Origin of the sequence: Mycetocola sp. (assembly GCF_025464835.1) — a bacterium.
GTDB lineage: Bacteria > Actinomycetota > Actinomycetes > Actinomycetales > Microbacteriaceae > Mycetocola_A.
The window spans coordinates 1-54,839 of sequence record NZ_JAODMP010000096.1 but is presented as its reverse complement, the minus strand read 5'-3'; the positions used below and the strand labels follow the sequence as shown (position 1 = coordinate 54,839).

The window sequence follows — 54,839 nt, the reverse complement described above, 5'->3', positions numbered from 1 at the left end:
ACCGAGTCGGGGGTCAGCGCTACCTGCGTGAACGGCGCCCCGTCGAGGGTGGACCCGTTGGTTGAGCCGAGATCGCGCGCCTGGGCGCGCTCCCCGTCCCAGAGGATCTCAACGTGTTTGCGGCTCGTTCCCGAGTCGTCGATGGTGATGTCGGCATCGCTTCCGCGACCGATGACTGTGCGGTCCTTGCTGATCGGGTAACGCTTGCCACCGACGTCGAGGACCGGCTTCCAGGTGACCTGGCCCTTCACGTTGACCGAGTCGATTTGCAGCATCCCGTCGGTCAGGCTGCCGTCGGATTTCAGACGGATGCTGATTCCGCCGGCGAACGAGTAGCCCTGGTGTGTCGCGTGCTTCTGGACGAGGCTCGTCAGCTCATCGATGAGCGCAGGGCCGATACCGGTCATGCGCTCGTGGTCTTGTAGCGACATGCGCACCACGAACTGGTTCGGTGCGAGGATGCGATCGCGGCTCATCACGGCTGCTTTGGTGTCGAGTTCCCGCTTGAGCGCCGAAGTGATCTCGACCGGCTGCAGCCCCGAACGGAAGGTCTTGGCGAACGCACCGTTAACGGCACGTTCGAGACCTTTCTCGAAGTTGTCCAGAATGCCCACAGGTCTCCCGATCGTGTCAAATGGCTAAGCACATGCTAGTAGGCGGGGCTGAGAGCGAGGCTCACCCTTGGACGCAGACGCGTGCGTCCTTGCTCGGGAACCGGGCGGGAGGCAGCCCCGGCCGGTGTATCCGGATGGACGACCAGCCGCCTCGAATGGCGATTCAACCGGCGCCATGCTAATCTCGCTGAGTTGACACGCATGTGTCGCAACACTGCGCGAGTGGCGGAATTGGCAGACGCGCTGGCTTCAGGTGCCAGTGCTCGAAAGGGCGTGGGGGTTCAAGTCCCCCCTCGCGCACAGTGTAAAGGCCGGCTTCATAGCTGACCTTCAGCCGCGAAACTTAAGAAAAAGCCACCGGGCTCCGGTGGCTTTTTCTGTTGTAGCGCGTTTTTACGGCCTCCTCATTCCTCCTCCACGATTGACGCTCGACTACCCGATCCTGATCGTTTTCGCGACGGAGGGTACGCCGTTCGCGTCCACGGCGAACAGCAGGTAGGGCCCCGGCACCACGACTCCCGGATCCGAGGGAAGCCGGAGCGATGCGGTAGTGCCTGACACCGCCGTCGGCACGAGCGGGATGCGGCGCTGGTCGGTGTTCAAAGAGTGAGTGACTGTGCTCATCCGGATGAGAGAAAAGGTGGGGGCCGGCCCGGACGTGGTGACCTGAATGGTGGAGCCCAGTGCCGCCGTGGTCGGTGCCGTGGTGATCGAGGGTCTCGGACGGGCGGTACCGTCTCCGTTGAGCAAGTAGGGGGGAGTGAAAATCTGCCCGTCCAGATGGTTGGTCGCGCAACTCCCGCAGAGCCCGCCGCCCCCGACGAACACTCGTGCATCCGGGAGCAGAAGCGCGACGCTGTGATAGTTGCGAGGCACTCCCATCGGCGCGAGCGCGGTGAACTTGCCGGTGGCCGGATTCCAGAGCTCCGGCGCCATGGCTGAGGTGTCGTCCGAGTACGGCACCGGGTATGCCTGACCACCAACTGCGAGCACCTGTCCATCGGGCAGCACGACAGCGTTGGAGAATGCCCGCCGCGCCGCCATGTCGCCGGTGCGCGTCACCTTGACGCCATTGGTGATGTCGATCGCGTAGGCCCGAGCCGTCGCGTCGCTGTTCTGATACGCGGGCGACCCTCCGAGAGTGAGGATCTTGCCGATGTCGTACATCACCGCATTGCCGTTCATGGCGTCGGCACTGTCCGCCCGGAGACCCATGTCCTGGACACTGCCCGTGCCGCTCGTGGTGTACGTGTTCATCCGTCGGCTGGGCCCTGCGTGGAACACAGTGCCGCCTGACCTCGCGAACAGCCACGCGTGATTGTCGGAGCGGAACACTCCTTGCGGGTCGTTCGTCAGGATCGGCGCGACCGGCGCGTTGGTCAGAGTGCGCCAGCCGCTGCTCGCCGACCAGATTTCCCCGTTTTTTCCGCCCTGCCCGCCGGACCAGGACCCGCCGAGGGTGAACACATCGCCGGTGGAAAGGGTGACGTTCGACTGGTAACCGCGCGGAATACTCATCGGTGCCGCTGCCGACCAGGTGTTGCCGACCGGGTCGTAAATGGTCGAAGCGGTGCTGTTACTGCCTCCGCTGATGAGGATTTTGCCGTCCGCGAGGATCGAGACGCCGGGGCAGAACATGTCGTGCGTCGTGTTCGCGACGGTCAGTGGTGTGACGACGCCGGTGTTCAGGTCGAGGATGGCGGTCTGCGTCTTGCCGTTGGACCCGCCGAAGGTCGTGTTGGAGTATGACGACCAGGTGAGGAGTTTGTTACCGGGCAGGAGGGCCGCCGCGGCCGGCACCAGCGGGAAGCCGATCATTGCACCCCAGCTGCCTTTGGATTCCGTGGGGGTGGGCGCTGGCGGGCTCGAGAGGGTGCGCCCGATCACGTTCAGCTCTGCCGCCGAGGTCCACTGTCCGCGATTGCCCGCCTCGGTCTCCGCGGTGAGGCGGATGTACCGAGCCTGAACCGGCGGGAACGTCACGGTCTTCGCCTGGTTGTTGTCGGCCCAGGTGCCGCTTGCGACTGGTGTACCCCAGGTCGAGCCGTTGGAACTCACCGCAAGGTTATATCGGCCGATCGTGCCGTTCCGCGTCGTTCCAGACCGTGGAGTGTAGGTGAAGCCGGAGACCTCGTTGGTCACCCGCATATCCAGCACGATGCTGTGCGGAAGCCGAATAAGCGTGGGCGAGTACTGCGAATGCCAGAGAGTGGACAAGCTGCCGTCGAGCACCTGTGAAGCGCGGCCGTTCTCACCGGTGGTCTCCTCGTCGCTCGCCGTTGCAACCCACCCGGTCCGGGAAAGCACCGCGGGGCCTGGCGTCGGTGTCGGGGTGGGCGTCGGTGTGGGAGTCGGGGTGGGCGTCGGTGTTGGAGTCGGTGTTGGAGTCGGTGTGGGTGTGGGTGTGGGTGTGGGTGTGGGCGTGGGCGTCGGGGCCGGTGTCGGTGTCGGTGTTGCCGCCGCTTCCGCGAACAGGTTGAGCTCTGCCGCACTGGTCCATGGGCCCCGGTTTCCCGCCTCTGTGATCGCGGTCAACCGGACGAAACGTGTCGGCACCGGGGTGAATTGCACCGTCTTCTCAAGCGAGTTGTCGGCCCAGGTCCCCGTCGCGACGGCGGCTCCCCAGGTCGATCCATCCGGACTGACGTGGATTTCGAAGCGGCCGATCCGTCCATTGGAGCTGTTGGTGCGCGGCAGGTACTTCACGGCCGCGACCGTGTCGGTCTTGTGCATGTCGATGGCGATCGAATGGGGCAGCGGTACCGCCGTCCCGCTCCACTTGCTGTGCCAGTACGTCGTGGAGCTGCCGTCGAGCACATTCGCGGCTGCGCCGTTCTCGCTGGTGGTCTCCTGGTCGCTCCCGGTCACTGTCCATCCGGTGCGTGGCAGGGGTGTGGCCGAGATGGCGGCAGGAGCGAAAACGGCCCGGGTGGCGGTCCCCGTGTCAGCGGGTGGCATGGGCATGATGTGTCCCGGCGGATGGCCGCTCGAGTCCTCACTGCCGGCGTGAGGAAGCGGGCCGTTCCCGCCGGTGCAGCCGGTGAACAGGAGCCCGACGGCGAGTATCACTGCGGCGAGACGGACAGCGCCGGGCTTGCTGCGCATGCGGACCACCTCGAAGGATACGCGGCCGGCTGTACGGCCTAAGCCGATAAAACCTCAAATACGACCGAAAGGGAAGGGGGTGTTCTGGCGTGCCCTAACTCGACGGCCTTTACTACCCGGTTGTGCCGACGGGCGGATGCCGGGAGGCTGGAATCAACGAGGAGACACCTGAGCACAAGGACGGAGCAACCACAATGACGAAGCGATCGACGAAGAAGCGGCTGACCTGGGACAGGATGAGTGCGAGTCAGAAGGCGGGCGTGATCGGAACAGGTCTGGTGCAGCTGGGTCTGGCCACGACAGCCTGGCGGGATCTCGCGAGCCGGCCCGCCGAGCGAATCAACGGCCCGAAGGGCCTCTGGGCGGCGATCATCGCGGTGAACTGGATCGGGCCGATCGCGTACTTCATCAAGGGGCGCAGGGCGAGCGCCTGAGACCCGATCGGGCCGATGGGGCTTCAGGCGATGGCGGTTCTCTGCGCGCTCGTTCTCGGTCTGGTCCAGCGCACGCGCTCGGCAAGAGCCTCCTGTGCTTCACCGACAACCCGGCCATCAGCTCGAATTCATCTCCAAGTGGCACGAGGGCGTTCACTCGTCCCGGACAAAGGCATGTGGCACGCCGCGTGTTTTCGTCCGGAACGCGAAGGTGCCTCGCCCTCGACAGGGCGGAGTGATCAGTACACGAAGCGGAGTGCAAGGGCGCAGCCGATGGTCTGCCCCTCGATCTCGGTGTAGTCCAACAGTTCGCCTGTCGTCACTTCTTCACGAACGTCGAAGAGTTCGGCCGCGCGGCGGGCGATCAAGGCAGTATCGACGTCGCCGGTGATGTCGACGGCGTTGATCGTGAGGTTGACGCCGTATTCGTTGGTCGCCTGCCCGCTGATCCTGGCGATCACCGACTGAACCTCGCGGCCCATGCGTGACTTCTGCGACACATCCGTACCGCGGGCAAGGACGAGGACCTGCGCGGGCTGCGCGAGCAGGGGAAGTAAGCGCCGGAGCGTGCCGAACAGCGACTGCGCCAGCTCCTTGCGAGCGGACCGCGCGGCCAGGCTCGCCGCATCGATCGTCAGGACGACGCCGGTCGCCTTATTCTCGTGCAGGGATGCCGCGCACGCGGAGATTTCATGCGCCCGGACCGCATCGACACCGTGATGCGCCAGCTCCCGAAGGATCGCCTCGAACGTGGAATCGGCATCGCCGAGGACGAGTACCCGATTTGGGGCCGTACCGTAGTCCGTCCCGGAGGACGAACGAGAAGGAACAGTGGAGCGCTCGCCATCGACGCTCTCTGTATCGGGCCATTCCGGCTCGACCCATGCCACGAGCGTTGAAGTTTCGCTCGCCGACCTGACTTTTCCGAACACGAGGGTCGAGCTTACACACCCCCTATGGGAATGCAAGCAGAGTGCGTTGCGGACTCTCGAAGGCGCTTCTCAGAGTCCGCCGATCAGTGCTGAAACCGACTCAAGGGCGTTCGGCGTCAGGCTGTAGTACGCCCACGTTCCCCGCTTCTCCCGCTCCAGATATCCGGCATCGACGAGAACCTTGAGATGGTGCGAGACAGTCGGCTGGCTGAGTCCGAGTGGTTCGGTGAGATCGCAGACGCAGGCTTCGGAGTCCTCATGCGATGCAACGAGCGAAAGCAGACGCAGCCGTGCGGGGTCTGCCAGGGCTTTGAGCGACTTCGCAAGGATTTCGGCCCCACCGGCGTCCATCGGCTCCCGGGTGATCGGCGTGCAGCAGGCAGAGATGTCCGCCACCGGTAGCGATTCGGTCAGCGGCATGGAAAACGAACTCCCGATAGATTGACAACGATCGATGTATTGACTCACACTATAGATCGATAGCAATCAATGTACCACCGGTCAACTGACCCGGCGTGGCAGGAAAGTCGAGAAATCCCGATGAGCGAGAAGCCCTCCGTCCTCTTCGTCTGCGTGCACAACGCGGGCCGATCACAGATGGCCGCGGGCTACATGGCCGCCCTCTCCGGCGGGCAGGTCGAGGTCCTGTCGGCCGGGTCGGAGCCGAAGGATCACATCAACCCCGTCGCCGTGCAGGCCATGGCCGAAGAGGGCATCGACATTGCGGGCAACACCCCGAAGATCCTGACCACGGATGCGGTCAAGGCCTCCGACGTCGTCATCACCATGGGGTGCGGCGACTCCTGCCCGATCTTCCCCGGGAAGCGCTACGAGGATTGGGAACTGGACGACCCGGCCGGCCAGGGCATCGACGCGGTTCGCCCGATCCGTGACGACATCAGAGCGCGGATCGAACAGCTGCTCTCCGAAATCCTCCCCGCGAAAGCGTGAGCAGGCCATGAGCATCGCCGAACTGCCGTCTCTGACCGTTCCTGCCTCACACAAGCTGGACGGTCTCCCCGTTGTCGTCATCGGCGCTGGGCCGGTCGGGCTCGCCGCCGCCGCCCAGCTGCTCGAACGCGGAGTGGAAACGCTCGTCCTTGAAGCAGGGGAATCGGCGGGAGCATCCGTTCTCACCTGGGGGCACACAAGGCTCTTCTCGCCGTGGCAGTACCTGGTCGACGAGGCGGCCGGTCGCCTCCTCGACAAATCCGGCTGGCAGGCACCTGCGGCGAAAGAGCTGCCGTACGGCAGGGAGCTCGTCGAGGAGTATCTGCAGCCGCTGGCGGCGACACCGGAACTCGCCTCGCGCATTCGATACGGCAGCACCGTCACCGATGTGTCCAGGTCGGGCATGGACCGCACGCGCTCCACCGGCCGCAGTTCTACTCCGTTCCTCCTGCGCGTCCGCCGTGGCGGCGCCGTGGTCGAGCAGCTCGCCCGCGCCGTGATCGACACATCGGGCACGTACGGAACGCCCAACGGGCTGACGGCCAGCGGGCTCACGCCTACCGACCTCGACAGTGTGCGGCAGAACATCAGCCATGCCCTCCCGGACGTACTCGGCGCCGACCGGGCACGATTCGCCGGCAAGAATACCCTCGTCGTCGGAGCCGGGCACTCCGCCGCCAACACCCTGCTCAAACTCGCGGCGCTGGCCAGGCAGGATCACGGCACGACCGTCAGCTGGGCGATCCGCGGTACCAGCCCCGTGCGTGTTTTCGGCTCGGCGAACGATGAACTCGAAGCTCGCGGACACCTGGGAAGCTCCGCCCGTGACCTCGTCCGTCAAGGCCGGGTGTCGCTGATCGACTCCTTCGAGATCCACGACCTTCACCCTGCTGCGGGGGGCCGTGTTCTCGTCGAGGGCCTGCGCCGGGGCGAGCCGGTCTCGATCGAGACCGACCAGGTGGTCAACGCCACGGGTTTCCGGCCGAACCTCGACATGCTTCGTGAGATCCGGCTGTCGCTCGACGAGATCGTGGAAGCTCCTCGGGCCCTGGCTCCGCTGATCGACCCCAACCTGCACAGTTGCGGCACCGTCGACCCGCACGGCGTCGCCGAGCTCGCTCATCCCGAACCCAACTTCTTCATCGCCGGGATGAAGAGTTACGGGCGTGCACCGACGTTCCTGCTCCTGACCGGATACGAGCAGGTCCGATCGATCGCTGACGAACTCGCCGGGAATCCCGGTGCTGCGCGGCGGGTCCAGCTGGTCCTGCCCGAGACGGGCGTCTGCTCCACGGCATCCGTGGGGGAGTCCGGCTCCGCATGCTGTAATGAGACCTCCACCTCCGGCTAGGCGGGAAGCATCGTCTGCTACCGCCGGTGGGCGATATCTGGAACACTTCTGTCATCGCAGCATTCTGCTGCGATGGGGCCGCTTCGGTTCCCGACTCGGGTGCCGGACGGTTCAGAGAGGGGAATCCGATGCCGGATCCTGATGTAATCCTCGTCGGGGTCGTGCCACGTCAGTTGGGTCATGTGCTCGAAAAGGCTGCTGAATTCGCGTCCAGATTCGACGCGATGCTCGTCTGCGCGCGAGTCGACCCCAGCCGGTATGTCGTCGAACGATTCACGGACGGCCGGTTCACGTCGATGCCGATCGACCCAGACCTCGCTGACCTTCGCATCGAGATCTTCGACGAGTCGCTGCGCGACCGGATCGCATCGATCCTCGAGCCCACCGGCGTCCGGTGGAGCGTCCAGCCGCTCGTCGGGGACCCGAGCCACGAGCTTGCTGCACTCGCTGACCGCGTCGACGCACTGATGATCGTTGTGGGAACCCGAGCGCCCGGGTTCCGCGGCACGCTGCAGGAGTTCTTCACCGGCTCGGTCGCCGCCCACCTGGCTCACCGACAGCACAGGCCACTCGTGGTCGTGCCCAACCCTGAAACCCGTACGAACGCCCCGCCGCCGTGGGAGACTGGGAAGTGAGCAACGTCACACCCACACGTCCCGCGCCGATCCGGCCGCCGCACCTCCAGCCCGCGCTGATCGGACTTGTTCTGCTCGGCGGAGCATCAGGCACCGCCGCGCGAGAGGGGCTGAGTATCGCTCTCCCGTCGCTCGGATCCTTCCCACTGTCCATCTTCCTCATCAATGTCTTTGGCGCTTTCGCCCTCGGTGCCCTGCTCGAGGGCGTCGTCGACGGGAAGTCCGGCGCGGACCGGGCCAGAAACATCCGTCTCTTCGCCGGTACGGGGTTCCTCGGCGGGTTCACGACCTACAGCGCGCTCGCCACCGGCACCGACCTGCTCCTCGGCGCCGGCGACGTCGCCACGGGCGTCCTCTACGCGGCGGGCACGCTCCTGCTCGGGTTGGCGGCGTCCTGGGCAGGAATCGTCGGTGCCGGGTCGGTGCGCCGAGCCGCGACGGCGGGCAGCGCATGACGCCGGTCGTCTTCGTGGCGGTGGCATTCGCCGGGGGGATCGGTTCCGCTGTGAGATTTCTGGTTGACGGGTTGCTGCGATCGCGGGCGACCGCATACCCGCTCGAGACCCTGGCCATCAACGTCTCCGGGTCATTCCTGCTCGGGCTGGTCACCGGGTTCGGTCTCTCCGCTCTGGTGCCGCCGGACGTGTTCGTCGTCATCGGCTCCGGGTTTCTCGGCGGTTACACGACGTTCAGCACCGCGAGCGTCGAGTCTGTGCGGTTGATCCAGGCCCGCCGTTACGGCATCGCGCTCGTCAATAGTGTCGGGATGCTGGTGCTCGCGGTGCTGGCCAGCGCGGTCGGGCTCGTGGTCGGCTCCCTTACCTAGGCGATACGCGCGGCGCTTCTGCTGAGGCGCGGTCACCAACTTCGGGGATTCTCGCCGCAATCGGCCGTTGGCGGCGCGAATGGCACGCTCCCTGCCAAATCTCCGCGTTTACGAACACCGCCCGGAATCGTGGTCACAGAGGCGCGCGCTCCGGCCGCGCTTCAGCAACGTACCGGCTTCGCGCCGACAGGTATCGGCCGGCGAAACCGGCCAGGAGCGAACCGAGCCCGCCGGCGGCGAGGTCGCCAATGGTGTCGGTATATCCGACGAAGATCGTCTGATCGATGTAGGTGTGGCCCACCCACTCGACCACCTCCCAGATCACCCCGGCCGCGAGCCCGAATGCCGTTGTCAGGATGACGATGGAACCAAGGCGTACCTGGCTTCTTTCCGGATCGGGGATCACACCGCACCGCATCGCGAGGACGTAGATGACCACGGCAATCAGGCCGTTCAGTGTGAAGTGAACGAGGATGTCCCAATGAGGGACGGCTTGATAGAGGTCGAGGAGCGCACTCCATGCGGCCACCAGAACGGTGACGCCGAAGGCAGCATCCAGCGAAGGGCGGATGCCGAGGAACCGCGGGATCACAAGACCGAGCAGCCCCAGCGCGAAGACCGCGACGTCCAGGGCTGACCAGCCCAGGAACGCGACGACGATGCTGAGCACGCCGAGCAACCGCACGCCGTCTGCCGCCAGTTCGGCAGGCCCTCGAGGAGGCCGCAGGAACGTCTCGATCATTGCGACAGAATATCCCGTGCACCCAGCAGGCACCGGTTCTCACAGGGTGAGGCGGGCCTGCACAGGCTCATGATCAGACGCCGCCGCACCCTCGAAACGGACGGCATTGATCCCGACCGCCTCAACCGTCACCGAACCGGTGACCAGGAGCCAGTCGATGCGTTTGCCGCCCTGCTTCGGTCGCCGGTAACCCGAGTAGGTTCCCCATGCGGGCGTGAGGCGATGCTCAGCAGTCGTCCAGGCATCCCGCAGCAGACCGCCGGTGAGGATTCGGTATGGAGCCGAGCGCACTCCTGCGTTCATGTCGCCGAGAACGATCGCTGGAACATCCGTCGCCTCGACGAGGTCGTTGAGCATCTTCGTCGACCGGGCGCGCGAGGAGCGAGAGAAATGGTCGAAGTGGGTATTGAAGACCGAGAACCGGATGCCTGTGGCGACGTCGGTCAGGTCGGCGGAAACAACGATCCGCGGCAGCATGTTGCCCCAGGATCGGGACCCGGGGACGTTCGGGCTGTCCGAGAGCGCCCTTTGCGTCCAGTCATCGAGAGCCAGGCGGCGGGTGTCGAAGAAGATCGCACACTGCTCGCCGTCACCGTCGGCGTTGCGCCCGCGTCCGATCCGGCGGTAGCCGGGGCCGAGCACCTGGCTGATGAACTCGAGCTGGTCGGGGAGCCCCTCCTGCGTCGCAAGGATCGTCGGCATCTCGCGCTGGAGGAGTGTCTGGAGGTGCGGCCGCCGACGAGTCCAGAGATCGGGGCTGTGCTGCGTCGTATGCGCCATCCGTCGACGGATGTTGTACGTCATGACGTGCAGCTCCGGAGGATCCACTGGACCGATCAACGCGCCGTCCGTCACGGGTTCAGCGTACGGGATGCCTCGCCTGGCCCGCCGCTCGGCACTCTTCACCGCGCCCATTTCAGCGGCGCCTGGCTACGACCCTCACGGCGGCGAAGGCCAGCCAGCCGGCCGCAATCCAGGGACCGGCGACCAGGAGCGGGTCGATCCACTGGTGCTTCAGGTCCCCGCGACTGCGGCCCACCCGTGAGGAGTAACCGTGTCGAGTCCATTCGCTGAGCACTCCGGTCTCGGTCACCGGGTTGTCAGGGCGCAGGCTCACGAAGGAGCGGAGGTGGCTTTCCACGGCGTCGACCCGGTCGGATGCCAGCAGGATCAGCCAGTGGGCGGCCTGCGCCTCACTGTACTTTCGGTACGCGTACTTCCGCATGGCCCCTGACACACCCTTCGGCGGCGTCGAGGTTCCGAACACCGGGGTGAGGAACTTGTGTTCGATCGACCGCTCACGGGGCCACTTCTCCGGTTGGCGCTCGGGGAAGTCCCAATGAGCGCCGGTCGCGGCCGGATCGAAACGTTCCCTCGGCACGGCTGGGCGGTTCGCCGGGTCGAGGTCGGCACCCCAGCCGGGGATGCGCGCGCGTAGCTCTTCGTTGGACTCACGGCGCTCCGGCTTGTCGGCGGTATAAGGCATGACGTCCCTCCTACGCGCTCGCGCTCGGCACGATGACCGGCTTGATACAGTCATCGAGCTTGGCGGAGAAGATGTGGTATCCCTCGGCGATGTGCTCGAGAGGGATGTGGTGTGTGACGATGTCGCTCGGCTTCAGGTACCCGTTCTGGATGTGCTCGAACAGGCGCGGCCACTGCCGCTTCACCGGGGCCTGGTTCATCCGCAGGGTAAGGCCCTTGTTGAAGGCATCCCCGAATTTCACGGCGCTGAACATCGGCCCATATGCGCCCATCACCGACACGGTGCCTCCCTTCCGAACCGAGTCGATCGCCCAGTTCAAAGCGACCGGCGACCCGCCCTGCAGCTTGAACTTGGCGGACGTCAGGTGTTGGATGAGGTTCCCGTCCGCCTCTGCTCCCACCGCATCGATGGCGACGTCGGCGCCCAGGTAGTCGGTCGTCTTCTTCATCTGCACGACGATGTCGTCATACTCAGCGAAGTTGAACGTTTCGGCGTGGGCGAAGGTGCGTGCCTTCTCCAACCGGTACTCGAGGTGATCGATCACCATCACCCGCCCGGCACCCATCAGCCAGGCTGACTTCGCGGCGAACAGGCCGACGGGTCCTGCACCGAAGACAGCGACTGTGTCGCCCTCGGAGATGTCACCGAGCTGGGCGCCGAAGTAGCCGGTCGCGAGAGCATCCGTGCACAGCAGGGCGTCTTCGTCGTCCATCCACTCGGGGATCAACGCCGGGCCGACATCCGCGAACGGAACACGCACGTATTCGGCCTGACCGCCGTCGTAACCTCCGCAGGTGTGCGAATAACCGTAGATCCCACCGACCGCCGTCGCGTTCGGATTCACGTTGTGGCAGTTCGAATAGAGGCCTCTGGCGCAGAAATAGCAGGAGCCGCAATAGACATTGAAGGGGACCATCACCCGGTCGCCGCGCTTGAGGTTCTGAACCGATGAGCCGACGTCCTCCACCACCCCGATGAACTCATGCCCGAATGTCATGCCGACCCGGGTGTCCGGCATCATGCCGTGGTACAGGTGAAGGTCGGATCCGCAGATTGCCGCGAGAGTCACGCGGATGATCGCGTCGTTCGGGTGTTCGATGGGCGGAATGTCCTTCTCTTCGACCCGGACCTTGTACGGCCCGCGGTACACCATCGCGCGCATCCGTATCCTCCGCTCGTTCGTTGCCGTGTCCTTCTGTCGTGAGGGCTAGCGTGCCCGGGTGCATTCGATGCGGCAAGGGGGTTGTGGCGCGTCCAGTGCCGCCTTATACGGTGGGCAGATGGGGAGCATCGCGATCGGAACATCCGGGTGGAGCTATGACCACTGGGCGCATGTGCTCTACCCCGATGACCTTCCACCCTGGCGCCGGCTGGCGCACTACGTCGCCCGGTTCGACACGGTGGAACTGAACGCGAGTTTCTACCGCTGGCCGAGGGACGCGTCGTTCGCGAGCTGGCGCACACGGCTGCCGCCGGGCTTCCGGCTCTCGGTGAAGGCGCCGCGCGGTCTCACCCACGGGAAGAAACTGTACGAACCGGATGCCTGGATCGACCGCATCGCGGGGAGCTGGCATGAGCTGGGAGACAAGCGGGCGGTGCTGCTCGTGCAGTTGCCGCCGGGAATGGTGCGAGACGATGCCCGGCTCGATTACTTCCTCCGCCGGATGCCGAGCTGGATCCCGGTGGCCGTGGAGTTCCGGCATCCGAGCTGGAACGACGAGGCGGTGTTCCGCCTGCTCGAGGCCCGAGGTGCCGCGTATTGCGTGATGAGCGGTGCGAATCTGCCGTGCATCCTCCGGGTGACCTCACCGGTTGCCTACGTGCGCATGCACGGTCCGGACCACGACCACCTGTACGGCGGTTCGTACTCCGACGACGACCTGCGGTGGTGGGCGGATCACATCCGCGAGTGGCGGGATGGCGGGGCGGATGTCTACGTCTACTTCAACAACGACGGCGGCGGTAATGCTGTGAGGAACGCCGACACCTTGAGGGCCATGGTGGCCTGAGGTTATGGCACGGAGGAGTAACCATGACGACCAGATTCTCGGTTGGCGACCATGTGCGCTGGAACTCGGAGGGCGGTGAGGTCGAAGGGCGCATCATCAAGGTCCACACAAAAGACGTTGAGTTCAAGGGCCGCACCCGCCGGTGCAGCCCCGAGGAACCCCAATACGAAGTCACGAGTGATAAGACCGGGCATGACGCGATGCACAAGGGGACTGCGCTCACGAAGCTCTGAGCAGCGGGGCATCCGTCCTGTCAGCTGGTGACCGGGGAATCGCCGCAGCGGCCACCGCCGCGCTGCCGAGCGTCAGAACTATCCCGGAGCCGACGGCGTTGAGCAGCCGTTGACCGGACGGCTGCAGTCGTCCCCGAGGAAAGCGCCCGCGACGAAGGACGTTTGTGCCGGGCCGGGACGAACCCAGCGTCGCTGTCACCGCGAGAAAGGAGGAGATGTTCTCAGGATCCGGCATCCGCAGACCCCTCTGTCGATCGCCCCGTTGGTCGGACATATTCGCCCCATCCAGGACGTAGCCAGCGAAATTCTCCAGACTCGGCTCGCCCTTTCGGGCGCCTCGGTAGGCTGAGTCGCATGAGTCGGTTCCCAGCGCCGTCGCCCGAGTTCGGGCGCTGATGCCCGCCGCCGGCGACAATGAGCGGATCGCCGCTGAGATTCAGGCCCTCCTCGAAGAGGCGGTGCAACGGTTGAGGAGTGCGGGCGCACGCACTGAGGCGCTCGCCGAATATGTCCCGGAACACCGGGTGCTTCTCGTCCCGCGCCCGGCGGTGTTGCGGTCGAAAGGTCGCATCTGGCGACTGGGTGTGTTCCTCCTCGGTGAGGACGCGACGTTGTATGAGACAGGCCAAGCCACCCGTGCTCTGGAGCCCGGGCGCCCGGGCTACCAGTCCCAGTCGGCCGAGCGGCGCCGTGCGTACCGCGCCGCGGCATCCCGTGGGCGCTTTCCGCACGGGGAGACCGTCAACTTCGATGCGGTGCCTGTGACGCTCGACGTCGACGAGCTCCGCAACTCGATCGGGCGCCTGTTCGTCGAGGGCGACCGGCCGCGAGTGCGCTGGAATGCCAACACGAGCGATGCGGATGCGGTCGATCTCGCGTCGTACCTCGCTGACCGGGTGGAGCTGCTTGCCGAGCCGCCCGCGGGGGCATGAGCTGGGGCGGATCGGCCGATAGCGGTGGGGGACGGCGGGCGGCGGAGCCCGGCACCGGCGCCCATCGGTGCGCGACCACACCCTCAGCGCAGGGCTCCGTCGCCCGCCTGCGTTGGTTGGCCGCCGGGGCGCACGATTAGCAGGAGATCGCACGATGTGCAGGATGCTTTCGGGGTTTCTGTCCTGTTAATCGTGCGATCTCCTGCATTGCGTGCGTCGCCGCGGCCTCGAACAGGAGCGGGTGGCAATCGTCGCTCTCGGCGGGGGCATGAACGTACGGGATTACGTGACTGCCGGGGCGGCTCGATCTTGGACACGGATGAGCTCCGCCGCGTTGCAGCCGCGCGAAGACTGGCGTGACGGACCCTCGTCCTCGCGAGGTGGGTGGAGCATCCGCTCGTGCCATGCACCCGGGAGCTCTCCCCGCGCAACGATGACGACAACTTCCGGCTGGCGCGGCCGGAGGATTTCGGAGGCCGCTTCCTGGAGCTGTTGCACGGGGCCCACGAGGTGGGTCTGCACCGTCACCGTTCCCGGCCCGGAGTCGAATAGGCTGTATCGCTTAGCGCGCCGCCCCTCGGAGTTCGGCGCTGCGCACCCCGCCCAACAATCTGATCGGCGACGCCTGTGTCCACTCCAACAAACGCAACGAACGCTTCGGCCGCACCCGCCTTCCCCTGGATCGGCCTGCTGACCCTCGCCGGCGCAATCTTCGTCTCGGTGACGAGTGAGTTCCTGCCGACCGGTCTGCTGCCAGAGATGGCCGCTGAGCTGGACGTGAGCCTGTCGACGGCCGGGCTCCTCGTCACCGTCTTCGCCGGCACCGTTGTGGTCGCGACGACACCGCTCGCCGCACTGACCCGGAAGTACTCCCGCAAAGGCCTCGTCTTCGTGGTCCTGCTCGTCGTCGCCCTCGCCAATGTGCTGGCCGCGATCGCGCCGACGTACGAGATCCTCGTCGGCGCCCGCATCCTCGGAGGGCTCGCTCACGGACTGTTCTGGGCGGTCGTTGCGGCGTACTCCGCCCATCTTGTGCCGAAACATCAGCTCGGCAAGGCGGTTGCGATCACGTCGGGTGGGGCGTCCGCCGCTTTCGTGCTCGGCGTCCCCGTCGGGACGGCGCTCGGGCACGCTCTCGGCTGGCGGATCGCCTTCGCCGTCATCGCGGCGATCGTCGTGCTCCTCGCCCTCGCCGTACTGAGGTACCTCCCGCCTGTCGACCACCACGTTCCGGTCAGAACCGGAGAGATCCGCCTGCCGATGTACAAGGACCGCAGCATGCGCGGGGTCGTGCTGCTCTGCATTGTGATCATGATCTTCCTCACCGGCCAGAACACGTATTACACGTACATCGCACCCTGGCTGATCGAAGCCGCCGGCTTCCCGGACACCTCTGTCGCGTTCCTCCTCTTCCTTTTCGGCGGTGCGGGTGCGATCGGGCTGGTGCTGGCCGGTTTCGCGTCCGACCGGTTCCCCAGGCGCGGTTTCGCGCTCGCCCTGATCGGCGTGATGGCCTCGGTCCTCGTCCTCGCGGTGTGGTCGGAGAACTCCGTGGTGGTCGTCGTCGCGTTCGTGGTCTGGGGTGTCGCGTTCGGCGGGCTCCCGGCGATGCTGCAGACACGGATGCTTCACACCGCGTCATTCAGGACGCGGGATTTCGCGGCGGCGTTGCAGACCACCGCGTTCAACATCGGTATCGGCGGGGGAGCACTGCTCGGCGGTGTGCTTCTGGATCGCAGTGGCATCCAGTCGCTGCCCATCGCGCTCGTGCTCTTTCTTGCAGTCGGCTTCGTGCTTCTCGTCGGAACGGATGCTCTCCGCTCCGCCCGCGCACGGCGGGGGCCGTCGGACTGAACTCGGAAGGCGCCCCGCGTCCTGCCCTGATAGCGGGCCGACGATGATCATGCCCTCGGGTGGATGGGCTTCCTCGAGGATGTTCGCATATGCCGTGAACGTTATATCGTCGCCCTGCAGGCCAGGGAGCGCGCGCAATGGGGCGAGAGTGGACCGGGCGCCGTCCTCGTCATCACCGCCGTCACAGACGAGCAGCTCTCTGCCGCCTGGCATTCCAGGGAAGTCCGGCATCGCCAGGAAGGGTGGTGCTGGGTTCCTCCTGCGTCGCACGCATCGCCGCGCCAACCGGGCTAGGAGCGTCAGATCCCCGTCGCCGTACAGGAGCCTCGAAGACGCCAGGGAGCGGGTGCGCCTCGAAGACCAAGCTGGTGATCACGCCGAAGTCGACGCCGCCGCGGATCCCCCGAACGACTCAGGGTTCTCGCCGGCGCTCGCGCGGAGCCGCCTCCTCCCCGCTGTGACGACGGATACCTCAACGAGGCTGTCGAAGGCGATTCCGTACTTCCGCACCAGCCAGCCGATCCCGCCGCCGAGGCCAGGGCGTCAGGGTGCAGGCTGGGAAAATCGATGGTCGTCACGGGTATCACTCCGGAAAGTTGTGATTCTCCGTCGAGTGTTCTCCGGTCGCCCGGCGAGGTCAAAGGGGAACTCAGACCCCGCTCGGTGACTTCTTCGAGTCCTGCAGCGGGAAGATGACCTTCTGCACGATGATGATCGCGGATGCCGCAACCGGTATCGCGACGAGGGCTCCGAGCACGCCGCCGATCGCACCTCCGGCAACGGCGGCAATGACGACGAGAGCTCCTGGCACTGCGACCGCGCGGTTCATGATGCGCGGGCTTAACACGTAGGCCTCGATCTGCATGTAGATGAGGTAGTAGATGCCGGCGAACAGCGCCGTCACCGGCGAGACGAACAGGCAGATGACGGTGTTGATGACCGACGCCGTCAGCGTGCCGACGAGCGGGATGAGCGAGCCGAGGAACGCGATCATCGCGAGCAGGAACGGGAGCGGAGCGCCGATGATCGACAGAAAGATGAGACTGAGGATGCCGTTGCAGGCGGCCAGGCTGAGCTGCCCGACGACATAACGACCGACCGCCCCGGTGATCTCTTCGGTGATCTTCGCGAAGCCGACCCGGCGGTATTCGGGCACGAATCGGTAGGCGATGCCCTTCATCGAGCGCAGGGAAGCGAGGAAGTACAGCGTGAGGATCAGGACGATGACCGCACCCGTCACCCCACTGGCGACCCCGGCACCCACCGCCGCGAGCCCGCCGCCGATTGCGACGAGGTTCTTCGGGTCGCTGATGAATTGGATGGCGCTCGAGAGTGCATCGCTGATGCTGAGCGACCCGCCGAAGGCGCCTTCGAGTCCCTTGATGAAGTCACTCTCCTCGATCTCCCTCTGTACGCGCGGGAAGTCGTCGACGAGGTTGGAAGCCTGCTCGACGAGTACCGGGATCACAGCGAACAGGAGCCCGGCGAAGATTCCGAGTACCGCGAGAACGACGAGCGCGATGGCGACGCCGCGCTGGATGCGCTTCTCCAGCCAGGTGACGAGAGGGTCGAGGCCGAGGGCAAGGAACAGAGCCAGACCGATATAGATGAGGACGGTGCCCAGCTGACCGAGGATACCGCCGATGAGCATTGCTGTGAGCACGCCCAGCCCGCCGACGAGGCCGATGCGGAAAGCAGCGATGCTGAAACCGGCCGCTCCCGCGCCGCGTTGCACGGCGACATCCGGTTTGATGTCGGCCTGGTTGATCTCGGCGGTCTGTTTTCTCTTGCGCATGGTCCCCACACCCTCGTTCGAGCCCGGTGGCTCATGGCTGACGCCTGCCTAATATCGTGCCGTACGTCGACCCCGCCCGGGTCCGGCTCGCCGCAACCTCTCCGCGGAATCCGGTGAGGTCAGCGCGCAACCGACGCGCGCCGCAGCATCCGGATTGCTGTCAGGTCGGTTCCCTGGTGCGGTCTCGCGTCACGGATGCCGTCGGCCGCGAAGCCGTTCCTGCGGTAGAAGGCCTGCGCTCGAGGATTCCCTTCGGCCACCCAGAGCTGGGCCGCTTCGCCGGCAAAGAGCACGGAGTCGAGCAGGTGCTGTCCGATCCCACTGCCGTGGTGCGACCGTTTGAGATACAGCATGCGGACTTCGAGCGCCTCGGCGGGTGGGGCGCCCGGGTGTTCCCTCGACAGGGTCGCACCGGCGAGTGCGAACCCGACGATGTTGCCATCGACCTCGGCGACTACCAGGCGGCGTTGCGGTTCGCTTCGGCGTAGCATCCGCTCCCACATCCCGATTCGGCGTGCTTCGGTGGAGTGCTCCCAGAACTCCGGCGGAACGAGTCCCTTGTACGTTTCGACCCAGCATTGCTGGTGGACGCGGCCGAGATCGGCGGCGTCCTCAAACGACGGTTCGTTCAGTATTACGGCCACGAATCACGACGCTACTCGTTCGACGACGGGCAGACCACCCGAACTGGGATGGTCCTCTCAGGAAGGATCTAGTAACCTCGGTTGAACCCGAAAGTGAGGCGCGGCTCAATTTGCCCGCCGCCCGCCCTAGAACGTTTGCGTGAGGGAGACGGTCGGGAGCATCAGAAAACGGATGCTCCGGGTCGTGTCGCCGCCACGCACGGAGATATTTGATGAGTGACGAGAGCAGCCGCGAGCCAGACAACGGCAGTGGCGGCGAATCCGCGCTCGACCTGACGACCGCCCTCCCCACCCGCAGGAGCCTGCGGGCTGCTGCCCGCTCGGCCTCTTCGACCGGTGCGCCAGCGGAGGGTTCGACCGTCGTTGCCGTCGAGCAGAGTGCCGACTCTGAGACCGCCGAGCCGATCGAGACCGATGACCACGAGGAGCCGGCTGACGCCGCTCAACCCGTCGTGATGGTCGATGTGGAGCCGGTCGTTGACCCCGTAACGGCGGCGGTGCCGACCATTTCCATGCCCCCGGTTCCGTCCCGCGCTCGGCTGGCCGCCCGAATGGCAGCAACCCCGGCGCCTGCATCGGTCCGCACCGTGCCCAAGCAGTCCCGCTGGAAGTCGATCCGTTCCCTTCTGGTCGTCGCGATCGCTGTGCCGTCGATCTTCGGTACCGTCGCCCTTCCGGCCTACGCCTTCACGTCGGAGGACGCCGTCTCGGTTGCTCCGATCCACGACACCGGCGCCCAGTCGCTCACCGTGCCGACCTGGACCCGGCCAGCCCTCGTGCGCGATGGTTACTCAGCGACGTCGGCAGAGGAGCTCCGCGCGGCAGAGGCAGCGAAGGCAGCTGCGGCCGCCGCGGCAGAGGCAGCCAAACTCGCCGCCAGTCGCCCCAAGTCAGGCGAGAACACCGCAGACTATCCAGTCTTCACCGGTGGCGACGGCACCTGGATCCGGCCGGTTGCAGGACCGATCTCGTCGCCCTACGGCCCTCGCGGGCTCATCTGCAATGGGGCGGGCTGCTCCAACTCCTTCCACGACGGCGTCGACTTCAGCGCGAGCTGCGGGACTCCTGTCAAGGCGGTATCCGCCGGGCGGGTCACCTTCACCGGTTCGGCCGGAGCCTACGGACAGCGCGTCATCGTCGATCACGGCGGCGGAGTCGAGTCCATCTACGGCCACGTGCAGAGCGGGTCATTCAAGGTCTCCTCCGGCCAGCTGGTCGAACCGGGCACGGTTGTCGCGAACGTCGGCGCAACGGGCGTCGTGAGCGGATGCCACCTCGACCTCAAGATCCGCATCAATGGCGACTTCACCAACCCGGTGCCGTTCATGGCCGCGAAGGGCGTCAAGCTCTAAGAGCCTTGCCCCCGGGGCGGGTGTTCATCTGATGCGCCGGCCGAACCGCTGCGCGCCCAGATGACATCGTCGACGAAGAACTCGGATGTCACGGGCCAAAAGCCCTAACATGGTCCTCACCCTCGCCGATAGTTGGAAATGACCAACGACGAGGAGTGCTCACGCATGAGCGAAGCCGACATCGCACTCCTGCCCTACGCAGCACGTGCTCTCACCGACGGATCACGGAAGTTGGACGACATGGGCGCGAACGAGCTCTCCGCTCTGATCTGGCGGGAACGGGAACTGCTCGAACTTCTCATTTTCAAGCTCGAGGTGGAACAGCTCCTGCTCACAACGGGCAAGACTCAATGGCTGCACCATGCCACGAACGAGATCGAGCAGGTGGTCGCAAGTCTCCGGGATGTCGGACTCGCCCGCAGCGTCGAAGTGGCCGCGGTCGCCCTGAACTGGGGGACGAGTGAAGATGCGACTCTCCGCCACCTGATCGAACACGCGCCCGCTGGTCCCTGGTCCGATATCTTCGCGAGCCACCTGGCGGCTCTGACGCAACTCACGGCCGACATCACTGTGCTCAGAGACACCAACGAGCGCATGCTCCGGGCGGCTTCCCGGTCGACTCACGAGACGCTCGCACAGACATCCGCCGACTCGGGCGTCTACAACGCGAGCGGTGCCGCAGACGCTCAGACGACCGCTGCCCGCCTCTTCGACAAGGACCTGTGACGCCGATGAGCACTTTCAGCGGGCTGAACACCGCATACACCGGACTCGTCGCCGCACGGCAGGGCCTCGACGTCGTCGGCCAGAACATTGCCAACTCGAACACCGTCGGCTACACCCGGCAGCGTGTCACCACGAGCGCCATCGGTGCGCTCGGCTCGGTGGGGCCACTGGCATCAACCGCTCAGGTCGGTGGCGGAGTGACGGTCGAGTCCATAGCGCGGCTCGGCAATGTCCACCTTGACGCCCGGGTACGCTCGTCGGCCGGTCTCGCCGGGTACTCGGCGGTTCGAGGCAACGCTATAGCGGAGATCGAGGTTTCGCTCCGTGAGCCGGGCGAGAATGGACTTTCGGCTCAGTTGCAGGAGTTCTGGGCATCCTGGCAGGGACTGTCCAACAGCGCCGGGTCCTCGGCCGCCGCAGGCATCGTTCTCGAACAGGCGGGTGTCCTCGTCTCCCAGATCGCGCGCGGCTATGAGGAGATGCAGTCCCAGTGGGCTCACGTTCGCAGCGAACTAGGCGGCATGACTGACGAACTGAACTCGGCGGCGACGCAGGTTGCGAAGCTCAACGTGACGATTAGGTCGACCCTCGCCGCAGGGGGGACCGTCAGCGAGCTTCTCGACCAGCGCAACGCCCTCACGACGACCATGTCCGCCCTCACGGGCGCGACGGTTTCCGGTCGCCCGGACGGCATGATCGACGTTCTCCTTGCCGGCAACGCGATCGTCTCCGGCGACACCGTTCGTCCGGTTGCTGTCGCGGGCTCCTACCTCCTGGACGGGGCGACGGATTCCCCCGTCCGGCTCGAGTGGGTCCATCGCCCAGGCACCCCCGTGGCGTTGACCGGTGGCGAGATCGCCGGCGCAATCTCGGTGCTTGCCCCCATCGACGCCACCAAAACGGGAGGCTTGATCGCCGAGGCGGCCCAGTCATACAACGAACTCGCGGTAGCTGTCGCTAGCCAGGTCAACACCGTCCACCGCACAGGAATCACCGCCACAGGCGCGACCAACGTGGACTTCTTCTTGATCAGCCCGACCGGCCCCGCGGCTCGCGGACTGTCCGTGATCCCCACTGACGCAAGCGGAATCGCCGCTGCTGCCCCGGGCTCCGGCGGGCTTGACGGCTCGAACGCGGATGCCATCTCCCAGATCGGCACGGCCGCGACCTCCCCCGACACGATCTGGGCAGGTTTCGTCTCCCGCACAGGCGTCGTCGCACGCACAGAGCTTCAGCAGGCGTCGCTCGCCGAACTGGCCGCGGCATCCGCATCGAACGCCCAACTGGCGAACGCCTCTGTCGACCTGGACGAGGAGAACGTCAGCCTGCTCATGTTCCAGTCCGCATATCAGGGAGCCGCCCGCGTGATGACGGCGGTCGATGAGATGCTCGACACCCTGATCAATCGCACCGGAATTGTGGGGAGGTAGCCCGTGATCCCGCGCGTGACCAGCCAGACGATGATGCGCTCAGCGCTCAATAACCTGCAATCCACGATGAGCGAGCTGGCGAAACTGCAGGAGCAGGCGTCGAGCCGCAAGCTCATCAGCCGGCCGTCCGACGACCCGACCGGCACGGCAAACGCCCTGACGATCCGGGCAGAGCAGCGGGCCAATGAACAGTACGGCCGCAACATCAGCGACGGCGATGCCTGGCTGAATACGGTCGACTCGGCACTGTCCAACGCGTCAACTCTGATGAATAAGATCCGAGACCTGACCGTGAAGGGCGCGAACGACGGCGTGCTGTCGCCTTCCGCGAAAGAGGCGATCGCAGTCGAGCTGGAGAGCTTGCGGTCCGAGCTGCTGAGCCAGGCGAACGCAACCTATCTGGGACGTTCGGTTTTCGCGGGAAACTCTGATGTCGGCGAAGCTTTCACGTCGACGTTCGCCTACACCGGCGCGCCCGGCTCAAGCGTGGAACGACGGATCGGCCCGGGGACCACTGTGCGAGTGGACGCCGACGGCGCCGCCGTGTTCGGTGTCGGAACCGACTCCGTCTTCGCCCTCGTATCAACCATCGTCAGCGACTTGCGCAGCGGGACGAACATCGGCGGTCATCTTGCCTCGATCGACGGGCACCAGGAAGCCGTCCGGGGCCGGCACGCCACCGTCGGCGCTCGGCACGCCGAAATCCAGCGGGCCATGGAGGTCAACGTGGAAAAATCCGTATCACTCGAGGGGCAACGCGCCGAGGTGGAGGACATCGACCTCACCAAGACCATCCTCGGTCTTCAGATGCAGGAGGTCGCCTACCAGAGCGCACTCGCGGTAACGGCGCGCGTCCTGCAACCCACCCTGATGGACTTCCTCCGATGAGCGCGCTCAGCTTTCTCGTTTCACCCCCGGGATTGGAACCGCTGGTGGATTTCTCGCTCGTCGAGACCGACGGCGCACCAGGGTTGTACTCGTTGACGTCGACGGCCAAAGGCGGTCCCCGGCTGTTCGTTCTCGACGCCGGACTCCACCTTCCGCGGTACCAGCCGACGATAGCTGACGAGCAGTGCGAACTCCTCGGCCTGGAAGCCGCGGAGGACGCTTCGGTCCTCGTGGTGATCAATCCGGGAGAGAACGAAGCGACGACGGTCAACCTGATGGCCCCGATTGTCCTCAACCGGGTGACAGGCGGATGCGCCCAGATCATCCTCGAAGGTCAGGACTGGCCGCTGAAGGCCGATTTGGCATCCGTCGCCCGCTAGCTGGAACTGTGGCGCCGCAGTACCACATCACTCCGTGCGGACTGGTTCACGCGGTGCGCCGCGTGTACGCGTCCGGAGTGCGTGAACACGCGCGTGCGGTCAGCCGGCGGTCGGGGGCAGGTAGCCCAGCGCCGCCTTGATGCGATCTTCAGCGGACGAATCTGTCTCAACCGCGGCGCGGTTGGCCTCAGTGACGGCCTGCACGATCTCGTCGCGCTGGATCTTGACGCCTGAAGGCGCCTCGATGCCGATCCGGATGCTGTCGCCACGGGATTCGAGGAACGTCACGACGATGTCGTCGCCGATGACGATACGCTCGCCGGGTTTGCGTGTAAGAACTAGCATCCGCTCAACTATCCCATACCGGCCGGGGTGACCGGGCCGGACCCGGGGCGAGACCATCCACCCAGCCGATCGGCAGGTTCAGCTCCTCGACCGTCTCCGGGCTGGCAGTGAGCGCGCTGCCTTCGACGGCCACCGCGTCGATCGGGATGCGCGCGGCGACAGCGTGAACCCAGAGGGCCGTGTCGTCGGGTTTTCGGCCCGCGTCAACGGCGACCCACACCTGATCGGGCGAGATGCTGAGCACGAGCTCGTCCCAGTTGGACCGGTCCATCGTGGAGCGGTCGAGCCCGAACGCCACGAAGACCGGACTGATGGTGTGTACTCCGATCGCGCGGGCTCGAACCGCGCTGCGGCGGTCGTCGACCCGGACCGTTCCAGCCAGCTCGATCGAACCGGCCACCGCGATCTCACGGGTGGTCGAAGCCGCCGCCATCGAGCGGACAACCGAGAGGGCATCGACGGCCGCACCGATCACAAGGATCAGGTCACCGGGGGCGCCGAGCGGCCGAGGGACCGCCGGACGCCGCTTCAGGCGCTCAGGCAGCACTGGCCGGTCGGTCGCCAGGTTAGCCGTGAGGTCATCGAGCACTTGCGCAAACCCCTGAGCGCCCAGAGGACCGGGCGCCGCACCGCTGCTTTCTCTGTGCAGCTTGCGTTCCTCGACGTCGATCGAATCGAGCACCGCGGCCATTCCGGGGAACACCATCGGTGCGGGCTGCACCGGCGTGCCGTTCGGGTCAGGACGCCGGAATCGATTGGGCATCGCCGATCACCCCCACCGTCTCGATGTCGACGTTCGCAGCGCCTGCTTCCTGATAGGACAGCACCGGAAGACCGTGAGACTGGCCGGATACGAGGCGTTTGATCGCGGGGCGGAGGGCGGGGGCGCAAACCAGCACCGCGGAATGTCCGTTCCCTTCCGCGCGTGTCACCGCACCCTTCAGTGAGGCGAACAGCGATTCGATCCTGGTCGCATCAAGAAGGATCTGCGTGCCGACCTCTGAGGGTCGCATCGCTTCGAGCATGGACTGCTCAAGGGTGGGATCGATCATGATCACCCGCAGCGTGCGTCCGTCGAGATATCGGCTGGACAGGGCAGGGCCCAGCGACTGACGGGCGGCTTCGATCAACCCTTCCGGATCGGTGGAGACCTTCGCACGCAGCGACAGCGCCTCGTAGATCCGTGACAGGTCGTTGATCGGAATCTGTTCGGCAAGCAGCCCCTGTAGCACGCGCTGGATCTCGGCGAGGCTCAGCAGCGACGGGGTCAGCTCCTCGACGGCCGACGGGTTCACCTGTTTGATGCCGTCGGTGAGAAGCCGCACGTCTTCACGAGTCAGCAGCCTGGCGGCGTTGCCGGTGATGATCGATGACAGGTGCGTGACAACCACCGAAACCCGGTCGATCACCGTGGCCCCCGTCATCTCGGCGCTGTGCCGCATTTCCTGTGGCACCCATTTGCCGACCAGCCCGAAGACCGGTTCCACTGTCGACTGCCCGGGCAACGTGTCGAGGGCGTCGCCGAGGGCAAGCACCTTGCCGGTCGGCGCGAGGCCCCGGCCGGCTTCGACTCCGGCGATCCGGATGACGTAGGTCGACGAGGGCAGGTCGACGCTGTCCCTGGTCCGGACCGGCGGAACGATGACCCCGAGGTCCATGGCGATGGTGCGGCGCAGCGCCCTCACCCGGGCGAGCAGGTCGTCGGAGGACCCGGACACCATGCTGACCAGGTCGGGCGCGAGCAGGATCTCGAGGGCGTGCACGCGCATCCGCTCCATCAGTTCCTCGGTCGTCTCCGGGCGGGGAGCAGCGTCTTCGCTTTCAGCCAGCTCTGCGGATGCCTTTTTCGCCGCTTCGGTGGCCTTGATCCGCTGTGCGGCGAAGAGCAAGAAGAGGCCGACCCCGATGAACGGGAGCACCGGCATGCCGGGGATCAGCGCCATCGCGATGGCCGCACCTCCAGCGATCATCAGGGCGTTCCTCGACTGGGACAGCTGAGCGGATGCCGTCGAGCCCATGTCGGATTCGGCGTTCGATCGCGTCACGATCATGCCGGTGGACACCGCCATCAGCAGCGCAGGGATCTGGGTGACCAGGCCGTCACCGATGGTGAGCAGCGTGTACGTGCTGACGGCCTCGCCGAGCTCCATGCCGTTCTGGAGCATGCCGATCGCGATGCCGCCGACGATGTTGATCAGAATGATGATGATCCCGGCTATGGCATCGCCCTTGACGAACTTCGACGCGCCATCCATCGCACCGTAGAAGTCAGCCTCAGCCGAGACCTCTGCGCGGCGCTCGCGGGCCTGGATGTCGGTGATGAGTCCGGCATTGAGGTCCGCATCGATCGCCATCTGCTTGCCAGGCATGGCGTCGAGGGTGAAGCGCGCGCCGACCTCGGCGACCCGCTCGGCGCCCTTGGTGACGACGACGAACTGAATGACCACGAGGATGAGGAAGACGACGGCGCCGATCACGATGGATCCGCCGACGGCAACGTGGCCGAACGCCTCGATCACCTGGCCGGCGTACCCGTCACCGAGGACGAGCCGGGTGGATGCCACGTTCAGTCCCAGCCTGAACAGCGTCGCGACGAGCAGCAGAGAGGGGAACACCGAGAAGTCGAGCGGTTTGCGGACGAACATCGTGGTGAGCAGGATGACGAGCGCGAAGAGGATGTTGATGATGATCAGCACGTCGAGCAGCCCGGCAGGAACAGGGACGATGAGCAGCATGAGGATGCCGACGACGCCGAGGGGAACGGCGATCTTGGAGAGGTTTCGGTTCACGTCAGGCGCCTCCTGGGCTGAGAACGGGTGAAGTCATGGTGTGCATGCCCCGGGTCGCACCGCGGCGGCGAAGCGACATCACGAACATGAGAACTTGCGCGACGGCGTTGTAGAGATCGACGGGGATCTCCTGCCCGAGTTCGCACGCGGCGTGCAACGCCCGGGCGAGCGGGATGTCCTGCACCATGGGGACGCCTTTCGCCTCGGCTTCGGCTCGGATGCGAGCCGCAATGATGCCTGAACCCTTGGCGACGACGCGGGGCGCCGATTTTCCGGGCTCGTAGGAGAGCGCGACGGCGACGTGGGTGGGGTTCACGAGCACGACGTCGGAGCCGGCGACGGATGCGATCATCCGGTTGCGACTCATCGCGAGTTGCCGTGAACGGCGTTGCGACTTGATGAGAGGGTCGCCTTCCGAGCTCTTGTTCTCGTCGCGCACCTCCTTCTTCGTCATCCGTGTTCTCTTCTGGTTGCGGCGCATGACGACGAACACGTCTGCAGCAGCGAGGACGAGGCCCGCTGCCACGGCCGTTTGGAGGAGTGACCCGGTGCCCGCTGCGGCGGCCTCGAGGACGGCGGATACCGACAAGCCCCCTGCTCCCATGAGCAACGGCATCAGGCCCTGGATCACGACGTAAAGGACGAGGCCGACGACGATCGTCTTCATGAGCGCCTTCGCGCCCTGCCATATCGCCTGCATCCCGAAGACACGCTTCATGCCCGATACGAGGTTGAACTGCTCGTACTTGCCCTTGAGCTTCTTGACGTGCACGCCCTGAACGACCGATCCGATCAGGACCACGACACCGACGACGGCGAGAATCGGGGCAAGGCTCGACATCAGGGACTCGAGTCCGAGTCCGAGGGTCCCCAGTGCCTCACCCGGATCCGGGTCCGACGCGATGGCTCCGACCTGGAACAACTGCAACGTGGCGGCATCAGCGGCGAGGGCAACCGTGGCGGGCATCATCAGGGCAGCGGCGCCGATCCCCAGCCAGGCGGTCAGGTCCTGCGACTTCGAAAGCTGACCCTTTGACCTGACCTCCTTCATCCGCTTGTCTGTGGCTTGCTCGGTGCGCTCCGCGGAGTCTGTCTCGGCCATCAGCGCACCCCCATCATCTGGTTCACGGCGTCGCCGGTGAGCGAGGAGATGACCTGCGGGAGGGCGACGAACGTCACGGTGACCAGGGTGAGTGTCAGGAAGATCTTGAGCGGGAACCCAAGAGCGAACGCGTTGAGCGCCGGTGCCACTCGGGTGAGGAGCCCGAGTCCGGCATCCGCGAGAAAGAGCACGACGAGCAGGGGGCCGGCGATCTGCACGGATGCCAGGAACATCTGGGTGACGCCATGGGTCATCGCTTCGGCCGGAGCGGTGAAATCGATCATCCCACCGAGCGGCAGCGCACTGAACGTCCGGATCAGGCCGCCGAAGATGAGCTGGTAGCCGCCCGATGCGAACAGGAGGGCGAGGGCGGTCATGTGGAAAAGGCGGGAGAACTGGGCACCGTTGATCATCGACTGCGGATCGAATCCCTGCGCCATCTGGAAACCGCCGAACATGTCGATGAGGTTTCCCGCCGACTGGACGGCTGCGAAGACGAGCATCACGAGGAACCCCAGCACGGCGCCGATGAGGATCTCGGCGACCAAAGCGAAGAGGAAACCCGCCGTTTCGAAGGACTCATAGCCGGGGGTGAGGCGGGGCGAGACCGCAAGAGCGAGGGCGACCCCAAGCATCCCCTTGATCCGGACCGGGATGGCACCGTAGGAGAACGGGGGAGCGATCACGAGGAACGCCACCATGCGGACGCTGGCGAGCAGGACAGCTTCGATCCACGCGAAGTCCAGAGAGATCGACATCTCAGCCGCCGTTCAGGAGCGACGGGATCATGTCGAACATCCGGTGCGTGAACGAGACGATCTCGGAGATCATCCAGTGACCGGCGATGAGCAGGGCAAGAGCGACCCCGATCGCTTTGGGAACGAACGAGAGCGTGACCTCCTGGATCTGGGTGATCGACTGCAGGAGTGAGATCGCGAATCCGACCACAAGTGCCGTGATCAGCACAGGCGCGGAGAGCTTCGCGGCGATGATGAGACCCTGCAGGGCCACGTCGAGAACGGCATTCGAGTCCATCAGCGGACCCCGTAACTCGAGATGAGGGAGGTGATGATCAAACCCCAGCCGTCGACGAGAACGAAGAGCAGGATCTTGAACGGGAGCGAGATCATGACCGGCGGGAGCATCATCATGCCCATCGACATGAGGGCAGCGGCGACGACGAGGTCGATGACGAGGAACGGTACGAAGATGACGAAGCCGATGATGAACGCTGCGCGCAACTCGGAGATCATGAACGCGGGGATGAGGGTCAGCAGCGGAACTGCTTCGGGGTTGTCCGGGTTCGGCTCGTCGGCGGCCCTCGTCATGAGGGCGAGGTCTTCCTCGCGGGTGTTGGCGAGCATGAAGTCGCGGAGCGGCCCTGAGCCGACGGAGAGAGCGTCAGTGAACGTCAGCGTGCCGTCGAGGTAGGGCTGGACGCCGATGGCGTTGATGTCCCCGATCACCGGCGCCATGATGAACAGCGACAGGAACAGGGCGAGGCCGGCGAGTACCTGGTTGGGTGGGATCGACGGCAGGGAGAGAGCGTTCCTGGTCATGGCCAGCACGACGAAGATCTTCGTGAACGACGTCATCATCAACAGCAGCGCTGGGGCGACGGAGAGCAGGGTGATGCCGACGAGGGTCAGGACAGCGGCCGACGGCGTTCCGTTGATGCCGTTGATCTCGACCGAGATGTCTCCGGGGTCGGCAGGGTCGACCGGATCGGTCGGCGGGGTCGGGTCGACCGGCACGGCGTATGCGGCGGTCGGCGAGACCAGGAGGATGAGGACGACGAGCGCGAGAACAAGAAGGGAAGGCGCGACCCGCCGCCGGATGTATCGAGGCACTGTCGGTGTCGAGCGTACGGGCATCAGCGGATCTGCCGGAGGGCGGCAGCGGTCTGCTTCCAGGTCGCCGGTGAAAGGATCGAGCCGCCGGCCTGCGCGGGCTGTGCGTTCCTTCGGGGCCGGAGCGCGTGCGATGTCGTGGACACCGTGTCGACGTTCGTGACACCAGCGAGGGTCGCTGCGAAGGCATCCGACGGCGATTCGGCTTGCGCGGTCGCCCGGCTGGTCGGTGCGTCGGCGCTGTGCAGGACATTGACGGTGTGTTCGGTGACTCCGAGCAGGAACCGCGTGCCGTCGACGTCCACGACGACAACGGATGCCTTGAGGCCGATCCCCTGTCGTCCGACGACGGTCACGAGTTCGGCGGTCTTGCCCTTCGCCTTGCCGCGCGTGATCCGCTTCTGGGCATACCAGAGCAGCGCGAGCACAGCGGCGAGAGAGAGCAGAACGCGGAGCGCAACGAACACCGTGTCCATCTAGTCGAGGCCATCCGCGACATCGAGGATCTGGGTGATGCGCACGGCGTAGTCCTGGTCGACGACGACGACTTCACCGTGGGCGATGAGCCGGCCGTTGAGCAGCACATCGGCGGGGGCGCCGGCCGACCTGTCCAGTTCGATGATGCCGCCGGGTTCGAGGGCGAGGACGTCGCGCACCGACATGCGGGTGTGTCCGATCTCGACCGTGAGCGCCATCTCCACGTTGTTGATCCTGCTGAGCTTCCCGACCACAGAGTCGGTGGACGGCACGCGACCGCCCAGAGTTCCGTGTTCGCGGACGCGCACAGCGAACCAGCCTGCTGTTCCGGCGTCACCGACGAGAGCGAACACCACCGTGTCCTCATCGGCGAACAGTGCTGAAGCGTCTTCCGTGCGTGACATGCCGAGCACGCCGGCGCCGAGGGCAGCCGAGGCGGCTTCGAGTGCGGGGCGCACGATGTCCAGAGCCGAGACCAGCGGGGAGTCGTTCCCCGCCGCGGCTGCGATAGCTTTCTGGTCGAGAACGATGAGGGCGAGGTCGGCCGATGGCGACCCGACGAGTGTGGCAACCGTCGCAGTCGTGGCGCGATCACCGATCGACTCCCGGTCGTAGCCCTGGATCGCGCGAAGCGCTGACATCGTCGGGAGCAGGCCGGCTGCTGCGTCCGCAGCCGAACGGAGGTTGGTCTGGAACATGGTCATCGGCTGATCTCCTGGGTTTCGACAACGACACAGGCGAGCCGGGAGCCGTGCGCTCCCAGTGCTGCGCGTGCCAGCGGCTGGCCGCCTACGGCGACATCCAGCGGTCGGTGGTGGGGGTGGGGAAGGGGGAGGATGTCGCCGACCGCGAGGTTGAGGATGGCACCGGGGCGCACGTTCGCCGGGGCGAGGCGGACCGAGACATCGACGGGCACCTGGGCGAGCTGGCTTCTGATCATCGCGGAGAACTCCGACGGGGTGTCGACGGGCGCAGTTTCGCCGAGCTGCCCGAGCAGCGCCTCGGCAGGGATCGCCACCGTCGCCGGCGCCGTATGCTCACCGACCTGGATCGTGAAGGCGGAGACAATCATCAATTCGGCTGACGCGGCGGCCTGGGCGAACTGGGAGTTGTAGTGGATGGCGTCCACAGCGATCGGAGCACCGAGCAGTGACCCGAAGGAGTATCGGAGGTCGTCGAGCGCGTCATCCATCAGTTGCCGGATCAAGGCCTGTTCGACCGCCGTGAACCTGCGTTCCGGCGCCGTTGAGGGACGCGTGCCGCCGAGCATCCGGTCGATCCAGCCAAGTCCGGCACTGGCTGGAAACTGGATCACTGCCTTGGGGAACGGGCCGGCGAGTGTACACAGAACCATCGCTGTCGTCGCGGGAAGGGAGGATGCGTAATCGTCGTAGGTCTGCATGAGAACCTGATCGAAAGTGACCTGCGACCACGCGCGGACCCGCGCGGTGAGCTGGGTACCCCACTGACGCGCGAACGTCTCGCACGCGAGTTCGAGCACGCGGGAGTGTTCGCGGGCCAGTGTCGTCGGGCGGCGGAAGTCGTAGACACTGACCGGCTTCGCAGGCACGCTGATTGATGCTTTTTTCTGGACCGTCACATTCCCCACCATCGGCCGCCGGGCTGCCGGGGTTAGCATCGCACCCGGTGAGATCGACGGCGGTGGGTCAGGGGCCTGTGACCAGCCCGGGGATGAGTTGCCGGATCGACTCGGGCTTATCCGAGAGAGCCACGATGTCGACCCTGCGGTTCAGTGCGAGGGCGTCTGGTGTTTCACCGGTGGCCAGTGGATGTGCCGAGCCATAGCCGACCGAAGCGACCCGTTCTGCGGGAATGGCGCGCTTCTCGACCAGATGCCGGAGCACCTGCACGGAGCGACCCGACGACAGCTCCCAGTTGGTGGCAAACTGCCCACCTGCGTCTCGGTAGTCTGCGTGCCCTTCCACAGAGAGCCGGAGCGTGGATTCGGCCAGCGGCGGTGCGACCGCATCCAGAACAGCGACGACATCACCACTGAGTACGTCACTATTGGCCTCGAAGAATGTCTCTGTGCTAACCAGGCGGACGGTCAGTCCGCGCTCGCCGATGTCGAATTCGACGGTGTTGAGCAGGCCGACAGCAGCGAGGTTCGCCCGGATCCGCTCCCTCAACTGAAGAAGTTCGTCGAGTTCGGCTTTGGCGAAATCGATGTCGGTCAAATTCTCCGACGTCTCGTCCACCTCATCTGGCGTTACGACGACACCGTCGGCCGTATCGGCGAACTCGGTCTCAGTGACACCGAACCCGACCGCCAGCGAGCTGCGGAGTTGATCGAACTTTTTCTGATCGATCGTCGACATCGCGAACAGCACGATGAACATGCACATGAGCACCGTCACCATGTCCATGTATGACGCCATCCAGCGCTCGTCGACGTGCGGGGCTTCCTCAGCGTCGAAACTCCGACGGGAACCCCGCGACCTCATGCCGCTTCCGGAACGACATAGGCCGGGACCATCGCCCGGAGCCGTTCGCCGAGCAGCCGCGGCTGGCTGCCGGCCTGCACGGCGAGCACGCCCTCCATCTGCAGCGTCATTCGTTCGACCTCAAGGTCGCACAGGCGTGCCAGCCTCGAGCCGATCGGCAGCCAGATGAAGTTTGCGGAGAGCAGACCCCAGAGTGTCGCGACGAACGCCGCAGCGATCATCGGTCCGAGCTTGTCTGGACTGGACAGGTTCTCGAGAACGTGCACGAGTGAGACGACGGTTCCGATGATGCCGATGGTCGGCGCGTACCCCCCGAGGCTGGTGAAGAACTTCGCGGCGGAGCGGTCTGCCTTCGCCCTGGTGTGAATTTCATCCTCGAGCAGGATCCGGAGATCTTCGCCATCGGTCCCATCCGCGATGTTCTGCAGCGCGCGACGGAGGAAATCGTCGTCGACGTTCTCGGCTTCCTGATCGAGTGCGAGCAGCCCGTCTTTGCGCGCTCTTTCCGCGAAGCCGACCACCTGCTCGATCACGTTTTGCGGCGGAGTGGTCTTGCCTCTGAACGCGCGAGGCAGCGCCTTGACAGCCTGAAGGAAGTCTTTGAGCGTGCCGCCCGCGATTCCGACGGCGATGGTGGCCCCGAAGACGAGGATCATGGGCGCCGGCAGCAGAATCGCCTCGACATGCACGCCCTCGAGCGTGAGCATCACGTAGAGCGCTCCGAACGCTACGACGAGGCCGATCAGTGTTGCTGGATCCATTGGTTAGTTGTCCCTCGGGTGGATGCGGACAGGTTGTGCCGGCTCGTCGCGGTGAGGCTCGCTCGCCAGGACGAGCACGCGGGCGCGGAAGGACGCGATCTTGTGGATCACATCGCTCATCGACTCGGTGACGATGTACTTGGCGCCGTCCACGGTGACCAGGGTGGTGTCCGGATTCTCATGGATGCGCTCGATGAGGTCGGGGTTGATCGCAAACTGTGTGCCGTTCAGGCGTGTCACTACGATCATCGGCTCGTCCCTTTGCGGCTCGGGTGAGCCTTCAGAGGGAACTGTCGGCCGTTGAACCCCAGTAGTTAGCGGTTCAAACGGCCCGGCCGGCGTCCAAAGAAGAACTGTCCCGGAAAATCTTCCTCAGCCGCCGGCTACCTCTTCAGGTTGGTGAGCTCCTGGAGCACCTCATCTGACGTTGTGATGATTCGCGCGTTCGCCTGGAAGCCGCGCTGGGCCACGATGAGGTTGGTGAACTCCTGGGAGAGGTCGACATTCGACATCTCGAGCGCACCCGAGATGAGTGATCCGAAGCCGGGCGCGCCGGGTGTCCCGATGTCGGCGGCTCCTGAGTTGAACGTGGCACGGTACATGGACGATCCTGCCTTCTCCAGACCGCCCGGGTTGACGAACGTGGCGAGTGACACCCGTCCGACCGACTGCAGGGCGCCGTTGCTGAACAACCCGACGAGGGTGCCGTCCTTCGACATGGTGAACGAGTCGAGGTCTCCTGCCTTGCGTCCGTCCTGGCTGGAGATGGCCGCTGTGCTGAGTCCGGAGTACCCGGTGAGCTTGCGGACGTCGAGGGTCACGCCGGCGACGACCACACTGCCAGGGCTGGCGAGCACGCCGTCGTTGAAGGTGAGTGCCCCGTAGTTCGTGGTGCCATCGCTGACCGTCCACGCGCCCGCCGAGCGGGTGAAGGTGATCGACAGGATCTGGGAATCACCGTTCGCATTGAAGACGTCGAGATCGCGAACCAATGCGGTTCCGTCTGCGGCGTCCTCCGGCAGGTTACCGATCATCGTCGCTGAGGTGGTCGCGACGGCCGGTGAAACGGCACCGAGCGGCAGAGTGATCGTGTCGATGGCTCCACCATCCATGATCGTTCCGTTCACGGCGCCCCAGCCCTGGACGAGGGCACCGCTTGGGTCAACTAACCTGCCCTGCGAGTCGAAATCGAACGAGCCCGCTCGGGTGTAGAGCGTTTCACCTGCCATCCTGGTGATGAAGAAGCCGTCGCCGGAGACCGTCAGGTCGGTCGACCGGCCGGTGCTCTGCGAGGACCCCTGAGCGAAGTTCGTTGAGATGGCTGCGACCTGAACACCGAGTCCGACCTGTGCCGGGTTGGTGCCGCCGACCTCGCCCTGCCCGGCGGTCGCGCCCTGGGAGAGCTGCGAGAGGGTGTCCTGGAATTGCACGGTCGAGCCCTTGAACCCGGCCGTGTTGACGTTGGCGATGTTGTTGCCCGTTACGTCAAGCATGGTCTGGTGGGAGCGGAGGCCGGAAATACCTGAGTACAGAGAGCGAAGCATAAGTGAGTCCTTTGGTTGAGGTTAGGCAGCTGATGGGCTTGCGGTGATGCCAGAGATGGCGTCGAGCGCGATCGATATACCGTCGATGGTGACCTGGGGAACCGCGTCCGAGTAGGAGACGGACGAGGCGACGCCGGTGACTGTCGTGCCGTCGGCGCCGGTGTAACTGACGTCCTGCCCGACCAGCGTCGCTGCGGCCATGCGCATCTGGAGCGAGAAGTTCTCGGTGCCGGTCGTCGTCAGGGCGGTGATCTGCTCCATCATCGCGAGCTGCGTGGTCTGCGAGATCATCTGGTTCGTGTCCATGGGCGAGCTCGGGTCCTGGTTCTGCAGTTGAGTGACGAGCAGGGAGAGGAACATTTCTCCGTCCATCTCCTGCTTGGGAGCAGACGACGGTCGCGTCGCGTACAGGCTCGTGGAATCGGTTCGCGCAATAGCGTCGATGGGCACAGGTGATCTCCTCTGAATTAGACGGTGACGTCGAGAGTGGTCGTAGCGGTTGACGCCGGATCAGAACGCTGCTCAATAACCGGCTCAGGAGCGGCGGCTCCTGAGCGTGGTGCCTCGCGAAGCGGTGTCCGCTCCTCGCTGCTTCCAGGCTCGTTCTTTGATGACAGGTCGAGCGATGCCGCCAGGCCGCCGCCGGCAAGGTCGCGGCGCAGGTCCGTCAGGATCTGCCGGAGTGCGTCCCGACCACCGTCGGAGGGCGAAAACAGTTCGATCCTGATGTCGTCGCCGCCGATGACGGCGCGGACGGTGACCGGGCCGAGGTTATCCGGCGTCACCTGTACGGTCATCACATGCTCGCCCGTCCGGGCCCCGGCAAGGCTGAACAGCGGTTGCGCCAACTGGGTATTCAGCGGCGGAGCGGGAGACGCGGCGGGCGCTGACGGCGATGCTGTTGTTGCGGCCGGGGCTGTGGGCATCGGTGACGATACGGGGGGCACCGCCGCCGGGGCTGCCGCTTCTGCGGCGGCTGGCTGACTGCCGCCGAGAGCGGGGGCGCGAACGGATGTCTGCGCTTCGGTCGGGGTGATCGCACCCGGTGTCGCCCCGCGCGTGCCGATCGGGGCGGGTGTTGCCGGTACCGGTGCTGGTACGGCAGCAGCCGGCTGCGATGTCTGGAGGTCGGCGTCGGGTGCCGCTGTTCCGGGTGCAGACGGGTTCTGAACGGACGCCGACGGAACGGAGGGTGATGGGGCAGCCGTCGCTGGGTTCGCGATCGGGGGCGTTGTCGCTACGGTCTCGGTTGCCCGAGTCCGGGACGCCGTGTCGAGCCCGGTGTCGTCACCCGCTGGGGCACCTGCGAGTTCGCCGTCGTCGACGCCCGGCGAAGCGGGTGTCGACGGGAAGGGAGCAGGGCTCATCGCCGGCGCCATCGGCGGCGTCGTTTCGGCGGTCGGCCCCGCTTCGGCCGTGGGAGCCGCGGAGTTGGGTGCTATCGATAGTGCCGTTGCCGTGCCCTCGATAACTGCGCCCGCGACAATGGCCGGAGCGTTAGCTGGCGCGTTGGCATCCGTTGTGCCGGGAACCTCGGTTTCGGCCTGACCGCTTGTGCCGTCAGGAGCGGACTGGCCGGAGGGCCAGCCCATGAGCGCCACGGCTGTTGCGCTTGCCGAAAGGTCCCGGCCGCCGGTTGCCCCCTCGGCGCGAATGGGGACTCTGGCGGACGCATCCGCCTGCAGGACGCCTTCCAGGACCGAGGCGAAGGACCCGGCTTCCGCCGCGTCGCTCGTCGCAGGAAGACCGGTCGACGCCGTCTGGGCCGACGGTGCTGAAATGAGGGTCACCAGGAGCCTCCTGTCAGCGCGGCCCGCTGTGCGGCGACGAGAAGCGAATCCACGTTGCCAGCTGATGCGGCGGCCGGAGCCGCTGTAGTGGACGGAACGAGGCGGCGGATCGTCTCGATGTCGGAGTCTTTCCGCCAGTTCTCGGTGAGCGTCACCGTTGTGCCTGGGCGCGGCGCGTGGATCACCTGGTTGTTTCCGGCGTAGATGAGGATGTGACCGCTGCCCTTGGCGACGATGAGGTCACCCGGCTGGGCGTTGGCAAGGGACCCGACTTCGGTGCCGACCTTCGCCTGATCGGGAACGACGCGCGGCACCGTGATGCCGAGGTCGGCGTACACGCGTTGCACGAGTCCGGAGCAGTCCATCCCGGTCGAGTCCTCCCCGCCGAAGACGTAGGGAACGCCAAGGTACTTCTTCGCCGCGGCGACGACACCGGCACCGGTGGCGTCGCCTGTCGCGAGCGGGGTGCCGACCGCCTCCGGTTTGGTGGTGGACGTGAGGTCCGACAGAGCCTTCGCGAAGTCGGTGGATGCCGGAGAAGGCGCGACCGACGGGGCGATGTTCGCTCGTGCGCCCGGGGTGAGTGCGAGGAGGGTGGACTGAATCTCGGAGATGCGACCGGTCGCTTCGAGGAGGCTCATGCTGTCGCTTCACCCTTCGCCTGGAACCAGGAGCGGGATGCGATCTCATCGAGGACGAGCTGTTCGGCGTGGAGGTCCTGCTTCGCCACGAGTTCACCGTGCCGCAGCTCGAGCTTCTCGATGCGGACGGACTGGGAACGGGCGGCCGCGAACTCGGCAGCAGACTCGTCGGCGGCGGCCTGTCGAAGCGCGGCGAGGGCATTCAACTCGGCGAGCATACTGCGCGAGGAGGCACGAGCCGTGCTGACGGCGTGGAGCGCGGCCGAATTCGAGACCTCGCTCTCGGTCCCGCCCAGGTGGTTGCGCATCTGCGCGGTCCGCGCTGCGTTCTCGCGCACACGGGCGTTGGCAGCGGCGAGCCTGCCGGCGGCCTGATCTTCCCGAATCCGCCGCAGTCGCAACAAGCCGGCCAGTGAAAACGATCGAGTCATGCTGATCCTCCAAGAAGTCGGTTGAGCCTGATCAGGTGGTCCCAGGTGTCGTTCGCCGGAGTCTGTTCATCCATCCGCTGCTGCAGAAAGGACTGGATCGCCCCGTCATGGTCCAGAGCCGCATCGACGAGCGGGTTGGTTCCGCGCTGGTAGGCGCCGACGTCGATGAGATCCTGCGCTCCCCGTCGAGCTGCGAGCACCCGGCGCAGGAACGCCGCCTGCCGCGTACGCTCAGGCGGGTTGACCCGTGACGCGACGCGTGAGATCGACTCGAGGGCCTGGACCGAGGGGAAGTGGCCGGTTACCGCCAGTTTGCGGTCGAGAACGACGTGTCCGTCGAGGATCGACCGAGCCGCATCCGCGATCGGTTCGTTGTGGTCGTCCCCGTCGACGAGGACCGTGTACATCCCGGTCACCGAGCCGACGGCATCCGTCCCTGCCCGTTCGAGGAGCCGTGCGAGCACGGAGAACGTCGACGGCGGGTAGCCGCGGGTCGCAGGAGGTTCGCCGGCGGAGAGCCCGATCTCGCGTTGTGCCATGGCGACGCGGGTGAGCGAGTCCATCATCAGCATCACGTCTTCGCCACGCTCACGAAAGGATTCCGCAATGCGGGTGGCGGTGAACGCGGCGCGGAGGCGCAGCAGGGCCGGGTCGTCCGAGGTCGACACAACGACGACGGATCGCGCCAGGCCCTCCTCGCCGAGGTCATCCTCGAGGAATTCCCGCACCTCGCGGCCCCGCTCGCCGACGAGGGCGATGACGGATACCGCTGCGTCGGTTCCGCGCGCGATCATGGACAAGAGCGACGACTTTCCGACCCCCGAGCCGGCGAAGAGGCCCATGCGTTGACCCTTGCCGACGGTGGTGAGAGCGTCGAGCACCCGCACGCCGAGCTGCAGCGGGGTGTCGATGCGGGCGCGTTCCATCGAAGACGGCGCTTCTCTGTCGAGCGAAACTCTCCGCTCCACCTGCAGTGGGCCTTTGCCATCGATCGGACGGCCGAGTCCGTCGAGCACCCGGCCGAGAAGCCCGGTTCCCGTCGGTACGAGGAGAGGGCGACCGTGTGACCGGGCAGGGGCTCCGACCTTGATCCCGGTCATCCGGCCGAGGGGCATGCACCGGATGCCGTCCCGGCTGGTGGCGACGACTTCTGCGTTCACGTCGTCGCCGATGGTGACCAGGTCGCCGACGGCACTGCCAAGGCCCTGCAGTTCGACAGCGAGGCCGACGACGGATGTGACGGTGCCCACACGTTCAGGACGGGCAGCGAGCAAGGCTGACCCGAACTGCTGGGGGCGAGGACGCCAGTTGTCGCTCACGATTCGCTCCCGAGCAGGGTGGCTTTCGCACGGGAGAGCGCCGTGCCGATGCGGGCATCGAGGTAGCCGTTCGGCATGTCGGCGATCGCGTCGCCCGGCTGGAGCGAAGCATCGGCGACGAGCGCGACCCCGGATCGTGCGCGGACTTCAGGATCGATCAGGGCAAGGTCGCCAGGGTTCAATCGGACACTGCTGGGTTCGGCTGGGGCGACCGCGTCGAGAGCACGGAAGAGCGCGGCGCGGGCGGAGCCGGGGCCGTCGGAGAGTTCGTGGCCGATAACGGCCTCGGCAAGGTCGATCGCCGCGGCCGCAAGGGTGTCCTGCGATTCCTGCAGGATCGGCAAGAGCCTGGCGTCGGCGGATCGCACCGCGGTGGTGAGCAGCTCGATGGCCTGCTCCACGGCCGCCTGTCCCGCTCGGAGTTGCTCGGCGTGCTCCGCGTCACGGGCGAGTTCCTGTTCCAGCATGGCTTTCTCTGCCACTCGCAGTCCCGCAGCGTAACCAGCGGCGTGGCCGCGCGTACGCGCCTCGGTCTCTATCCGTTCCGTGTCTGTGCGGCCGAGGCTCGGGAACGACAGGGCGCGGAATGACGGCTCAGTCAACATATTGGTCATCGTCTGCCCGGGAAAGCACGATGCGGCCGTCGGCTTCCATGTCGCGGATCGCTCGCACGATATCGGCGCGTGCTTCGTCGACCTGCGATACCCGCACCGGACCCATGTTCGCGAGCTCGTCGTCGAGCAGTTGGCGATTGCGTTCAGAGAGATTCGCACGGATCGTCTCGGCGACGGGCTCAGATGCGCCCTTCATGGCGCGGGCGAGGTTGGCCGGGTCCACGCCGCGCAGCACCAGTTGGACGTCGCGCTGCTCGAGTTTCACGATATCGGCGAAGGTAAGCATCAGGTCGCGGAGTTCCTGGGCGAGCTCCGGGTCACGTTCTTCGAGTCCGGCGAGGAGAGCGCGCTCGGTCGCGACGTCACTCTGATTGATGATGTCGAGGAGGGGACGGATGCCGCCAACGACATCCGTCGAACTGCGGGCAGCGACGACACCGCTTGAACGCACCCGAAGCGCGCCAGCGACCACCCGCACGGCCTCCGGTGCCGCGGGGCCCATGGCGGCGATGCACTCGGCGACGTCGGTACGCAGGGAGTCGGCGAGTCCGGCCATCGTCGAGGAGGCGAGTCCCGGGCGCAGGTGAGCCAGGACGAGAGCGATGGTCTGGGGCAGTTCACCTTCGATCAGACTGACGATCTGGGACGGCTCGGCGGTGTTGAGGAACTCGAAGGACCGCCCGGCCATGGATGCCGCGACGCGGTTCATCACGCCGGCTGCCCGTTCGGAACCGAACGACGCTTCGAGCAGGCCGTTGGCGACGTCGCTTCCGCCGCGCGAGTTGACCCGGTCAGCAACGGCGATCTCGTGGAACTCCGTCAGTGCCTTTTCGGCCACGTGTGACTCGACCCGGCGCATCCGCACGATTTCAGCAGCGATCTCCTCGGCCTCGGCGTCGGTGAATTGCTTCATCACGCGTGCGGCCTGCTGCTGTTCCAAGTTCATGAGCACAACGGCGACCTTCTGGGATCCGGTCAGCTCGGGGGTTGCGGTCGTCATACTGGTTGCTTCTCATCCATGAGGCCTCGGAGGAAGGCAGCGGCCTTCTCGGGGTTCCGCTCTGCGAGCGACCCGATCTCGGCACGGGTTCTGTCGATCGAGGTGGGCCCGGAGGACACCGGAAGGGACTCGGGTACGGCGGTCAGTACCTCGGTTTCGTCAGCCATCACGAGGTCCTTGAATGCTCCAGCTTGGAGTGCTGACTGGTCCGACTCGGCCTCCGCCCGGATGCGGCGCGCGCGGATGATGAGGAGGACGATCGCCGTTGTGATGAGGAGGGCAGCGGCGATGATGCCGGTGCGGATCAGGTCGTTCGTGCGCTCGTCCGCTGCGGCCTTCTCTGTCGCAGCGATGGCCGCGGCGGCTTCGTCCGCCGCGGAGGTCGTGAAGTTGACGACTTCGACCGTGACTTCGTCGCCACGGAGCGGATCGATGCCGGCGGCCGATGAAACGAGCGCCGAGATGTCATTGACGTTGAGGTCCCCTGCAACATCGGCGCTGAGCGCAACCGAGACGGTCTGGCGCTCGATGGAGCCGGCCGGGATGGTGCGAGACTCGGTCACCTTGTCGACGGCGTGGTTCTTCGTCGCCGATTCGGAGGTGTAATTGCCGCTGCCGGTTGCGCCGCCCGGCACGGCGATGTTGTCTGGGCCGAGCACGCCTGCTGAACCGCCCGCTCCGCCGGTGTAGTTCTCTGTCGACGACGACTCGGTGAGAATCGGCGCATTTTCGGGTGTGGTGAACGACTCCTCGACCCGTTCAGCCGACTCGAGATTGACCCCGGCGGCAACGATGACCGTTGAATTGCCCGGGCCGACGATTTGGTCGAGCATCGCCTGCACGGAGCCGCGCACGCGCTGTTCGTAGTCGGAGGACTGTTGCGCTGCGGTGCCGGTCGCGCCGACGCCAACGGCCGACAGTACGGTTCCCTTGGCATCGACCACAGCGACGTCTGTCGCGTTCATTCCGTCGACCGACGCTGAGGTCAGGTGGGTGATCGCCTGGACCTGCTCGGCAGACAACGTGACGCCGTTCTTGGTCTCCACGAAAACGGAGGCCGTTGGGTTGGTCTTCTCAGCGACGAAGACGGTTTCCTCGGGAATGGCCAGCCGCACGGATGCCGTTGTGACGCCCTCGAGCGCTGAGATCGTCGACGCCAGCTCACCCTCGAGCGCGCGCTTGTATGTAACCGACTGCTGGAACTCGCTCGACGTCACGCCCATCTCGTCGAGCAACGAGTAGCCGCCAGTGCCCGAGGACGGCAGCCCGGCTGCAGCTGCCGTGAGGCGCTCAGCGTAGACGTTCTGCTCGGGCACGAGAATCGTGGCGCCGCCGTTGGCCAGCTCGTAGTCGACCCCGTTCGTCTGAAGCTGCTCGACGATGGTCGCGGCATCCGAGGCGCTGAGGCCGGAGAAGAGCGGGGTGTACGCGGGCTTCATGAGCCACGCCGACAACGCGAAAATGCCGAGCGCGAGCACGGCGACACCGAGAATGGCGATCGTCCGCTGCGCAAGGCTGAAGCTCCGGACCGCCGCCATGAGCCGGCGGAAAGCGGAGGTGACCTGCTGGGGCATTAAGCCTGCATCCTCATGATCTCGTTGAACGCGTCAACGCCCTTGTTCCGCACAGCCGCGACGAGTTCGAGGGTTACGGCGGCGCGTGTCGAGGCGATGGTGGCCGTGTGGATGTCGTTGAGGTCCCCGGTGACGGCCTTCACGGCGAGTGCGCTCGACGTCGACTGGAGCCCCTGGACGTTGTCGATGGCACCGCCGAGAACCGAGGCGAAGGCAGAGCCGTCTGTCGTGGCCGGCTTCGTGTTCGCCAGGTACCCGGTTCCTGACACGCCTTGCAGAGCGGAGAGAGAGTCGATGGGCATTAGTTGCGTCCGATCTGAATTGCAGCCTGGTAGGTCTCTTTGGCTCGGTCGACGACGGCCGCGTTGGCCTGGTAGCCGCGCTGCGCCATGATGAGCTGTCCCATCTGGGACGCCATGTCGATGTCTGGGTAGCGCACGTAACCGTCGGCATCCGCGAGTGGGTGGTCGGGCTGGTGCACCATCCTGCCCTCAGGGTCGCCGTATGCGGCACCGGCGACGTGCACGCCGGATGTACCCTCTCCGGCCTGCGCGAGCACGTAGCGCGCCTGGAAGGCGTCGCCGTCCGTGCTTGTCACGGTGTTGGCGTTGGCGAGGTTGTCGGAGACGGCGTCGAGCCACTTGCGGTGCACGGTGAGTGCCGTGCCGGCGATGCCGATTGCGTCGAATGTCATCAGCTGGTCCTCAGTGCGGAGCGCACGCTCGTGAAGGTTCCCTCAACGGCGCGTGCCGTGAACTGGTAGCGCAGCACGGTGTCGATGTTCGACAGCGTTTCGGTGTCGAGGTTCACGTTGTTGCCCTGAAGATCGGTGGGTTCGAGTGATCGCTGCACAGTCGCTGTCGTGGCGCCGCTCCCGTCGCGCACAGACGCGGCGAGGGCGTCCTCGAATGAGACTCGCTGGGCGGTGTAGCCGGGCGTGTTCACATTGGCGATGTTGTTGGCGATCGCGCGCTGACGCAGAGCGAGCCCGTCGAGGGCGCTGGAGAGTGCAGTGGCGGACACGGATTCGAACACGATCACCCGATTCGTGAAGAGAAAACAGCGCGGCCGATCCGTGGCCTGAGGGGTGAGCAATCCGTGCTCCCCATTAGCTATCGGACCGGTATCCGGTTTGGTTAGAAGCCGATGCTCTCGAGAGGGCGTTTTAACCGACGACGTCGAGGTAAACGGACTGGCCGGTGGCCCCAGCCGGTGGCACCGTGCGAAGGGCGGCGAGGTGCTGGGCGACGCCCTCCTGCTCGCTGGTCAACCGGGCGATGGCACGCTGCTGGGCGCCGAGAACGCGTTGTGCACGTTCGAACAGGTGCGGGGGGATGCTGCCGGCGTCGGCCGGCGGGACCCAGCCGTCGGCCGTGCCGGGATCGAGAGCACGGGCCAGGTCCGCTTCCATCTCATCGAGGATGGTCGGCCACTCTGCGCTTGGCCGGTCAGCCAATGCCGAGCATTCCGGTCGCCGACACATCAGGACGCTGAACCGGCAGATCGTCCGCCGCCTCGTACCAGGCCTGGCGGAGCGGCTCGAGCAGGGCGATGCTTTCGCGGGTATGTGAGCTGTCGCGGTTGATGTTGGCGGCGGTCAGTAGCCCAGAGACATAGGTGTACAGCCCGAGCAGCGCAGGGCCGCCATCCCAGGCATCGACAGTCAACGACGACGACAGCTCGCCGATGATGTCCTGGGCGTGCAGGAGATTCTCCCTGGCCACGGCCCAGTCCTCACGCTCCTGGGCGGCCTCGGCGCGCCCGAGGTCGAGCAGCAACCGGTCGTACAGCATCGTCAGGAGCGTTACGGGTGTGGCAGAGAGGATGGCCTCGCGGTTGTATCTGGCGCGCTGGGCAGTGAAGTCGTTGGTCAGTGTCATTTCGAGGGTCCTGTGCTCAGGGAGGCGAGTTGGGACGTCAGGTATGCAGACTGCGCGTTGAGGGCGCTGAGCCGAACCTCCATGCCCGAGTACATGCGGGTGAGGGTGGCCCGACGGTTCTCCAGCCGGGCATCCCACTCCTCGATCCGCCCGTTGAGGTTCTTCGCCAGCGATTCCTGGCCGGTGATCTTCGCCGTGAGGGTGCCGTCGTACTTGTCTGAAGCCTGGGTGGCCGAGCCTGCCACCCGAGAAGCGATCTGCTGCATCATCGACTCAACCTTCGCCGGATCGTCCGCAAGGGCGGCGCCGAAGACGGTGGCATCGAATTCGAGCACTCCGTGCTTGGTGATGCTGATGCCGATCTCAGAGGGCGAGAAGCCGTCCACGGGCATCGAGGCCGCGGTCAGCAAGGAGCCTTTGGCGCTCCGCACCGAGCTGTCGCCGGTGAAAACGCCGCCGTTGACCGATGTGACGCCATTCGTTGTTGACGTCGTCACGACAGATTTGGTGGAAATGAGGGCGAAGACTTCGTTCAGCGAGCCGACCAGATCCCTGGCGACCTTCGTCGCGGCATTCGCGTCGCGGGCAACGGTGATGCTGACGGGGTTCGTCGAGGCGGCCGTGGCCGTGATGGAGACGCCGGAGAGGATGTTCTCGAACGTGTTGGTCGACGAGGTGAGGATCTGCTCGGCCGCTGTGCCCTGCCAGAGTGTCGCTTCGGCGTCCTGCGCCGCCTTGATGGTGGTCATCGGGACGCTCGTGTCCGAGATGGTGAACGCGCCGGCCGCGCCGGTTTCGGACGCTGAGAACTGCACCCGGTAGAGCGTTTCGCCGGTGGCGACGTCGGTACCTGCGGCGACCTTGGTCGCCGAGACGCCGGCCTTCGCGGCATTCACCGCTGAGACGATGTCGTCGATGGAGGTCGATGCTGCAGCGATGGAAACAGCGCCGCCGTCGGTTCCCGTGATGGTGAGTGTGGTTTCCGGCCATGCGGTGACGGCGTCGGAGACGGTGGTGTGGGCCTGGGCGAGCTTTCCGACGACGATGTCGAGCTGGCCTGCGGTTGCCCCCTTCGCTGCGACGACGGAGATCGTGTCGGAGCTGCTTGTGGCTGTGTACGCGGTGAGGGCATCCGGCTTCGACGCCGCGGTGGCGAGTCCGGCGAGTCCCGCGATTTTCGTGTTCAGTGACTGAAGGGCGGTGATGATGGACTGCGTGCCGGAGACTTTGGATTTGAGGAGAGATTGGGGAATTGCCTCGATCTGCATGATCGAGTTGATGAGAGCAGTGGTGCCGAGGCCGCTCGACAGCCCGTCGAGTGCGAGTCCCATTTTATGTCCCGTCGTTGTAGGTGTGAGAGCCGGTAACGCTCGGCGACGACCGAGGCAGGAGGTCCAGTTCCTGCTCAGCCGTCACCGAGCGTCGTATGGATCCCGGTCTAGCCGAGGAGCTGCAGAACGCCCTGGTTGGACTGGTTCGCCTGCGCGAGCATGGCGGTACCGGCCTGGGACAGGATGTTCGAACGGGTGTAGTTCACCATCTCGCTCGCCATGTCGGTGTCGCGGATGCGCGACTCGGCGGCGGTGAGGTTCTCCTTCGACACGTTGAGCGTGTTGATGGCCGATTCGAACCGGTTCTGAATGGCACCCAGGTCTGCACGGGAGGTCGAGACCCCGGTGATCTGGTTGTCGATCAGCTTGATAGCGGCCTGCGCACCTGACGGAGTTGTGAAGTCCAGGGCACCTGCGGTGCCCGCGGTGCCGGCGGTGCTCAGTCCAGCCGTGGCGGGGGCCGTGGCGGTGACCGTTCCGCCGTCGACCGACTTCACGTTGATTCCGGTCGCAGCGCCTGCTGCGTCGTACTCGACGCTGGCGACGGCCTTGGCGGAGAAGCCCTCGTCTGCGTTCAGCGCATCGGCGAGCTCCTGGACGGACTTGTAGCTCCCGGCAGCCCCGAGCGTCACGTTCACGTCGGTGGTTGTGGTGCCCTCGGTGAAGGTGAACTTGTGTGCGCCGGTTGCCAGTGCGGCGTTGGCATCCGTGGTCGCGAACGTGGTTCCGGTGTTGCCGACGCTGAGCGCGCTGGCAATGGTGGACACGTTGGCGCTGACCAGGCTGACGCCGATCTGGCTGCTGGCGTCGCCGTCTGCTCCGACCTGGAACTTCAGCGATGCCTGGCTGCCGTCGAGCAGCGCGATGCCGTTGAAGTTCGTGGACTGGCCGATGCGGTCCAGCTCGTCGACGAGGGCGCTTGCCTCCGTGGAGATCGCGGCGCGGGACTCGACGTTGTTCGAGTCGTTACCGGCCTGAACCGCCAGGTCGCGGATGCGCTGCAGGATCGAGTGGACCTCGGTCAGGGCGCCTTCAGCGGTCTGGATGACCGAGATGCCGTCCTGGGCGTTGCGGGCGGCAACGTTGAGTCCGCCGATCTGCGAACGCAGACCCTCGGAGATCGCAAGGCCTGCCGCGTCGTCAGCTGCGCGGTTGATCCGCAGGCCGCTGGAAAGCTTCTCGAGCGACTTAGAGAGGTCGTTCTGCGTGTTGGACAAGTTGCGGTACGAGTTGAGCGCCGCAATGTTGGTGTTGATTTGCATACCCATGGTGATGTCTTCCTTGATTGGGATTGAACCGGCCCATCCGTGGTCCGGTGTTCAGACTCAGCTATCGGCAGGATTCCACCTGACGTAAGAATCCAGCTGAGGCAAATTGTGGTGGTGGGGTCAGGCGAGGACGGCAGATGCCCGAGTCGCCCGGGTGATGTGCTCGGAAACGCCGGTCAGGTACGCTATCCGCCGCACAGGGGAGATTCGGGACTGCGGCACGATATCTGCGCCATCCGTATCCGAGTAGTGCGTCGCCATGCCGTCGCGCATCAGGCGGACGGCCTCCGCGCGCTGCTGAGAGACCGCCGAGTGGGTGATTCCGAGCTCGGCGGCGATGTCCTTGACTGCGCGGTCCTTGAAGTAGATCTGCTCGACGATGAACCGCATGCTCGCAGGCAGGGCGGCCACGGCCGCGCGGAGGTAACTGAGACGTTCGGCGACGAGAAGTGACTCCTCTGGAAGAGGGATGTCGGCGGCCAGGTACTCGGTCGTCGGGCCGTCGAGCGTCGTCACCGTGCGCGAGGCGTCCGCAAGGCCGGCACGAACAGACTCACGGTCGACTCCGAGGGCCGAGGCCATCTCGTCGATGCTCGGCTTGCGGCCCAGGGCCGCGGTGAGGGAGTCCTGGACGGCCACTGTCTCCTTGATGCGGCGCCGGGCCCCTCTGGTTGCCCAGTCACTCGACCGCATGTCGTCGGCGAAGGCTCCGAGGATGCGCTTGCGTGCGAACGCGCCGAAGGGAACCCCGAGCTCGGGGTTGAAGGAGTCCGCCGAGGTGATCAGCGCGATGGCGCCGGCCGAGGCGAGATCGTCGCGGGAGAGGTGGCTGGCGGCGGCACAGACCTCTGAGACGAGATAGCCCACGAGGGGCAGGTTATCGACGACGAGTCGATTGCGTTCTTTGCGATTCAAGGCTGGACCCCGGTCATCATTCCACGTCGAGCATGGTTGCGGTTACGATGTCCGTTCAACGCCTTCGGGTCGTCGTTCAACGTACGTTTTGAACTATAACGAACCCGTTTCAGTGGTTTGGTGGAGCGGCGTTTCGATTCGAGCCGGTCCGTCGAACGGGGGACAGGCGCGAATTCCCGGGCGTGTCGCGATTGCCCACAGAGCCCGCTAGAACGGCCTGAAGGCCGGAAACCCGTGGTCTCGCCGGGCGGGGGGCATGGCGCGGAAGCTGCGCTGCGACGTGCCCCGTTCGGGGCGCACAAACGCCGACACGCAGAAATCGAGCGTGGGCGACACCCCGAATTGGGGGTGAAAATTACCGGGAAAGCGCCATATTTTGAGAACTTCTCAGCTACAAGTGGAACTACGCTCCGCGGTTGGCGACGGATTCTTGCGTGCGCGCTCAGCGTTTGTGCGGCGCCGTGCGCGGCCCCGTGTCGAAGCGGGCGAGCGCGTCGGCATCCTGCGCCAGCCTCGAGACACGGCGTGCGATGTCAAGGGCGTCCACCGGGTCATCCGCCGCCTCTGCGAGGGTGAGCTGGCGCTCGGCTTCCGCCAGCCGTGTGCGGGCATCCGGCCCGACCCGCGAGCGGTTCTCTGTGATGAACGTCGAGGCGACGTCGAGGTGGCTTCGAGCCGAGAAGAGCGCTCCGCGGAGGGCTTCCCGAGCCGAGTCGATGCGCTGTTTGCGGCTTCGTGCGCTCGACAGGGCGGTATCGAGGTGGAACTCAGCCTCGCGGAGCAGGTCGAGCCGGGCAAGCGGGTCAGGCGGCGTCGAGCGGTCGCCTGCGCGGGTGAGAGCCCCGGCCGCGACAGCGATCCCGGTCGAGATCTCGGCGACGGCTTCGGGGATGTCGGTGGCGTCGCGCCGGACCCATGCGTCCTCCACGGAGCTCCGGACACGGGCGATGGATGCAGCAAGTTCGGCGCTCGCCGAGTCGAGCCTCGCGGCGGTGCGAGTCACACCGTCAAGCGCTTGTCGCGCGGTGAGGACGTGCTGTGAGACGTCGTCCAGATGCTTCGACGACGTCTCCCGTGCGGACACTCGGAGTTCCGCCTGTTCCAGCGCGGCTTCTGCCTGCGCGAGGGCGGCGCGGGCGCGCGCCGGCGCATCCCTCACCGGAGCGAACGTCGACGGAGCGTAACGGGAGGCCAGCAGCTCGAGCGCCGACTCGATCTCAGGCAGCCGGGCCTCGATCGCGGTCATCGCCTCGCGCAATTCGCCGAGCCGGTCGGGCGCGTTGCGGTCAAGCGCGCGGCGCGCGTTGAGCCCTTCGGTGTGTTCACCGATACGACGGTCGATGTCAGCGCACAGCTCGAGGATCCTCTCACTCCAGCGTCGCCGCTGCGACTCGCTGTCTGGGCTGACGTCACCGAGTTGCTGGTGCAGCCGGAACGCCTCACGCAACTGTTCGCGCGCGGACGCGAGGGTGCCTGCGAAGTCCTTGGCGACGGCATCCCCGAATTGGGCAGCTGCGAAGGCCACCTCGTCCTCGGCGGAATGCACGAGATCGTCTGTGCGCACGAGGATGACACCCGCCTGCTGCTGGAGAGCCGCAAGAGCGTCCTGTCGAGCGCTGCCGAGTCGGCGGCGTCTGGCTGCTGCGAGGCGCATGGTCACGGCCACGGCGAAGCCTGCTGTGCCGAAAACGATCAGGGACGGCACCCACCACAGTCCGTCAGTCATGACGCGAGCCTATGCGGTGGCGGCGAGAAGACGCTGAGAGTTGCCGGGTCTCAGCCCAGTAGCAGCTTGGCGAGCTGGTCGGTCGAGTGAACGACAGCCATCGCGTGGGCGGCTTCAGTCGGCGAGCCGTAACCCCACTCGACCATGATGGTCGGGATGCCGTGGACGGCTGCGCCCTCCACGTCGTGGTGACGGTCTCCGACGAGCACGACGTGGCTGGTGTCGACCCCCTCTGCGGCGAGCCGTACGAGTGCCTCGGCCACGACATCCGCTTTCGCGCTCCGCGTCTCGTCTTCTGACGCCCCGCAGATGATCGTGAAGTACTCGGTGAGCCCGAAGTGCCCGAGCACGGCGTGGACCTGCGATTCCGGCTTGCTGCTCGCGATCGCCGTCGGGATGCCGCTCGCCGCGACCTGCTTGATCAGTCCGGCCATGCCGGGGTAGACGGCCGAGCCGCTCCACGGGCCGTCCTCGTCGGAGATGCCGCGGTAGACCATCAGCGCCTCAAGCGCTTCGGCCGGCGTCATACCGGCGCGCAACTCGAGGGATTCGAGCATCGGCGGTCCGACCCAGTGCAACAGTTCCTCATCTGAAGGGACCGGCATGCCGAGCGCGGCGAACATCTTGGCCAGCCGTGCGACGATACCGGGTGCCGAGTCCGTGATGGTTCCATCCAGGTCGAACAGGATGGTCGACCAGGTGCGGTTGACGGCTAGAGAGCCCGTTCCGGTGAGTTCGGTAGATGAAATAGACATGAGGACTCCATAGTAGGCAGTTTCGCTGCCGAAACGACTTCCCCCGTGAACGGGAGATACATCAGAACAGTCGGCCGTCAGCGTTGTCAAGGCCTCGCATTGAGTCGTAATCCAGCACCAGACAGCGGATGCCGCGGTCCTCAGCGAGCGTGCGGGCCTGGGGTTTGATCTCCTGGGCGGCGAATACACCCCGGACTGGGGCAAGGTGAGGATCGCGGTTCATCAGCTCGAGGTAACGCGTGAGCTGCTCGACACCGTCGATGTCGCCGCGTCGTTTCAGCTCGACGGCGATCGACGCGCCTGACGAGTCCCGCGCGAGGATGTCCACCGGGCCGATGGCTGTCATGTACTCGCGCCTGACCAGCGTGTGCCCGTCTCCGAGCAGGTCGATCTGCTCGGCGAGGAGTTTCTGCAGGTGGGCCTCGACACCATCCTTCTGCAGGCCGGGATCGACGCCGAACTCGTGGGCGGTGTCGGAGAACACCTCGTACACCGACACGATCAACTGGTCGCCGGTTTTCGCGTGGGTGACTTTCCAGAGTTGCGTGATGCCGGCATCCGCCTGGTCCTCATCCGGTTCGGCGACGCTCAGGGTGCACGGCGGGCTCATCCAGTTGAGCGGCTTGTAGCTGCCTCCGTCGGAGTGCACGAGAAGGCTGCCGTCGCTCTTGAGCATGAGCAGTCGCGTCGCGAGGGGAAGGTGCGCCGAGAGCCGACCGGCATAGTCCACCGAACACTTCGCAATCACCAAACGCACTCGACGAGTGTAGCCCGGGATGAGAGAAGGCTTGGCACGCGGCTCGACGGGCGCGGATTCGGTTCCGGGTTTGCGGCGGACGCACGGATGCCTGGCCGCGCGTCGCGGTTTCATCCGTCCGAGATGTCGGGTCTTCGGTGCGAAAGCCGGCATTCAGGACGGACGACATGCGGGTGGGTGTGCCGCGTCGCTCAATCCGCGAGAGTGGAAAGCTTCGCTTTCCGCTCTCGCGCAGCAGGGGACGCCAACCCGGAGAAGACCACGAGAACGAGCACGACGAACAGTGCATTGAGCAAGCCGATGGCGTCGCCGAGCAGCCCGATGAGCGGCGGCCCGACGAGGAACGCCAGGTAGCCGATCATGGCGACGGCGCTCACCCGAGCGGGCGCATTCTTGCCCTCAGCTGCCGCCGACATGCCGAGCGGGAAGCCGAGTGCGCTGCCGAGCCCCCAGAGCACGGTGCCGACGACCACGATCAACAGGCTCGGGGCGAGGATGAAGATGACCAGGCCGACGATCGCCGACACGGCAGACACCTGAAGAACACGCACCCGGCCGAACCGGTCGATGAGCGGACCTCCCGCCACCCGACCAACGGTCATGGCGGAGACGAACACTCCGAACACGATAGCGCCGGTCGGCTCGGACTCGCCGTGGCCCTCGACGGTTGCCAGCGCAAGCCAGTCGTTTGCGCTGCCCTCGGCGAACGCCATGCCGAGCATGATCACGCCGATGAGGATGAGGCGCAGATCCGCCCACACCGACAGGTTGGTGCGCAGGCGGGTCTTCCAGTCCTGTTTGTGCGAATGCGTCGGGGTGTCGTCGCCGAGTTCCTCGCGCACCGGCACGAAGCGCACGGCGGTCACGACGGCGACGGCGATGAGCGCGGCCATCCCGCCTGCGTGCCAGACGATCCCGATCTTCAGGGCGGATGCCGCGGCACCGATCCCAGCGCCGATCACCGTTCCGAGGCTGAAGCACGCATGCATCAGCGGAAGGACGGTCTTGCCCAGTTCGGTTTCGGCGGCTGCGCCCTCGACGTTCATCATCACGTCGACGCTGCCGTTGCCGAAACCGAACAGCGCCAGTCCGACAAAGACAAGCACGGGCGAGAAGACGACGCCGGCGCCGACTCCGATGAGGACGAGGCCGATGGTCACGAAGCCGAGCGACAGCACCATGCCGGCCCGCGCACCGAGCCGCACCATGAGCCACGCCGATGCCATCAGACCAAGGATCGACCCGGCGCTCATGCCCAGAATCAGGATGCCGATGGACCCGGTCGAGACGTCGAGGTTCGCTTTGATCTCAGGCAGTCGTGCCGCCCAGGTGGCGATGCTCAGGCCGGAGAGGGTGAAGATGACGAAGATCGCGTTGCGCCACGCGACGAGTTCGCGACGGGGGCGGAGGGCGGATTCAGTGGGCACGGCAGAGGACGCCCTATCAATTCGAGGGGTGGCGGAACAGTGAAGAAAAAAGGTCGAATCGATTCGAGCCGGTCTGATCTAAGCTAGCCGAGACGACCGCAGCGGTCAAGAACCGCCCGTAACCACCGAGGGAACGCATGAAGCGCCAGAGCATGGCCCCCGCCGGGAACCGGCCGGAAACCCGCCCGACGCTTGCCGCGGTCGCTGCTCGTGCCGGGGTTTCCGCCTCGACGGCGTCGCTCGCCTTCAGCGGCCGCGGCCCGGTGTCCGACGACACCCGTGCCAAGGTGCTCGCCGCGGCCGCCGAACTCGGTTACGGCGGCCCCGATCCCCTGGCTCAGTCGCTCCGGAGGGGGCGAAGCGGCATCATCGGGGCGCTGATCCCGGCACGGATCGGGGTGTCCTTCCGGGACCCGGTGCTCATCCAAACCCTCGACGGGCTGGCAGAGGAGATCAGCGCCATCGGAGCCGGGCTCCTACTCCTCCCGGACCAGGACCCCGACAGTGGCTACGTGAACGTGACGGATGCGCCTGTCGACGCCGTCGTGCTCGTCGGCTGCAGCGCCGACGCCCTCAGCGCACTTGACGCACTGCAACGCCGCAGCATCCCCATCGTCCAGATCGAGGGGCCCGTCGACGCCGGCGTGCACACCATCAGCGTGGACAATCGCGGTGGTGTCCGGCTGCTCGCGGAGCACCTCCGCGCGTTCGGACACACCCGCGTGGCGCTGGTCACCCTCGCTCTCGACCGTGCACGCACAGCGGGGCCGCTCACCGCCGAACGTGAAGCGGGCGCGACGGTGACCGCTGCCCTCGATCGGATCGCCGGCGCCCGTGACGTCTACCCTGGCGTGGGCGGCTGGGTGGCCGGCGCAAGCAGGAGCGATGCCGGCCGTGAGGCGGCGCTCGCGCTGCTCACCGTGCCGCCGGCCGGCCGGCCCACGGCGATTCTCGCTCAGAGCGATCTTCTCGCCGCCGGGGTGCTCGCCGCCGCCGAGGAACTCGGGCTCCGCGTGCCGGAGGATCTCAGTGTCGTGGGTTTCGACGGCATCCGTGTCGACGGTCTCGAACGTTCGCTGACAACCGTTTGGCAGCCATCGCAGGACAAGGGCGCAGCAGCTGGGCGTGCCATCGTCGAGATGCTTGCCGGGCGTTCGCCCGAGCCGGTCAGCTTCGACGTGCGCTTTCAGCCCGGCGACACGAGCGGGCCCGCGCCCGCCTGATCTCACGCATCGGCCGTCGTCGACGGGGCCTGCAGAATCGCGAGGATGCGGCGCAGGTCCATGGCGACGGTCGCCGCCGGACTGAGCGAGGACGGGTCGAGGTCGCGCTGCTCGGCCAGCCGTTCGAGCAGGATCCGAAGCGACTCCTCGGCGGTGTCGACCCCCTCCCCGATGTCATCTTCGGCGTTGCTCATGCGCAACACGTCTGCCACCGCGTGGATGGTGTCGCTCAGCGGCTCACGGAGAACCTGCGGAAGCTCAGCGTGGAAGGTGCTGCCCCAAATGGCAGCGGCCAGCACCTCGGTGAGATCGCGTACATGAAAAGTCACGGTTTCGAGGCTGGAGAGGTCCTCGTAGTCCTGTTCGAGGTCGCGGTGGTGAAACTTAGCCCTCGGGTTGAGTTTGCGGCTCTCGTCGGCTTCGGTCACGGCCTCACGCACCCGGTCCACGGTCTCGATGAGGGTACCGCTGCGACTGGCCCAGTCTTCGTGCTTCGGCGGCCAGCTCTCCACGAGCGCATTGCCGATGTCGTGCAGATGGGAGGACAACTGCGACCGGAATTCGCCGAGCCTGAGGGCGGCTCCGCTGAAATTCAGCGGAGGCAGGATGGCAACGTTGACGATCAGGCCAACGGCGATCCCAACGCTCATTTGCACGAGATAGCCGATTGAATACTCGTCGGCGTTCTGCCCGCCGATGATGAGGACGAAGAGCGCCGCGGTCGGCACGTATTCGGCTCCGGTGCCCAGCCGTCGGCTGCCGGCGATGAGCATGCCCACACCCACGACAACCGAGATCGTGAGAACGCTCGGCGCAGAGAGCAGGATGACGCCGGTCGCAAGCAGGATGCCGATGGCGAGGGAGGCCAGCGTCTGGGCGCCGCGCTTCAGAGAACTCATCAATGTCGGCGACATGCTGATCAGCGCGCCCAGCGGGGCGTAGTACGGATATTCTTCTGCCGCTCCGGGGATCAGTCCGGCGAGAAGCCAGGCGAAGCCCACGGCGATCGACGTTTTGATGGCGAGCAGGAGCCGGGGGTGAGCGAGCCAGGATTTGAGGCGCGTTCCGGCGTCGATTACCGCCGTGTGTGGAGCTGTACCCATGGGTTCATCATCACAAACGGCTGCTGTGAAGGCTACGTGGGTCGTCCTTCCCTGCCGAAACGCTCCTCGCCACCAGGGCGAAAGACAGTCGTGTCGTCGATCCTGGCGGCGTCTCCGGGAACAGAGGGCTTCGTCGTGGTCACCCGGGGGTCCTGGTCGTTACGAGGATGCGAAGTGCCGCGCCCTAACCCCCGAGAACGCAGGGTGCGGAACCGAAACGGCCGAAGGCGCAACCCCCGGCCGCATAGCCCTGACGAGCCACGTCTGGGTGGAAGACCCAGCCGATCTCGAGGGCCGAGTACTCGGCGTTGTCGACGGTGAAGTACATCTGGCCGATGACGCGGCCGTCGCTCCGTCGTTCGACGGCGAGTTGCAGGTAATCGCCGTTCGCCTCGAGCCGGGTGCGTTGCGACTCCTGGGCGATCTTCGCCGC

General features: G+C 66.0%; 62 protein-coding genes and 1 tRNA gene (1 of these 63 running past the window's edge). 17 read left to right on the top strand and 46 right to left on the bottom strand.

The genetic code is table 11. From position 1 onward, the window contains the following. Positions 1-614, bottom strand: the 5' portion of a protein-coding gene (locus tag JWP90_RS12170) for a DUF3662 and FHA domain-containing protein (protein WP_297364533.1). It extends 133 nt beyond the left edge of the window; the window shows 614 of its 747 coding nt (coding positions 1-614); its start codon is at positions 612-614; its stop codon lies beyond the left edge, outside the window. 216 nt (positions 615-830) lie between these two features. On the opposite strand from JWP90_RS12170, the gene JWP90_RS12165 reads away from it, so the two are divergent. After that, positions 831-914: transfer RNA gene (locus JWP90_RS12165), tRNA-Leu, on the top strand. Between the two features lie 132 nt (positions 915-1,046). Here JWP90_RS12165 and JWP90_RS12160 read toward each other — a convergent pair. Further along, complete coding sequence (locus JWP90_RS12160; protein ID WP_297364530.1) at positions 1,047-3,719, bottom strand: discoidin domain-containing protein; 2,673 nt, start codon at positions 3,717-3,719, stop codon at positions 1,047-1,049. A 194-nt stretch (positions 3,720-3,913) separates the two neighbouring features. Here JWP90_RS12160 and JWP90_RS12155 point away from each other — a divergent pair, with 194 nt between their 5' ends. Next, complete coding sequence (locus JWP90_RS12155) at positions 3,914-4,153, top strand: PLDc N-terminal domain-containing protein (RefSeq protein WP_297364528.1); 240 nt, start codon at positions 3,914-3,916, stop codon at positions 4,151-4,153. Positions 4,154-4,392: 239 nt separating this feature from the next. Here JWP90_RS12155 and JWP90_RS12150 read toward each other — a convergent pair whose 3' ends face one another. Together JWP90_RS12150 and JWP90_RS12145 are read right to left on the bottom strand one after the other, a co-directional pair. Then, positions 4,393-5,043, bottom strand: a complete 651-nt coding sequence (locus JWP90_RS12150; RefSeq protein WP_297364525.1) for a hypothetical protein — start codon at positions 5,041-5,043, stop codon at positions 4,393-4,395. Positions 5,044-5,154: 111 nt separating this feature from the next. Continuing rightward, positions 5,155-5,505: a metalloregulator ArsR/SmtB family transcription factor gene (locus tag JWP90_RS12145; RefSeq protein WP_297364523.1), complete on the bottom strand. Its 351-nt coding sequence runs from the start codon at positions 5,503-5,505 to the stop codon at positions 5,155-5,157. 120 nt (positions 5,506-5,625) lie between these two features. Here JWP90_RS12145 and JWP90_RS12140 point away from each other — a divergent pair, with 120 nt between their 5' ends. The 5 genes from JWP90_RS12140 to crcB all read left to right on the top strand — a co-directional run bounded on the left by JWP90_RS12140 (position 5,626) and on the right by crcB (position 8,848). Then, on the top strand, positions 5,626-6,036 hold the full coding sequence (locus JWP90_RS12140) for an arsenate reductase ArsC (protein ID WP_297364520.1): 411 nt from the start codon (positions 5,626-5,628) through the stop codon (positions 6,034-6,036). A 7-nt stretch (positions 6,037-6,043) separates the two neighbouring features. After that, positions 6,044-7,387 (top strand): FAD-dependent oxidoreductase, encoded by a 1,344-nt coding sequence (locus JWP90_RS12135; RefSeq protein ID WP_297364518.1) that lies wholly within the window; start codon positions 6,044-6,046, stop codon positions 7,385-7,387. Between the two features lie 128 nt (positions 7,388-7,515). Beyond that, positions 7,516-8,022, top strand: coding sequence for a universal stress protein (locus tag JWP90_RS12130; RefSeq protein WP_297364515.1), 507 nt, complete (start codon positions 7,516-7,518; stop codon positions 8,020-8,022). Then, complete coding sequence (locus tag JWP90_RS12125; protein WP_297364512.1) at positions 8,019-8,477, top strand: CrcB family protein; 459 nt, start codon at positions 8,019-8,021, stop codon at positions 8,475-8,477. Before JWP90_RS12130 ends, JWP90_RS12125 begins: the two co-directional genes overlap by 4 nt. Then, positions 8,474-8,848, top strand: coding sequence for a fluoride efflux transporter CrcB (gene crcB, locus JWP90_RS12120; RefSeq protein WP_297364509.1), 375 nt, complete (start codon positions 8,474-8,476; stop codon positions 8,846-8,848). The genes JWP90_RS12125 and crcB overlap by 4 nt, the downstream gene beginning before the upstream one ends. 133 nt (positions 8,849-8,981) lie before the next feature. Here the strand turns inward: crcB and JWP90_RS12115 are convergent, their stop codons facing one another. The 4 genes from JWP90_RS12115 to JWP90_RS12100 all read right to left on the bottom strand — a co-directional run bounded on the left by JWP90_RS12115 (position 8,982) and on the right by JWP90_RS12100 (position 12,238). Continuing rightward, positions 8,982-9,590 carry a hypothetical protein gene (locus tag JWP90_RS12115; protein ID WP_297364506.1) on the bottom strand — a complete coding sequence of 203 codons (609 nt, stop codon included), beginning with the start codon at positions 9,588-9,590 and terminating at the stop codon, positions 8,982-8,984. Between the two features lie 39 nt (positions 9,591-9,629). Then, positions 9,630-10,445 (bottom strand): endonuclease/exonuclease/phosphatase family protein, encoded by an 816-nt coding sequence (locus JWP90_RS12110; RefSeq protein WP_297364504.1) that lies wholly within the window; start codon positions 10,443-10,445, stop codon positions 9,630-9,632. Positions 10,446-10,506: 61 nt separating this feature from the next. Continuing rightward, positions 10,507-11,076, bottom strand: a complete 570-nt coding sequence (locus JWP90_RS12105; RefSeq protein ID WP_297364501.1) for a hypothetical protein — start codon at positions 11,074-11,076, stop codon at positions 10,507-10,509. Positions 11,077-11,086: 10 nt separating this feature from the next. Then, positions 11,087-12,238 carry a zinc-dependent alcohol dehydrogenase gene (locus JWP90_RS12100; protein ID WP_297364498.1) on the bottom strand — a complete coding sequence of 384 codons (1,152 nt, stop codon included), beginning with the start codon at positions 12,236-12,238 and terminating at the stop codon, positions 11,087-11,089. Positions 12,239-12,356: 118 nt separating this feature from the next. Here JWP90_RS12100 and JWP90_RS12095 point away from each other — a divergent pair, with 118 nt between their 5' ends. From JWP90_RS12095 to JWP90_RS12080, 4 genes are all read left to right on the top strand, one after another. Next, positions 12,357-13,085, top strand: coding sequence for a DUF72 domain-containing protein (locus JWP90_RS12095; RefSeq protein ID WP_297364495.1), 729 nt, complete (start codon positions 12,357-12,359; stop codon positions 13,083-13,085). Positions 13,086-13,108: 23 nt separating this feature from the next. Further along, positions 13,109-13,318: a DUF2945 domain-containing protein gene (locus JWP90_RS12090; RefSeq protein WP_297364492.1), complete on the top strand. Its 210-nt coding sequence runs from the start codon at positions 13,109-13,111 to the stop codon at positions 13,316-13,318. A 395-nt stretch (positions 13,319-13,713) separates the two neighbouring features. Next, on the top strand, positions 13,714-14,250 hold the full coding sequence (locus tag JWP90_RS12085) for a hypothetical protein (protein WP_297364489.1): 537 nt from the start codon (positions 13,714-13,716) through the stop codon (positions 14,248-14,250). Positions 14,251-14,877: 627 nt separating this feature from the next. Further along, positions 14,878-16,104 (top strand): MFS transporter, encoded by a 1,227-nt coding sequence (locus tag JWP90_RS12080; protein ID WP_297364487.1) that lies wholly within the window; start codon positions 14,878-14,880, stop codon positions 16,102-16,104. Between the two features lie 649 nt (positions 16,105-16,753). On the opposite strand, the gene JWP90_RS12075 is transcribed toward JWP90_RS12080, so the two are convergent. Together JWP90_RS12075 and JWP90_RS12070 are read right to left on the bottom strand one after the other, a co-directional pair. Beyond that, complete coding sequence (locus JWP90_RS12075) at positions 16,754-17,899, bottom strand: AI-2E family transporter (protein ID WP_297364484.1); 1,146 nt, start codon at positions 17,897-17,899, stop codon at positions 16,754-16,756. Positions 17,900-18,018: 119 nt separating this feature from the next. Next, a complete protein-coding gene (locus JWP90_RS12070) occupies positions 18,019-18,543 on the bottom strand; it encodes a GNAT family N-acetyltransferase (protein ID WP_297364480.1) in 525 nt (174 codons plus the stop codon). Between the two features lie 212 nt (positions 18,544-18,755). On the opposite strand from JWP90_RS12070, the gene JWP90_RS12065 reads away from it, so the two are divergent. From JWP90_RS12065 to JWP90_RS12045, 5 genes are all read left to right on the top strand, one after another. Next, positions 18,756-19,895, top strand: coding sequence for a peptidoglycan DD-metalloendopeptidase family protein (locus JWP90_RS12065; protein ID WP_297364477.1), 1,140 nt, complete (start codon positions 18,756-18,758; stop codon positions 19,893-19,895). 165 nt (positions 19,896-20,060) lie between these two features. Next, positions 20,061-20,621, top strand: coding sequence for a flagellar protein FlgN (locus JWP90_RS12060; RefSeq protein ID WP_367182725.1), 561 nt, complete (start codon positions 20,061-20,063; stop codon positions 20,619-20,621). A 5-nt stretch (positions 20,622-20,626) separates the two neighbouring features. Then, complete coding sequence (gene flgK, locus JWP90_RS12055; protein ID WP_297364474.1) at positions 20,627-22,051, top strand: flagellar hook-associated protein FlgK; 1,425 nt, start codon at positions 20,627-20,629, stop codon at positions 22,049-22,051. 3 nt (positions 22,052-22,054) lie between these two features. After that, positions 22,055-22,939, top strand: a complete 885-nt coding sequence (gene flgL, locus JWP90_RS12050) for a flagellar hook-associated protein FlgL (protein ID WP_297364472.1) — start codon at positions 22,055-22,057, stop codon at positions 22,937-22,939. After that, positions 22,936-23,319 (top strand): flagellar assembly protein FliW, encoded by a 384-nt coding sequence (locus tag JWP90_RS12045; protein ID WP_297364469.1) that lies wholly within the window; start codon positions 22,936-22,938, stop codon positions 23,317-23,319. The genes flgL and JWP90_RS12045 overlap by 4 nt, the downstream gene beginning before the upstream one ends. Before the next feature lie 99 nt (positions 23,320-23,418). Here JWP90_RS12045 and csrA read toward each other — a convergent pair whose 3' ends face one another. The 34 genes from csrA to JWP90_RS11875 all read right to left on the bottom strand — a co-directional run bounded on the left by csrA (position 23,419) and on the right by JWP90_RS11875 (position 52,080). Further along, positions 23,419-23,664: a carbon storage regulator CsrA gene (gene csrA, locus JWP90_RS12040; protein ID WP_297364466.1), complete on the bottom strand. Its 246-nt coding sequence runs from the start codon at positions 23,662-23,664 to the stop codon at positions 23,419-23,421. Between the two features lie 4 nt (positions 23,665-23,668). After that, on the bottom strand, positions 23,669-24,427 hold the full coding sequence (locus tag JWP90_RS12035) for a hypothetical protein (protein ID WP_297364463.1): 759 nt from the start codon (positions 24,425-24,427) through the stop codon (positions 23,669-23,671). Then, positions 24,402-26,453, bottom strand: a complete 2,052-nt coding sequence (locus tag JWP90_RS12030) for a flagellar biosynthesis protein FlhA (RefSeq protein WP_297364460.1) — start codon at positions 26,451-26,453, stop codon at positions 24,402-24,404. The genes JWP90_RS12035 and JWP90_RS12030 overlap by 26 nt, the downstream gene beginning before the upstream one ends. A 1-nt stretch (position 26,454) precedes the next feature. Beyond that, entirely contained in the window at positions 26,455-27,555 is a 1,101-nt protein-coding gene (locus JWP90_RS12025; protein WP_297364457.1) for an EscU/YscU/HrcU family type III secretion system export apparatus switch protein, read from the bottom strand. Next, the gene (locus JWP90_RS12020; protein WP_297364454.1) at positions 27,555-28,313 is read right to left on the bottom strand and encodes a flagellar biosynthetic protein FliR; all 759 of its coding nucleotides are present in this window, start codon (positions 28,311-28,313) and stop codon (positions 27,555-27,557) included. The genes JWP90_RS12025 and JWP90_RS12020 overlap by 1 nt, the downstream gene beginning before the upstream one ends. Before the next feature lies 1 nt (position 28,314). Next, positions 28,315-28,590 (bottom strand): flagellar biosynthesis protein FliQ, encoded by a 276-nt coding sequence (gene fliQ, locus JWP90_RS12015; RefSeq protein ID WP_297364450.1) that lies wholly within the window; start codon positions 28,588-28,590, stop codon positions 28,315-28,317. After that, a complete protein-coding gene (fliP, locus tag JWP90_RS12010) occupies positions 28,590-29,405 on the bottom strand; it encodes a flagellar type III secretion system pore protein FliP (RefSeq protein WP_297364447.1) in 816 nt (271 codons plus the stop codon). The genes fliQ and fliP overlap by 1 nt, the downstream gene beginning before the upstream one ends. Before the next feature lie 23 nt (positions 29,406-29,428). Further along, positions 29,429-29,881 carry a flagellar biosynthetic protein FliO gene (locus JWP90_RS12005; protein ID WP_297364442.1) on the bottom strand — a complete coding sequence of 151 codons (453 nt, stop codon included), beginning with the start codon at positions 29,879-29,881 and terminating at the stop codon, positions 29,429-29,431. Next, entirely contained in the window at positions 29,882-30,586 is a 705-nt protein-coding gene (gene fliN / locus JWP90_RS12000) for a flagellar motor switch protein FliN (protein WP_297364439.1), read from the bottom strand. Then, positions 30,583-31,482: a flagellar motor switch protein FliM gene (locus tag JWP90_RS11995; protein ID WP_297364436.1), complete on the bottom strand. Its 900-nt coding sequence runs from the start codon at positions 31,480-31,482 to the stop codon at positions 30,583-30,585. Before JWP90_RS11995 ends, fliN begins: the two co-directional genes overlap by 4 nt. A gap of 67 nt (positions 31,483-31,549) precedes the next feature. Then, positions 31,550-32,347 carry a flagellar motor protein MotB gene (locus tag JWP90_RS11990; protein ID WP_297364432.1) on the bottom strand — a complete coding sequence of 266 codons (798 nt, stop codon included), beginning with the start codon at positions 32,345-32,347 and terminating at the stop codon, positions 31,550-31,552. After that, positions 32,344-33,108 (bottom strand): MotA/TolQ/ExbB proton channel family protein, encoded by a 765-nt coding sequence (locus JWP90_RS11985; RefSeq protein WP_297364428.1) that lies wholly within the window; start codon positions 33,106-33,108, stop codon positions 32,344-32,346. Before JWP90_RS11985 ends, JWP90_RS11990 begins: the two co-directional genes overlap by 4 nt. A gap of 3 nt (positions 33,109-33,111) precedes the next feature. Continuing rightward, positions 33,112-33,357, bottom strand: a complete 246-nt coding sequence (locus JWP90_RS11980) for a flagellar FlbD family protein (RefSeq protein WP_297364425.1) — start codon at positions 33,355-33,357, stop codon at positions 33,112-33,114. Between the two features lie 134 nt (positions 33,358-33,491). Further along, a complete protein-coding gene (locus JWP90_RS11975) occupies positions 33,492-34,652 on the bottom strand; it encodes a flagellar hook protein FlgE (protein ID WP_297364422.1) in 1,161 nt (386 codons plus the stop codon). Positions 34,653-34,673: 21 nt separating this feature from the next. Continuing rightward, the gene (locus JWP90_RS11970; RefSeq protein WP_297364630.1) at positions 34,674-35,096 is read right to left on the bottom strand and encodes a flagellar hook capping FlgD N-terminal domain-containing protein; all 423 of its coding nucleotides are present in this window, start codon (positions 35,094-35,096) and stop codon (positions 34,674-34,676) included. A gap of 23 nt (positions 35,097-35,119) precedes the next feature. Then, positions 35,120-36,442, bottom strand: coding sequence for a flagellar hook-length control protein FliK (locus JWP90_RS11965; protein ID WP_297364419.1), 1,323 nt, complete (start codon positions 36,440-36,442; stop codon positions 35,120-35,122). Next, positions 36,439-37,083, bottom strand: a complete 645-nt coding sequence (locus tag JWP90_RS11960) for a C40 family peptidase (protein ID WP_297364417.1) — start codon at positions 37,081-37,083, stop codon at positions 36,439-36,441. Before JWP90_RS11960 ends, JWP90_RS11965 begins: the two co-directional genes overlap by 4 nt. After that, entirely contained in the window at positions 37,080-37,514 is a 435-nt protein-coding gene (locus tag JWP90_RS11955; RefSeq protein ID WP_297364414.1) for a flagellar export protein FliJ, read from the bottom strand. The genes JWP90_RS11960 and JWP90_RS11955 overlap by 4 nt, the downstream gene beginning before the upstream one ends. Continuing rightward, on the bottom strand, positions 37,511-38,833 hold the full coding sequence (locus tag JWP90_RS11950; RefSeq protein WP_297364412.1) for a FliI/YscN family ATPase: 1,323 nt from the start codon (positions 38,831-38,833) through the stop codon (positions 37,511-37,513). Before JWP90_RS11950 ends, JWP90_RS11955 begins: the two co-directional genes overlap by 4 nt. Continuing rightward, positions 38,830-39,438, bottom strand: coding sequence for a FliH/SctL family protein (locus JWP90_RS11945; RefSeq protein ID WP_297364409.1), 609 nt, complete (start codon positions 39,436-39,438; stop codon positions 38,830-38,832). Before JWP90_RS11945 ends, JWP90_RS11950 begins: the two co-directional genes overlap by 4 nt. Continuing rightward, the gene (gene fliG, locus JWP90_RS11940) at positions 39,428-40,447 is read right to left on the bottom strand and encodes a flagellar motor switch protein FliG (RefSeq protein WP_297364407.1); all 1,020 of its coding nucleotides are present in this window, start codon (positions 40,445-40,447) and stop codon (positions 39,428-39,430) included. The genes JWP90_RS11945 and fliG overlap by 11 nt, the downstream gene beginning before the upstream one ends. Next, positions 40,444-42,021 (bottom strand): flagellar basal-body MS-ring/collar protein FliF, encoded by a 1,578-nt coding sequence (gene fliF / locus JWP90_RS11935; protein ID WP_297364404.1) that lies wholly within the window; start codon positions 42,019-42,021, stop codon positions 40,444-40,446. Before fliF ends, fliG begins: the two co-directional genes overlap by 4 nt. After that, positions 42,021-42,323, bottom strand: coding sequence for a flagellar hook-basal body complex protein FliE (gene fliE, locus JWP90_RS11930; protein WP_297364401.1), 303 nt, complete (start codon positions 42,321-42,323; stop codon positions 42,021-42,023). Before fliE ends, fliF begins: the two co-directional genes overlap by 1 nt. Next, complete coding sequence (locus JWP90_RS11925; protein WP_297364397.1) at positions 42,323-42,715, bottom strand: flagellar basal body rod C-terminal domain-containing protein; 393 nt, start codon at positions 42,713-42,715, stop codon at positions 42,323-42,325. Before JWP90_RS11925 ends, fliE begins: the two co-directional genes overlap by 1 nt. Further along, the gene (locus tag JWP90_RS11920) at positions 42,715-43,056 is read right to left on the bottom strand and encodes a flagellar basal body protein (protein WP_297364395.1); all 342 of its coding nucleotides are present in this window, start codon (positions 43,054-43,056) and stop codon (positions 42,715-42,717) included. Before JWP90_RS11920 ends, JWP90_RS11925 begins: the two co-directional genes overlap by 1 nt. Before the next feature lie 130 nt (positions 43,057-43,186). After that, positions 43,187-43,477 carry a hypothetical protein gene (locus JWP90_RS11915; protein WP_297364393.1) on the bottom strand — a complete coding sequence of 97 codons (291 nt, stop codon included), beginning with the start codon at positions 43,475-43,477 and terminating at the stop codon, positions 43,187-43,189. Then, positions 43,470-43,901: a flagellar export chaperone FliS gene (gene fliS, locus JWP90_RS11910; RefSeq protein ID WP_297364384.1), complete on the bottom strand. Its 432-nt coding sequence runs from the start codon at positions 43,899-43,901 to the stop codon at positions 43,470-43,472. The genes JWP90_RS11915 and fliS overlap by 8 nt, the downstream gene beginning before the upstream one ends. Further along, positions 43,898-45,232: a flagellar filament capping protein FliD gene (gene fliD / locus JWP90_RS11905; RefSeq protein WP_297364378.1), complete on the bottom strand. Its 1,335-nt coding sequence runs from the start codon at positions 45,230-45,232 to the stop codon at positions 43,898-43,900. The genes fliS and fliD overlap by 4 nt, the downstream gene beginning before the upstream one ends. Before the next feature lie 107 nt (positions 45,233-45,339). After that, the gene (locus JWP90_RS11900; protein WP_297364377.1) at positions 45,340-46,500 is read right to left on the bottom strand and encodes a flagellin; all 1,161 of its coding nucleotides are present in this window, start codon (positions 46,498-46,500) and stop codon (positions 45,340-45,342) included. Positions 46,501-46,620: 120 nt separating this feature from the next. Further along, positions 46,621-47,415 (bottom strand): sigma-70 family RNA polymerase sigma factor, encoded by a 795-nt coding sequence (locus JWP90_RS11895; RefSeq protein WP_297364374.1) that lies wholly within the window; start codon positions 47,413-47,415, stop codon positions 46,621-46,623. Between the two features lie 442 nt (positions 47,416-47,857). Further along, the gene (locus tag JWP90_RS11890) at positions 47,858-49,141 is read right to left on the bottom strand and encodes a hypothetical protein (protein ID WP_297364371.1); all 1,284 of its coding nucleotides are present in this window, start codon (positions 49,139-49,141) and stop codon (positions 47,858-47,860) included. Between the two features lie 50 nt (positions 49,142-49,191). Then, positions 49,192-49,896 carry an HAD hydrolase-like protein gene (locus tag JWP90_RS11885; RefSeq protein WP_297364368.1) on the bottom strand — a complete coding sequence of 235 codons (705 nt, stop codon included), beginning with the start codon at positions 49,894-49,896 and terminating at the stop codon, positions 49,192-49,194. Between the two features lie 61 nt (positions 49,897-49,957). After that, positions 49,958-50,653 carry an endonuclease NucS gene (gene nucS / locus JWP90_RS11880; RefSeq protein ID WP_297364365.1) on the bottom strand — a complete coding sequence of 232 codons (696 nt, stop codon included), beginning with the start codon at positions 50,651-50,653 and terminating at the stop codon, positions 49,958-49,960. 191 nt (positions 50,654-50,844) lie between these two features. After that, positions 50,845-52,080 (bottom strand): MFS transporter, encoded by a 1,236-nt coding sequence (locus JWP90_RS11875; protein ID WP_297364362.1) that lies wholly within the window; start codon positions 52,078-52,080, stop codon positions 50,845-50,847. A 137-nt stretch (positions 52,081-52,217) separates the two neighbouring features. Here JWP90_RS11875 and JWP90_RS11870 point away from each other — a divergent pair, with 137 nt between their 5' ends. After that, entirely contained in the window at positions 52,218-53,303 is a 1,086-nt protein-coding gene (locus JWP90_RS11870) for a LacI family DNA-binding transcriptional regulator (RefSeq protein ID WP_297364359.1), read from the top strand. 2 nt (positions 53,304-53,305) lie between these two features. Here JWP90_RS11870 and JWP90_RS11865 read toward each other — a convergent pair whose 3' ends face one another. Then, complete coding sequence (locus JWP90_RS11865; RefSeq protein ID WP_297364356.1) at positions 53,306-54,406, bottom strand: FUSC family protein; 1,101 nt, start codon at positions 54,404-54,406, stop codon at positions 53,306-53,308. Between the two features lie 184 nt (positions 54,407-54,590). After that, positions 54,591-54,839 (bottom strand): GNAT family N-acetyltransferase (locus JWP90_RS11860; protein ID WP_367182722.1); only part of this gene is annotated, 249 nt, incomplete at its 5' end.

Excerpts from the sequence above, each read along its gene's own strand:
- JWP90_RS12005 (WP_297364442.1), bottom strand. The coding sequence starts at position 29,881 with ATGGACACGGTGTTCGTTGCGCTCCGCGTTCTGCTCTCTCTCGCCGCT.
- JWP90_RS12130 (WP_297364515.1), top strand. The coding sequence starts at position 7,516 with ATGCCGGATCCTGATGTAATCCTCGTCGGGGTCGTGCCACGTCAGTTG.
- fliE (WP_297364401.1), bottom strand. The coding sequence starts at position 42,323 with ATGCCCATCGACTCTCTCTCCGCTCTGCAAGGCGTGTCAGGAACCGGG.
- JWP90_RS12025 (WP_297364457.1), bottom strand. The coding sequence starts at position 27,555 with ATGGCCGAGACAGACTCCGCGGAGCGCACCGAGCAAGCCACAGACAAG.
- JWP90_RS11975 (WP_297364422.1), bottom strand. The coding sequence starts at position 34,652 with ATGCTTCGCTCTCTGTACTCAGGTATTTCCGGCCTCCGCTCCCACCAG.
- JWP90_RS12065 (WP_297364477.1), top strand. The coding sequence starts at position 18,756 with ATGAGTGACGAGAGCAGCCGCGAGCCAGACAACGGCAGTGGCGGCGAA.
- JWP90_RS12105 (WP_297364501.1), bottom strand. The coding sequence starts at position 11,076 with ATGCCTTATACCGCCGACAAGCCGGAGCGCCGTGAGTCCAACGAAGAG.
- JWP90_RS12100 (WP_297364498.1), bottom strand. The coding sequence starts at position 12,238 with ATGCGCGCGATGGTGTACCGCGGGCCGTACAAGGTCCGGGTCGAAGAG.
- JWP90_RS12060 (WP_367182725.1), top strand. The coding sequence starts at position 20,061 with ATGAGCGAAGCCGACATCGCACTCCTGCCCTACGCAGCACGTGCTCTC.
- fliD (WP_297364378.1), bottom strand. The coding sequence starts at position 45,232 with ATGGGACTCGCACTCGACGGGCTGTCGAGCGGCCTCGGCACCACTGCT.
- JWP90_RS11865 (WP_297364356.1), bottom strand. The coding sequence starts at position 54,406 with ATGGGTACAGCTCCACACACGGCGGTAATCGACGCCGGAACGCGCCTC.
- JWP90_RS11925 (WP_297364397.1), bottom strand. The coding sequence starts at position 42,715 with ATGACATTCGACGCAATCGGCATCGCCGGCACGGCACTCACCGTGCAC.
- JWP90_RS12090 (WP_297364492.1), top strand. The coding sequence starts at position 13,109 with ATGACGACCAGATTCTCGGTTGGCGACCATGTGCGCTGGAACTCGGAG.
- JWP90_RS12085 (WP_297364489.1), top strand. The coding sequence starts at position 13,714 with ATGCCCGCCGCCGGCGACAATGAGCGGATCGCCGCTGAGATTCAGGCC.
- JWP90_RS11870 (WP_297364359.1), top strand. The coding sequence starts at position 52,218 with ATGAAGCGCCAGAGCATGGCCCCCGCCGGGAACCGGCCGGAAACCCGC.
- fliF (WP_297364404.1), bottom strand. The coding sequence starts at position 42,021 with ATGCCCCAGCAGGTCACCTCCGCTTTCCGCCGGCTCATGGCGGCGGTC.
- JWP90_RS11960 (WP_297364417.1), bottom strand. The coding sequence starts at position 37,083 with ATGAGCCTCCTCGAAGCGACCGGTCGCATCTCCGAGATTCAGTCCACC.
- JWP90_RS12145 (WP_297364523.1), bottom strand. The coding sequence starts at position 5,505 with ATGCCGCTGACCGAATCGCTACCGGTGGCGGACATCTCTGCCTGCTGC.
- JWP90_RS12115 (WP_297364506.1), bottom strand. The coding sequence starts at position 9,590 with ATGATCGAGACGTTCCTGCGGCCTCCTCGAGGGCCTGCCGAACTGGCG.
- JWP90_RS12135 (WP_297364518.1), top strand. The coding sequence starts at position 6,044 with ATGAGCATCGCCGAACTGCCGTCTCTGACCGTTCCTGCCTCACACAAG.
- JWP90_RS12140 (WP_297364520.1), top strand. The coding sequence starts at position 5,626 with ATGAGCGAGAAGCCCTCCGTCCTCTTCGTCTGCGTGCACAACGCGGGC.
- JWP90_RS11945 (WP_297364409.1), bottom strand. The coding sequence starts at position 39,438 with ATGTTGACTGAGCCGTCATTCCGCGCCCTGTCGTTCCCGAGCCTCGGC.
- fliS (WP_297364384.1), bottom strand. The coding sequence starts at position 43,901 with ATGACACTGACCAACGACTTCACTGCCCAGCGCGCCAGATACAACCGC.
- JWP90_RS11885 (WP_297364368.1), bottom strand. The coding sequence starts at position 49,896 with ATGTCTATTTCATCTACCGAACTCACCGGAACGGGCTCTCTAGCCGTC.
- JWP90_RS12075 (WP_297364484.1), bottom strand. The coding sequence starts at position 17,899 with ATGCGCAAGAGAAAACAGACCGCCGAGATCAACCAGGCCGACATCAAA.
- JWP90_RS11980 (WP_297364425.1), bottom strand. The coding sequence starts at position 33,357 with ATGATCGTAGTGACACGCCTGAACGGCACACAGTTTGCGATCAACCCC.
- JWP90_RS12020 (WP_297364454.1), bottom strand. The coding sequence starts at position 28,313 with ATGTCGATCTCTCTGGACTTCGCGTGGATCGAAGCTGTCCTGCTCGCC.
- JWP90_RS12035 (WP_297364463.1), bottom strand. The coding sequence starts at position 24,427 with ATGCCCAATCGATTCCGGCGTCCTGACCCGAACGGCACGCCGGTGCAG.
- JWP90_RS12095 (WP_297364495.1), top strand. The coding sequence starts at position 12,357 with ATGGGGAGCATCGCGATCGGAACATCCGGGTGGAGCTATGACCACTGG.
- fliN (WP_297364439.1), bottom strand. The coding sequence starts at position 30,586 with ATGACCATGTTCCAGACCAACCTCCGTTCGGCTGCGGACGCAGCAGCC.
- csrA (WP_297364466.1), bottom strand. The coding sequence starts at position 23,664 with ATGCTAGTTCTTACACGCAAACCCGGCGAGCGTATCGTCATCGGCGAC.
- crcB (WP_297364509.1), top strand. The coding sequence starts at position 8,474 with ATGACGCCGGTCGTCTTCGTGGCGGTGGCATTCGCCGGGGGGATCGGT.
- fliG (WP_297364407.1), bottom strand. The coding sequence starts at position 40,447 with ATGACGACCGCAACCCCCGAGCTGACCGGATCCCAGAAGGTCGCCGTT.
- JWP90_RS11955 (WP_297364414.1), bottom strand. The coding sequence starts at position 37,514 with ATGACTCGATCGTTTTCACTGGCCGGCTTGTTGCGACTGCGGCGGATT.
- JWP90_RS12160 (WP_297364530.1), bottom strand. The coding sequence starts at position 3,719 with ATGCGCAGCAAGCCCGGCGCTGTCCGTCTCGCCGCAGTGATACTCGCC.
- JWP90_RS12045 (WP_297364469.1), top strand. The coding sequence starts at position 22,936 with ATGAGCGCGCTCAGCTTTCTCGTTTCACCCCCGGGATTGGAACCGCTG.
- JWP90_RS11990 (WP_297364432.1), bottom strand. The coding sequence starts at position 32,347 with ATGAGGTCGCGGGGTTCCCGTCGGAGTTTCGACGCTGAGGAAGCCCCG.
- JWP90_RS11985 (WP_297364428.1), bottom strand. The coding sequence starts at position 33,108 with ATGGATCCAGCAACACTGATCGGCCTCGTCGTAGCGTTCGGAGCGCTC.
- fliQ (WP_297364450.1), bottom strand. The coding sequence starts at position 28,590 with ATGGACTCGAATGCCGTTCTCGACGTGGCCCTGCAGGGTCTCATCATC.
- flgK (WP_297364474.1), top strand. The coding sequence starts at position 20,627 with ATGAGCACTTTCAGCGGGCTGAACACCGCATACACCGGACTCGTCGCC.
- JWP90_RS11900 (WP_297364377.1), bottom strand. The coding sequence starts at position 46,500 with ATGGGTATGCAAATCAACACCAACATTGCGGCGCTCAACTCGTACCGC.
- JWP90_RS11890 (WP_297364371.1), bottom strand. The coding sequence starts at position 49,141 with ATGACTGACGGACTGTGGTGGGTGCCGTCCCTGATCGTTTTCGGCACA.
- JWP90_RS12155 (WP_297364528.1), top strand. The coding sequence starts at position 3,914 with ATGACGAAGCGATCGACGAAGAAGCGGCTGACCTGGGACAGGATGAGT.